We start from the raw sequence: 41,194 nt of genomic DNA, 5'->3' as shown, positions 1-41,194 counted from the left end.
ACATATAGTCATTCAGCCTGAGGTTGTAACTAGGCTTGATATCAGCTCTGCTTCGACTGAAAACCTTGGTTGCGGTAGCTCCTTTGAGACTGAAAGAATATGTCCAATCATCTTCTTTTTCTGTTGAGGGCTGGTCACTACGCTTCTCCAAATTGCAACCACTGATATCAATGACTGCTCGGTAATCACTGCCGTGATCATAACTGTGTTCTACCCATTTAAATGTTTCACCAGCATAACTGGATGGCAGACTAAATGACCCTATAACAAAGACAGAACTGGCAAGAAAGATTGAAAGAGTGCTTCGTCTATACATGATGAGAACCTGATGGTTTATGGGTGAGGTGTGAAAAGAGAGAGTGGAACTCTCTGTGAGGAAGAGGTTGTTTGGGGTGCTGTGAAAAGGAGCTGGATTCAGTATAGTTCTTGCTCTTATAAAAACATAAACAGATCAGCCTTTTAGCTATAAAGTAAAACTAATTAAGCATTTAGTAATAGCCCAGCCGCTGCCTATGGTGACTTGCCATCATGCAGTATACTTGGGGCTTCTGATTCTACAGTTGATAGCCATGTACCACTCAGTAATACGTGCAGAACTCGAAGAAGCCCAGCAGGTTCTGGAGCGCTTTCTCAATGATGAAACCTGTATTGATGCCATCGACAAGGCTGCAAGCCTGCTGGCAGAATCCTTTAAGCAGGGGGGGAAAGTAATCTCCTGTGGTAATGGTGGTTCCCATTGTGATGCGATGCATTTTGCTGAAGAACTGACCGGTCGCTATCGGGATAATCGCCCGGCCTACCCTGCCATTGCCATTTCAGATGTCAGTCACCTTTCCTGTGTTTCCAATGATTATGGCTATGAGTATGTGTTCTCTCGATACCTGGAAGGTGTCGGGTTTGAAGGGGATGTGTTGTTTGGCCTCAGCACTAGTGGCAACTCAGGTAATATTCTGAAAGCCATTGAAGCGGCTCGCAAGAAAGGGATGAAAGTGATTCTGTTGACAGGGAAAGACGGTGGAAAAATGGACGGTTTAGCGGATGTTGAAATCCGGGTTCCACATTTTGGTTATGCCGACCGGATTCAGGAAATCCATATCAAAGCCATTCATATTATGATCCAGCTGATCGAAAAGCATATGGCTGAATAAGGCTGACTCTGTCTCTCTTTCATCACCAGAGACTCTGGTGATGAAAGAACATTCAGCATCCATCAGGATGCACGATTCATTCTCTCCAATGCTCCCTCAATCCAATCCCTGGTCTCGTTATTAATCTCAAGAGCAGTTTTGTCTTTGGTCTCAACAACCGGCCCTATATGAAGTTGAATGGTGCCAGGTTTCTTCAAAAAGCTGTCCATGGGCCAGCAAACTGCGGCGTTATGGGCAATAGGTAATACACTAACCTCTGCTTTTCTAGCCAGGTTTACACCACCTCTTGAAAACTTACCCAGCTTGCCATTGGGGTTACGGGTGCCTTCGGGGAAAATCAAAACCCAGCGACCTTCATGCAAAGCTGAAGTGCCCTGCTCTACTACATCAGTTAATGCCGCTCTGGGATCATTACGATTGATGGCGATCGGTTTGATGAGTCTGAATGCCCAGCCAAAGAATGGAATCTTCAATAGTTCTTTCTTGATGACCTGGGCCTGGGGGCTGAAGGTTGTCTGCAGGAAAAAGGTTTCCCAGGTGCTTTGGTGGTTACTGATCAAGACACAGGGAGTATCCGGAATGTTTTCTTTGCCATGAATTTCATACCTTATCCCACAGATAAATCTGGCCAGACCCATGGCAATAACTGCCCAGTACTTTACCAACACCTTATGGCGCGTATTCATGGGAACAAAGGGAACAACAAAAACCAGTACAGTGGACCAGAGAACAGTAAATGTAGCCAGCAGAAAATAAAATAACGCTGTTCTTATGGATTGTACGACGAATGACATTTATAACCTATCTTGTTTATCTTGGAATACCGGCAGTCAGTGACGAGGGAAACAAGCCAGTATAACGATTACTCATTCCTGCTTCGGTTAGGAAGGTTCGTTGAGAATAAAGTTAGTAAATGCTGCCAGGTCTTCAAATACAGGGACACCATTAAGGCCCTCTCCCTTGTTCAGAGTCCTGACACCTTTGCCCGTTTTTACCAGAGCCACATTACATCCCATCGCCTGACCGGCTTGAAGATCTCTCAGAGAATCTCCTACCATCCAGGAAGACTCAGCAGGTAACCCCAGTGTTTCTGAAATCTGTTCAATCAGACCCGGCAGTGGTTTTCTGCAGTTGCACTGATCGTCTGGGCCATGAGGGCAGTACTTAATACAGTCAATCTTTCCGCCTTCAGAAGAGACAAGATCCTGCATTTTTTGATGCATGGCATGAAGTGTCTCTTCTGAAAAATACCCACGGGCAAGGCCAGACTGGTTGGTGGCTACAGCGATGGTATAGCCTGCTTTACTCAGTCTGGCTATAGCTTCCGCACTACCCGGTAAAGGTATCCATTCATCTACCGTCCGAATGTAGTTATCAGAGTCATGGTTAATGACTCCATCACGGTCAAGAATGATCAGTTTGCTCATAATTAAAGGAAACTTGTTCCATATCTAAAGCGAAAGAAAAATACTTTGTTTCTGTTCTTAATGAAAAGGAAGATACAGAAACAGAGTAATTTTCGGTACATAGACCCAGAAATTGCTCCACGTCTCGGGCATCCTGCTTCGCCCTAACTTCTACTTCCTGTAGTCTTGCATTTCTGGGATACGTTACGTCCATGTAAATAAAAAGTGCGGCATAAATGCCGCACTCACTGTATCAAGCTTTGATCAGGATTTCTGTAACAAAGACAGCCCTGAGCGCAATCTACAGTAACGAAATGTCTGCAACATGCAGGAACAGGCTGCGCAATTGCTTGAGAAGCGCATAACGGTTCAGCCTCACCTGCTGGTCTTCTGCGTTAACCAGAACCTCATCAAAGAAGCGGTCAACAGAGTCCTTCAGTGGTGCCAGATTTTCCATGGCTACAGCGTACTGCCTTTGCTCCAGAATCGGTGCCACCTTCTCTTTACTGTCTGCCAGCGCAGCAGCCAGATCCTTCTCAGCAGCTTCTGCCATCAAAGCAGGATCTACAGAGTCAGGAATCACCAGGTCACCGGCTTTAGCCAGAATGTTAGATACACGCTTGTTGGCTGCAGCCAGAGTTTCAGCTTCCGTCATTTGGCTAAAGCTGTGTACTGCTTTAACACGCTGATCAAAGTCGAATGGGCGTGAAGGCTTAAGTGCTTTAACAGAAAGGAATACTTCTACAGGAATTTGTTCATCCTGATACCAGGAGCGGAAGCGCTCCAGCATGAAGTCCAGAACTGTTTCAGTCAGCTTCTCTCCTGCAGGCAGTTCCACGCCTTGAGACTTATAGCCTTCTATAGCCTGGTTGATCAGATCGCGCAGATCCAGATCCAGCTTCTTCTCAACAATAATCCTCAGCACACCCAGAGTGGCTCTGCGCAGGGCAAACGGATCTTTGTTACCTGAAGGTGGCTGATTGATGCCAAAGATACCGGTGATGGTATCGATCTTGTCGGCAATGGCAACGGCACATCCGGTCAGGTTTGAAGGCAGTTCATCGCCGGCAAATCGCGGCATGTACTGTTCATTCAGAGCCTGGCAAACCTCTTCTGCTTCTCCGTCATTTGCGCCGTAATACTGGCCCATGATGCCTTGCAGTTCCGGGAATTCCAGAACCATTTCGGAGGTCAGGTCGGATTTGCAGAGTTCTCCAGCTCGAACCGCTAACGGTTCCTGCCCACCTTCCTGTTTGGCGATGAAACCTGCCAATTTTGCAATGCGGTCGGTTTTATTGAACAGCGATCCCAGGTCAGCCTGGAAGACGATGGGTTTCAGGGTTTCCCTGCGTGCTTCAAGACTGGTTTTTTTGTCCGTATCGAAGAAAAATTTGGCATCTGCTAAACGTGGACGGATTACCCGTTCATTACCGGATACTACATGTTCCGGCTGCTGACTCTGGATATTGGAAATGGTTATAAAATGGGGAAGAAGTTTTCCTTCCCCTGAAACCACATGGAAATACTTCTGATGTTCTTTCATAGAAGAGATCAGAGCTTCAGCCGGTACTTCCAGGAATTCGTCATCAAAACGTCCAGACAGAGCGACTGGCCACTCATTCAGAGCGGTCACTTCATCCAACAGATCTTCATCAATAACCGCTTCACCGCCCAGTTTGGAAGCAACTTCGGTGACCTGATTTTTGATGATGTCACGGCGCTCTTCAAAAAGAGCCATAACCTTACCCTGTTCTTTCAGCAGGCTCTGGTAATCTGCTGGCTGACTGATGGTCATAGGCTGGTTAGCATGGAAACGGTGCCCGCGAGTCTGACTGCCTGACTTCAGGCCCAGAATTTCACAGTCAATCACCTGCTCTCCCATCAGCATGACTAACCAGTGCACAGGCCGAACAAATTCAGTGCGACGAGCTCCCCAGCGCATACGCTTGGGAATCGGCAGTTCATTCAAAGACTGGCTGACAATTTCAGGCAGCAGTTCAGTTGTTGCAGAACCTTGCTGAACAGCACGGTAGACCAACCAGGCACCTTTATCGGTTTCCAGTTTTTCCAGTTGATCGACAGTAACACCATTTGAACGGGCAAAGCCCTCAGCGGCTCTGGTTGCCTTGCCTTCAGCATCAAAGGCCGCTTTAACAGCAGGACCACGGCGCTCAAGCTGTTGATCAGGCTGAGCAGTATCCAAACCTTTCACTAACAGGGCTAAACGGCGAGGTGCGGCAAACGCTTCAAAGCTGTCGAAAGACAGCTGAGCATTCTTCAGACGATCGATAATGCCTTGAGTAAAAGCATTGGATAACTTTTTCAGAGCTTTTGGAGGCAGTTCCTCAGTACCCAGCTCGACCAGGAAATCTTTCTGACTCATCACTTCTTCTCCTGTGTCTTGCTGTCTTCCAGGCTGGCCAGGACTTCTGCACGGATATCGTCACTGGCTAATGGGAAGCCCAGTTGGTGGCGAGCATCAAAGTAAGCTTTGGCTACAGCTCTGGCCAGGGTTCTGACTCTCAGAATGAAACGCTGACGCTCTGTTACCGAGATAGCATGACGTGCATCCAGCAGGTTAAAAGTATGAGACGCTTTCAGCACATACTCATAAGCAGGCAGTGGCAGACCGGCTTCTACCAGACGCTTGGATTCGCCTTCATAGAAGTTGAACTGGTGGAACAGTTCCTTGGTATCAGCATGCTCAAAGTTGAAAGTCGACATTTCAACTTCCTGCTGATGGAAAACATCACCGTAGGTCACTGTGCCCTGGGGACCTTCAGTCCAGACCAGATCATAAACGTTGTCTACGCCCTGGATGTACATGGCCAGACGCTCAAGACCATAGGTGATTTCACCGGTAACGGGGTAACACTCAATACCACCTACCTGCTGGAAATAGGTGAACTGAGTGACTTCCATTCCGTTCATCCAGACTTCCCAACCCAGACCCCAGGCACCCAGCGTTGGGGATTCCCAGTTATCTTCTACAAAGCGAAGATCGTGAACCAGTGGATCAATACCCAGCTCTTTGAGGGAGTCCAGATAGAGCTCCTGAATGTTGTCAGGAGAAGGTTTCATCACCACCTGAAACTGGTAGTAATGCTGGAGGCGGTTCGGGTTTTCGCCGTAGCGGCCATCGGTTGGACGGCGGCTGGGCTGCACATAGGCGGCGTTCCAGTTTTCCGGACCTATGGCACGAAGGAATGTGGCTGGGTGGAAGGTGCCTGCACCTACTTCCATGTCCAACGGCTGTAAAACCACACAGCCCTGGCGAGCCCAGAACTGTTGGAGGGCCATAATCAGGCCCTGAAATGTCTTGATATCAGGCGTGCTTTGAGAAGTCACAGTACTACCTCATGGAGGCTCAAATTAGGCTTTATTCCTCTATCCCGGCAGTCAACAGCCTGTCGAAGCTTCGACAATTTAAGCCCGGGCGCTTGCAATACCACTGACAGCATGAGCATAAAAAAGCCCACTGTGCATATAAGAAAGATGGCATTTTTTAGAAACAGCAGCGGATTATACCGCTTTGACTAAAGGGCGGATACCGTTCTGGGCCTCTGGAAATGGAGGTGTTGTGAATAACCTTCTCAAAGGTCTCAGAGAATACTGGGCAGTGGATAAAAAAAAGAGTGAAAATAATGTGGATAAGTTGTTAGTAGATGTGAATAACTTTTCTAAAGAATGCTTTTGATAAATATGAATGAGCGTTGATTACAAATCAAAACAATATAACCGTCCAAAAAACAAACTGAATCTGGCGTCTGAACTACTTTCCTTGGAGTGATATCAATTCGGGTTGATAAGCCCTCAATAGAAAGATTTTATGACGCCACGAATTTTATGGATAAAGCTGGGTTTACTGGGATGTACTGCTCTGCCTGCCACCCTCATGAGCAGCATAAATAATACAGAGTCCAGCTATGTTGAAATCAGCCTTGGGGAAGGAGAGGTTCAAAGCACTTACGCCTGTGATCTGGTTGCAGTTAAAGAGGCTGTTATAGAATCAGAAGCGCTGAGTAATGAATCCGAAAGTGAAGTCAGCTCAGAGGATGAGATGTTCTTTCCGATTTCGAAAAACCTTTTTGCAGAATGTCGAACTGGGCTTGCAACTCAACAGTCGGATTATGTTTTTCATTTCAAGGCTTTCATTGCTCTGGAAGTAACGAGCTTCTCGGGTAATGTTTCTCAATGGCTCTACGAGCTTGTTAAATTACCTTTTACTCTCAGATTTCTTAAGGTTATCAGTGACTGGTCTCAAGCTGGAAGCTCCGCTTTATCGAGTAACTCTATAAAATACGATCCTAGAAAATGGAGTGGCAGAGGTTTCCCCAAAAGCCCGGAAGAGATCCTGAAAAAACAGGATATCATGAAGGAAATGATGCCGGGGCGAAGGGTATTTATTCCCGGTCTGCCAGGGGCTTCTGTGGCTACTCCAGATCCCGACATTTTCCTTGGCAATGATGAACTCTATCAACCTGCTGCTCCGGTAGTTGAAAACCTTCCCCCAGAACTATCCGTTATTGATTTTACCCATAATGCACAGATTCAAGCTGTTCTGATAGAAGTGCTCGACCTGCTTTCACTGGTGGGTGACTCAGGTTTGACAGAGGTAGGTCTTGATCTCTCCGATATGGAGAATATGACTCTTGGCGAACTCATGCATTATCGGAACCTCTTGAGGGACTATCTGGATAGGCTTGAGCAGAATGGGCTTCTGGACTCTGTGGCGAATACTCCAGCGGCTGTCGTTTTCAGAGAAATTATTCTTTTAATACTGGCTGATCTTGATGAACTCCAGAGAGTACAAACTGAGAGAGCTCTAAACCAGTCCGCTCCTGTTAGTAGCCGGCCTCAATCACTGGGTGGAGAGATACTGGCGAGACTGCGATATCTGACTCCAAACATCTCTGGCAGAAAACTGAAATGGGGACTCATGCAGGCTTATATGGCGGAGCTAGAAACGTTCCGTCCTGCTATTGAAGAAAAAGTACAGGAAGAAGTGGATGCGCTGGAAGAACATATCCGCATGCAGGGAATGACCCTTGAGGAGCGAAGAAAGTATATAGAAAAGAAAAAGCGGGATGTTCTTGAGCGTCTAATGGCTCTGGAAGGTACTTCTTCATACTGGGAGAAAACACTGAGAAAGATTCTTTCCAACAGGCTAGATGTTTTGACCGCAGATCTTGCGGATTTTGACGAAGAGCCCGTTGATATGGATGGAAAAGAAAAGACTTCCCCAACGCCACCCCCGAGCAGTGATGATGATGAAGATGAAGGGGAAGAAGAGCAGCCTGATTCCGATCCGAATAACACAGGGAGTAATGATCATGCTTCTGATGGCAATCAGGATCCGAATGGAGACGGGACCACGGAAGAACTATCCACCACAGGTCATGACGGTTTTCTGATTCAGAATCCTTTACACACATCTTTTCTTGCAGATCTTTTTTCCAGTTACCATCTGGTTAAAGAAGGTAATCAGGAAGAGTTTATAGCCAGCCTCTTGTCCATCCTCGGAACAGGTATTGAGAACTTCGAGCAAAAACAAATAGCGCTTCGTGAGAGTCTGATCAAGCTCTTCAAAGAGGAAAAAGCCTACAGTCATCTCCAGCAAGACTGGGAAACCATTGGACTGGATGAGCTGGTCAAACTGATTCTGGATTATGGTCGTTATGCCTATTTAACCCGGGAAGTGATGAAGCTGTTCACAGAGCAGGATGCTGAGCAGATGCTAAGTATGGCTGCAGATTTGAATATGGGAAGGCAGGACCTACAGATCTCAGTACCCAGCCCTCAGCACTCAACCGATCTGGTTGTAAGCTTTTCCCACAATAGCGTCATTTACAATGAACAATCACCCTTTATGGGCTTGCTAAGAGAGCGGCTTAAACGACTTGAGTTGCATACCCGGATACTGTCTCTGACCGAATCGGAAAGGCTTTCTTTTTCTGAGGAGGAGATTCGTCGATGGCGAGAACAGTGTGCGAGAGACGGTCAGCGACTGCCGATCATTTTCAGATATCTTACAGAGGGAGAGGAAGCCGAAAGTTATAGCTTGGGGAATACTGCCAGTCTGATAAGGGATGTCAGAAAGCGTTTTCCAAAGGTCGATATTACTGAACTGGAAGCTGAAAGAAACAGGGCATCAGGAGACAGAAGACTACAGCTTGATAGACAGATTGCCCAGCTACGAGCTGAGTCGGCTGTGAGTGCTGGAATAGAGACAGCTGCCAGAGTGGCTAATGTTTGTGAATTGCCTGAAATTCTTGACCCTCAGTTGCCTGGTCTGGAAGTCCTTCTCTATATGGTTCTGAATCAGGATTCTCCCAACTCGCTCAGAGGCGCCGTTTTCGGAACTGACCGTTTATTGGGGCGGGATAATCTTCTGGATTTCCTGATGCCTGGAGGATGGATGATCAGCCCATCCAACCGGGAGGATACTATTGATTCGGCAACACCAGTATTGGTCGAGCTGACCTCAAGTGGACGGTTAAAACTGATCTTTCATAAAGAATTTGATACCTGGGTGGTACCTGATAGCAAGAAGCAGCTGGATGGAATGTTTACCGTCACTATGGAGTATGAATTCCAGATTACAGGTCAGCAGCTAAAGCTTGAATACAGTGGTTTTAGCTTTAGAGGCCATGTCCGGGATGATGCGCTTGAAGAGGGCCGTGAAGAGCTGGAAAGAAAGGTGAAAGAGCGCACTTCGAATTTCAGAGAGAGAATGATCAGTCGGGTAGGAGCCAGTGATAAAAAATCGGGAGACCTCCAAAAACGTTTTGATCGGGATTTGGCTCAGAGTGAAAAAACAGTCGAATGGTCTGAGGAGAGAGCTAAAGCCATTGATAAGATGTGGCAGGATATCAATGCTCAAATGATTGAGATAGAGCAGGCAAATTTAAGAAGCTGGTCCAGATTTCAGGAGCATTACAAGCGGCTTGAAAATATTATGGCCAGTGTTGAATGGGAATACAAAAAGCTTCTGGATGCAGAAAAGAAGCACTTTGAAAGTACAGTAAAACGTTTTGTACCCGAGTCTCTCGCTGCCAGGGAGTATGCCCTGGTTCATCAGCAAGCCGAGCACTACAGGGCGCGCTTAATAGAGCTGGAAAGACAGTTGGCGAGAATGAAATCAGTTTCTCGACAAACAGAAGAAGAACTCGAGAGGGAAAGAGTTCGTTATCTTCAGGCATCAGAAGAACTGGAAGCTATATCATACGACGTTGATATCAGAGGGGCTTTATACAAACAGGCCAGAGCTTTACCAGAGTTGGCACGAGACAATCTCAATCACCTGTTTGAGTCGGTCAAAATGATGGTGAGCCATGCCACCTTAACGGTCACAGAAAAACTCAGTCAACTATCGCAGGAAGAGACACGGCGTTTAAGTGATCCATCGGATCCCTCCGCTTTGGATCACGAGGAATCCAGGAGTCAGGAAAATCTGCTGGATACCCGACAAAGACGAACTTCTGAAGGACAAAGAAGGCATGGTTTGAGAAGAAACGCGAAATACGGCTCTGAAGGCGCCATTAATAAGCTGGGAGTTAAATCGTCGCAAGATTCATCTCCGTCTTCCAGTCCCAATAGAAGAGTTTCTGACTATCTGAGGCCACCAGCCTGGCTGGGCAAAATGTGGAGAGCTATTAGCCGGCCTGACCTGGATTCAAGCATGAATGGGCTCAGAGAATTTAGCAGGGATGGCACTATGAGGGATTACTCACGAGGTCGAGCAAATGATCGATTAACTGACTATCCTGCCGGTTCGGTATCGCCCCCTGACATACTGGTTTCGTCACCTGACTCGGATCAAAACTCTAACGGTCAACATGGCAGCAGAGAGTTAATGGGGTTGCTCGATTCAGAAACCTCTCCGGGAAATCTATTACCTTTTCCTAATCCTGGTTTTCATACCCAACTTTCAGTGCCTGAAAGCCGACGGGGTCCAGTAGGTTTCCATGAGCACACATTAAGTGCTCCTGAGACGACAAGGCATCGAATTGATCATAGAAGGCGTGATAGTCAGCCTGAATTGCAGCTACTACAGAGATCAAGAGCTTCTGCCTTACAAAGTCAGAGGGTGCGAGCGTATCTCTCCGCTTATTCACAAGATGAACAATTTATTAGTCTGATCAGTCACTATATTGAAACGGATTTTGGTGGAGACTATAAGGAGTTTGAAGAAGATCTAAAAGTCTTTGCTCTCACTCTTCCTTCTGCAGAAAGTTCGGCACTGGAACCCACTGCTCTGGAACAAAGAGTGGCTAATTTATTGGCTCAATTCATTGATGCGATGGGAGTAGAAAGTCTGGCTAACGCTTTAATCAGGATTTTTGGTGAGCAGATTTTGATTGATTTAGAGAAAAGGTTCCCAGCTGTGACTGATGTTTGATGAAAAGTGCAGCCCGGTTTGGAAAACCAGGCTGCACGGAGTCTCAATACTTCCAGAATGTGGGAGTAAACAATACCAGCAGGGTGAAAATTTCCAGACGACCCAGAAGCATGGCAAAACACAAAATCCATTTTGCGGTATCGGGCAGTGAGTCGTAGTTATCAGCCGCTTCGCCCAATGCCGGACCCAGGTTATTCATACTGGAAGCTACAGTTGAAAAGGCTGTAGTCAGATCCACACCCGTAGCCATGACAGCCAGAATCATCACGGCAAACAGGAAAACATAGGTCGCAAAGAATCCCCAGACCGCTTCACCCACTCTACTGTGAACGGGTTTGCCGCCCAGCTTTATTGAGAAAATAGCGTTGGGATGAACCAGACGACGAAGTTCTCTTACTCCCTGTTTAAAAATCAGCAGTACACGAATCACTTTCATACCACCCGCCGTTGATCCTGCACATCCTCCGGCAAAACTGGTCATAAACAGCAAAAGAGGCAGGAAGGTTGGCCAGGCTGAGAAGCCGCTGGTGGCATAACCCGTTGTGGTCGCAACGGAGACTACTTCAAAAATCCCGTGATCCAGAGAGTCGGCAAGATCATAAGTGCCAGAGAAGTAGAGACCCGCAACGGTAATGAAAGAGACCACCAAAAGGATCAAAAGGTAAGCCCGGACCTCAGGATCTTTCCAGTAATGGTGAGTGGATTTATTGCGCCAAGCGAAGAAATGCAGGGCAAAGTTGATACCGGCTACCAGCATAAAGAAAGTGGCTGTGGCATTGATCAGGGGTGACTCAAAATAGCCAATACTGGCATCGTGGGTAGAAAAGCCGCCAATGGCTATGGTGGAAAAGCTATGGCTTATCGCATCAAAAAGATTCATGCCCGCTAACCAATAACCCAGAGCACAGACTGCCGTCAGTGTCAGATAAAGCAGCCAGAGAGCTTTCGCCGTTTCCTTGATACGGGGGGTCAGTTTGTTGTCTTTAATAGGTCCTGGAGTTTCTGTCCGGTAAAGCTGCATCCCCCCTATTCCCAGCATGGGCATAATGGCTACAGCCAGGACAATAATACCCATGCCTCCCAGCCACTGAAGCTGCTGGCGGTAAAACAGAATCGATTTGGGGAGATCATCGATACCGGTGAGGATTGTCGCCCCGGTCGTAGTCAATCCTGACATAGATTCAAACACTGCATCCGTTACGCTCAGAGCTGGATCTGTCATCAGCAATAAAGGCAGGGAGCCCATTCCCCCCAGAACGACCCAGAAGAGGACGGTAATAATAAAACCGTCACGGGTGCGCAGGTCGGATTTGATCTTTCTGAATGGGAACCAGAGAAAGAAACCGATCAGGAAGGTCAGAAAAAATGTGTACAAAAACAGTGAAACTTCTGCTTCTCCATAGATCAGTGCTACGGCCAGAGGCGGTAGACTGGAGAAGCTGAACAGCATCAAAAGAATACCCAGGACGGGTAAAATGACAGAAAACCGCATAAGCCCCTGTTTTTCTAGTTATACAGACAACGGCCATGCTGTCTGATTCAGTTATCGTTACGTGTAAAGACCATCAATGCTCCATTACAACCCCCCAGTTGCTGAAGCATGAAGTCTGCGGTGCAAGCTTCTATTAAAGAGAAAAAGGAAACCGCTGGCGCTATTTTACCGCGAAAATCATTTCATCCCTAACAAGATGAAATGATTTTCTTCGATCAATAGCTGATTGGGAAGGTATCTTTTAAAAGAAGCCCAGTCCAACCTGGAAGAGTTGCTCTACTTCGTGGATACGTTTCTTGTTGGTCAGGAACAGAATGATATGATCGCCAGATTCTATGCGAGTAGTGTCGTGTGCAATCAGTACCTCATCGTTTCTGACAATAGCTCCGATCGTTGTACCCGGTGGCAGCTCTACCTGTTGTACCGTTTTACCCACTACCCTTGAAGAGTTTTCATCACCATGGGCAATGGCTTCAATAGCCTCTGCTGCACCGCGACGCAATGAGTGCACATTCACCACATCGCCTCGACGGACATGCTTGAGCAGGCTGCCGATAGTGGCTTGTTGAGGTGAAATTGCAATATCAATTTCGCCTCCCTGAACCAGGTCTACGTAGGCTGGATTGTTGATCAGAGCCATAACTTTACGAGCACCCAATCGCTTGGCCAGCATGGCTGCCATCACGTTGGCTTCGTCATCGTTGGTCAGGGCACAGAAAATATCCGTCTCTTCAATATTCTCTGAAATCAGCAATTCCTTATCGGATGCATTGCCGTTGAAGACCATGGCTTTGGTCAGCGTTTCTGACAGGAACTGGCAACGTTCCATATTCTGCTCAATGATTTTCACCTTGAAATCATTTTCAGCTGACTGGGCCAGACGCAGGCCAATGTTACCGCCACCGGCAATGATGATCCGCTTGTAATCGTCATCCAGTCGTTGCAGTTCACTCATAACCGCGCGGATATGTCGACGGTCAGCAATGAAGAACACTTCGTCATCAGCTTCAATGACGGTTGTGCCCTTGGGCATGATGGCCTTGCCCCGACGGAAGACAGCAGCAACACGCGTATCAACGTTAGGCATGTGTTCACGGAGGTAGCGCAGTTCCTGGCCTACCAGTGGACCGCCATAATAAGCTTTCATGGCCACCAGCTGAGCCCGGCCATCGGCAAAGTCCAGAACCTGCAGTGCTCCGGGTCGTTCCAGAAGGCGGCGGATGTAATTGGTCACAACCTGTTCGGGGCTGATCAATACATCAATGGGCAGGGCGTCATCACCGAACAGGTTTTCCTTGTTCAGGTAAGCAGCCTGACGTATCCGGGCAATTTTGGATGGGGTGTGGAACATGGTGTAGGCAATCTGGCAGGCAACCATATTCACTTCATCACTGTTGGTGACGGCCACCAGCATATCGGCATCGTCAGCACCCGCCTGTTTCAGTACAGAAGGAAAAGACGCCATACCCTGAATGGTTCGGATATCTATGCGATCCTGTAGTTCCCTGAGCCGTTCACCATTGGTATCCACTACCGTGATGTCGTTTTCTTCGTTGGCCAGGTTTTCCGCCAGGGTTCCACCGACTTGTCCGGCACCGAGAATGATGATTTTCATAGTCTTTACTGGCCTTCTTCTTTTGCTGTGGGCACTTTTTTCAGCAGGCTGTAAAAGAAGCCGTCGCCTGATCCGGGCAGAATCTGCCGGCCAAAACCGGTATCGAGTCCCCACTCTCCCTGAAGAGGCAACAACTCGGCATCTTCACTCTGCTGGAGAAAGGCTTCGATCTGTTTGCTGTTCTCTGCAGGCATAATAGAACAGGTTGCATACAGCAGTGTGCCACCGGGCTTCAGCAATGACCACATGGTATTAAGAATCCTGCCTTGAAGTTCTGCCAGGGCATCAATATCTTCTGGTTTGCGAAGCAGTTTAATATCCGGGTGGCGGCGAATTACACCGGTTGCAGAGCAAGGAGCGTCCAGAAGTATGTGGTCATAGGGCTGCCCATCCCACCATTGCTCTGGCTGGGTACCATCACCGGTCATCAGTTTGGCCTTGAGACCAATGCGATCAAGGTTTTCCTGGACTCGGGTGAGTCTCTTCTCATCGACATCCAGAGCGTCCAACTCAATGCCAGGATTCATTTCCAGCAGCTGGCAGGTCTTTCCTCCTGGAGCACAGCAGGCGTCCAGAACCCGATCACCTTCCTTGACTGAAAGAAGGTTGCCTGAAAGCTGGGCCGATTCATCCTGAACACTGACAACGCCGTCAGAAAAGCCGGGCAGCTGATCGACAGAGGTGGCTCTGGCCAGAGTGATTCCCTGGGGAGATACCAGTGAAGGAGAAGCCTGAATGCAGTCGTCCAGAAGCTTCTTCAGATAACGGTCACGCTTGATGTGTTGTTCATTGACCCTCAGGGTCATCGGTGGCGGCTGGTTGTTAGCCCGAGCTATATCCTGCCAGTGTTCAGGCCATGCTTTTTTGATCTTTCCGATAAGCCACTGTGGATGTGCTGTGAGACAAATGTCGTCAGTATCAGAGAGGGCCTGAAGCTCTTCTTCCTGACGCTGCGCTGTTCTCAATACCCCATTAACCAGACCTCTGGCCCAGGCTTTCCCCAGCATACGAGTGACCTGAACCGTTTCTCCAATAGCGGCATGGGCGGGAATACGCGTGTAAAACAGCTGATAGAGCCCAACCAGTATCAGACTGTGTATGGTCTGTTCTTTAGTCTTGAGAGGCTTGTCCATCAATGAACTGAGCCAGCTATCGAGACGGAAGTAGTAGCGAAGTGTCCCATAGCAAAGCTCTGCCAAGAGAGGCTGATCTTTATCTCGCAGGCACTCCTGATATTCAGGCAGCACCTGACTCAGGGATTCACCGGAGACTACACGACTGATTACTTTGGCGGCAGCCAGTCGAACGGAAGATTGTTTTGCCATCAGCTGAATTTTTTCCCGGGTACAAACATATCCCTGCGACTGTTAAGCAGGTCCTGTACTGACATGGCGCGACTGCCAGAAAGCTGCACATTGGTCAGGCGGAGAATACCCTCTGCTGTTGCAATATCCAGACCCATTTTGTCTGCTTTAACCAGAGTGCCTGGAGCTTCCTGGCTGGTACCTTCAACCCGTTCAGCTTCCCAAACCCGAATAGCGTTGCCTTCCAGTTCTGTTGTGGCTACTGGCCATGGGTTGAATGCTCTGACCAGACAATCAAGATCTGCGGCGGGTTTGCTCCAGTCGATCCGGGCTTCTTCTTTGCTCATTTTATGGGCATAACAGGCACAACTGTCATCCTGTTTTTCTGCCGTAAGGCTGCCTTCTGCAATAGCGTTAACGGCTTCTATCAGAGCAGGCTGTCCCACTTCGATCAGACGATCATGCAAGTCGGAAGATTTGTCGGTGGTGTTAATCGGGCAGCAGGCTTTGATCAGCATATTGCCCGTGTCCAGTCCTTCATCCATCTGCATTATGGTTACGCCGGACTCTTCATCGCCTGCAGCGATAGCGCGCTGGATAGGTGCAGCACCACGCCATCTTGGCAAAATAGAACCATGAACATTGATGCAGCCGTAGGTTGGAATATCCAGAACACTTTTCGGCAGAATCAGGCCGTAGGCAACCACAATCATCAGATCTGGCTTGAGTGCCGCCAGCTGTTCACGAGCTTCTTCATCCTTTTTCAGGGATAAAGGCTGAAATACGGGAATATCATGCTGCAGCGCCAGCTCTTTCACCGGGCTCGGCTTGAGCTTTCTTCCCCGTCCTGCCGGCCTGTCCGGCTGGGTATAAACTGCAACCACTTCATGCTGGTTGTCCTTCACAGCCTGGCTGTCCAGAACCGCTTGAAGGTGGGCGCTGGCAAATTCCGGGGTACCGGCAAAGACAATACGAAGGCTTTTCATTGGGTTTTCTAAAGGCTCGACAGAACGATGGGGAAAGGAGGTTGTTGGATTCATGCTCGAAAACATAAGTCCGACAGGCTCCAAGGGGCGATGATAGATAAAGTGAGGAGCTGAGTAAATCAACGAGGAGCGAAAGTCAGTTTAATATCCGCTTAATACGGCTCCCGGAAGAGTGGTTTTCAGCTTCTTCCGGGAGTAAAAAGAGAGGTTAAGCGGTAGCCAGACGCTTGTTTTTAATCAGCTTTTTACGGATGCGCTCCTGCTTCAGGCGAGACAGGTAATCTACAAACAGTTTGCCATTCAAATGGTCAAGTTCATGCTGTACGCAGACAGCGGGAAGGCCGTCCATATCCTTGGAGTACTGATTGCCGTCTCTGTCCAGAGCTGTCAGGCGAACCTGAGCAGGTCGATCCAGCAATTCAAAGAATCCGGGTACTGACAGGCAGCCTTCAGACAGGTCGGTCAGTTCATCCGTCAGAGGTTCAAACGATGGGTTGATCAGAACCAGTGGCTCGTTGCCATCGTCGGAGAAGTCCATCACTACGATTCGCAGGTGGATATCGACCTGAGTGGCAGCCAGACCAACACCCTTGGAGTCGTACATGGTTTCCAGCATGTCGTCCACGACTTTACGAATTTCGTCGTTTACTTCAGCCACTGGCTCAGCAATGGTGCGAAGTCTTTCATCGGGGTATTGGAGGATTTCCAGAAGCGCCATCAGATTCTCAAGTTGTTTGTCTATAAAAATGCAGCTTTGGCTCCATGGGTCCAATTCTGCTGATTAAAAACTAATTTTAAATTTCTTTTAGGTATATAGGTAGTTTTAAGTGCGATCGTTCCATTTTCAAGTGTTTTATTTTCAAAATGGTGATTAATCCAGGTGGCGATATCTGGGTTTCAAGCGTCGATATGGCGGTAAATGATTAGATTGCCGGGCATTTGCTATGCAGATAAATGAGTTTGGAAGGGATTCGGTAATGAAGGTTTGTCTCACAGTTAACGGATGAAGTTCGGCAACTGCTGGACAAAGTTTTTGGGTGGGAGTGAAATAGGTGTCGAGTCAGCTTTGAGCTACTGAAAATCTTATGATGTCGTTTAGATGATGTGGACTCTGAATCCGAGCTGAAAAATAACAATAACTCACTCTTACTTGTGTACCCCACAATGCAAAAAACTAAAACACTTCTGGCTATTGCTGTCACCATGGTAATGGCTACAGGCTGCTCTACCCTGCAGACCCCTGAAACATCTTCCACTCATGGCAAAACGGCACACTCAGACATTGAGCAGCAGGCTCTTTCTGAATCCGAGAAAGCCAACCAGCTTTTTGACGAGCTCTTTTTGGAAAGAGCAATGCAGAGTCCTAACTTCCAGACCATGCTGGGCATTAAAAAAGATCAGGATAAGTGGGATGACATCAGTGAAACAGGAAATGAACAATTTCATCAATTGAACATTGAGCAGTTAAAGAGAATACAAAGCAGTATCAACCCTGATGCTCTCGATCCTCAAACATTGCTGAGTTACCGGCTGGCAGTCTCCAGTCTGGAAAATGAAATTGCTGACTATCAATGGCGTTTGTATAACTACCCCGTTAACCAGATGTTTGGCGTCCATGCCCAGATGCCCGCACTGTTAATAAACCAGCATCAGGTGACAGACAAGGCTGATGCAGAGGCTTACATCGCTCGACTGAAAGCAGTGACTACTTACTTTGATCAACTGATTGATGGTCTCAATGTTCGGGCTGGCAAGGGCATTCTGGCACCACGTTTTGTTTATCCCCATGTCATTCGTGACTCAAAGAATATTTTGAAGGGGGCACCCTTTGAACAAGGTGAAGCCGGGACATTGCTGGCTGACTTTACCCGTAAGGTTTCTGCTCTGGATCTTCCCAAAGAAGAAAAGCAGCAGTTGTTAGCAGAAGCTGAAAAGGCATTGGTGAATCATGTCAGGCCTGCCTACGAGAAACTGATCGTTACCCTGGAGAAGCTGGAGTCTCAATCAGACGACAAAGATGGTGTCTGGAAACTGCCAGACGGTGATGCTTATTACCTCAATGCTTTGAACAGGACGACTACAACAGAACTCAGTGCTGATGAGATCCATGAACTGGGGCTGTCAGAAGTAGCACGCATTCAGGATGAAATGAGAGTCATCATGAAGCAGGTCGGTTTTGAAGATGACCTTCAGGCGTTTTACGAGTTCATGCGCAGCGACCCACAGTTTTATAAACCAGAAACTGAAATGGGCCGTCAGCAGTACTTAAATGAAAACATCAAATTCATTGCTGACATGAACGCTTCCCTGGATCAGATGTTTCTGACCAAGCCCAAGGCCCGGTTGCAAGTTAAAAGAGTGGAGGCTTTCCGTGAAAAGTCGGCTGGCAAAGCCTTTTACCAGCGCCCGTCTCCCGATGGTTCAAGGCCTGGAATGTACTACGCCAATCTGTTCCAGATGAAAGAGATGCCTACTTATCAGATGGAGGCTCTGGCTTATCACGAAGGTATTCCCGGTCATCATATGCAGCAGGCGATCTCTCAGGAGCTGGAAGATGTGCCTATGTTCCGAAAGTTTGGCAGGTACACGGCTTACATAGAAGGCTGGGGGCTCTATGCGGAATATATTCCCAAGGAAATGGGTTTTTACCAGGACCCATACTCTGACTTTGGTCGTCTGGCCATGGAGATATGGAGAGCTTGTCGTCTGGTTGTTGATACCGGTATTCACAGCAAACGCTGGACCCGTGAGCAGGCCATTGAGTATCTGGCATTGAATACACCGAACCCACGTCGGGATATTGAAAAAGCCATTGAGCGATACATTGTCATGCCGTCTCAGGCTACGGCCTATAAAGTTGGCATGCTGAAAATCCTCAAGATGAGAGAAGACGCTAAAAAGATTTTGGGCTCAGAGTTTGATATTCGTGAATATCATGATGTGATTTTGAAGAATGGTCCTCTGCCTCTGGATGTTCTTCAGGAGCAGGTCAGTCTTTGGGTCACTGAAAAGCGGGGTTAGGTTTTAAGCGTGGGCCAGGATCTTGTGGCTTTGATGACTTCTTTAACGTCACAGTTTTCTGGTCCTCCTCCATGGCGTATCAACCGATAGGCCAGGTGGCAAGCAGACTGCTTTGGGTAACCTTTTTTGAGCAATATTCTCACCACCATCCGGCTTAACTGTTGCTGGACAAACATCCGGCTCTTGTTCTGCTTATGGTAGTGAGATTCTGTATAAACCGGCCTGAGGCTGACCCATTGGATAAAGTCGGCTTTCTTGCCGTTCAGACGAGTCATCATCCTCTGGACCATCCGGTTAGAAACTTTACTGGAATACCCTTTTTGCTCCAGCTCATTCAAAGCCCATTGAAACAGCTGCCGGTTGGATTCTGATTGATGCATTGACTGAGAGCTTTCGAGTGTAATTTCCATAATTCTGCCAGGGTCTGGGTTCTAAGGCTGGTATCGGCCAGTCAGGTCAAAATTGAGTGATCAGTCTTTTTGCCACCAGGTACTGAAACTGGTGGTGTAATCCGGTCGTTTTTCAGGCCAGGCAAACTTGTCCCAGTGAGCGACTCTCATGAAGGTCGAATGCCATTTAGGGATGCCATAAAAATGCCACAGCAGTACCCGGTCGAGAGAGCGAGTTAAGGCCTGAAGTTCTTGCTGTGAGTCCACTTCAGTCAGCTTCTGAAGAAGTTGGTCAATGACGGGGTGATCAATACCGGCAAGGTTTCGGGAGCTGTTGTCACTGGCTTTGGATGAATGGAAGTAATCCATCAGTTCCATACCCGGTGAGAGGCTTTGAGGTAATACCTGCTCAATCATGTCGAAGTCGCGGGCTCTTACTCTGCCGTAATACTGGCTGGCATCGAGAACGGTAAATTTCATGGTGATGCCCACAGATTCCAGATTTTTCTTCAGGGGTAAGAGGTAGCGTTCTGAGCTGTGGGAGTCATCGATAAACTCAAAAACAAAAGGTTGTTGAGTAGTGTTGTTAATCAGCTGATTATTTTTCAGGGACCAGCCTGCTTCATTCAGCAAGGCAAGAGCCTTTCTTCTTTGGGTCCTTATCTCTCCTTCGCCAGACGTTTCGGGAAGCGAAAAGGCCTGATGCATGATCTGATTCGGTATTGTGTACTGATAATTTGCCAGCACTTTTTGCTCAGAGAGTGTGGGTATGCCCCTGGAGCCCAAAGGTGTATTCGGAAAGTAGGAATAGGAGCGGTGATAGGCATTATGGAAGATCACCCGATTAGTCCATTCAAAATCAAACAGCTGGGTGATGGCCTGGCGAACCCTGACATCCTTGAATTGTGGACGACGGGTGTTGAAAAAGAAAAAGTTACTGCCATAAGCCATTTGGTGTGGAATCTTCCGCTTTTTAATGCGTCCATCATTTACCGCCGGGAAGTCATAGGCGTACTGCCAGTTTTTGGCGATGACTTCCAGATGAAGATCGTGGGTACCTGATTTGAACGCTTCCAGAGCGACCTGAAGATCCCGGTAAAAATACAAAGTGACGGTATCAAAATTATATTTCCCTTTGTTGACGGGAAGATCCTTGCCCCAGTAATCCTTTACCCTTGAGAAAACAATGAGTTTCCCTTGCTCTACATGGCTGACCCGGTAGGGACCGCTGTTCAAAGGAGGCATTAGAGTGGATTTATCGATGGCCTTATTCTTCCAGAAGTGAGCAGGTAATACGGGGAGTTCAGCAGCATGGAATAACTGTTGGCGAGACCCAGGCTGTTTGAAGTTGAAACGCACTTTTCTCTTGCCCAGGGCTTCAGCTGAAGCAATAGAATCCAGCTGCATTTTATATTTCGGGCTGCCCTTCTCTCTCAGTGTTTCAAAGGAAAAAACAACATCTTCTGAAGTGATTTCATGGTTGTCGTGAAATCGGGCTTCGGGTCTGAGATGGAAAATAATCCACTGGTTGTTTTCAGGGTACTCAACACTTTCTGCAATCAGCCCATAGGCTGCTCTTGGCTCATCACCGGAAGGTGCATATTGACCCGAACCTACCATAAGAGGCTCGTTCAGCTCGGTGAAGCCATAGCGCATGTAAGCGTAAGAAGGCAGACCTGAAAGCGTATTACCTTGTGGTGCATAAGGGTTAAGGGAATCAAAGGTACCATGGGCAAAAAGGCTGACTTCACCCCGCTTGGGAGCTTCGGGGTTAACATATTCAAAATGAGAAAAGTCAGCTGGGTACTTCAGGTCATTAAATCGTGATAAACCATGGGATTTATAAATCACCGGCTGGCAGAGAACGGGTCCACCCAAGAGTAAAAGACTGAGAAACAAACTGAAGAATCTCATTCTGAAACGATCTTTTTATTCATAGAACTCGCAAGCATAGACGGCCTGGCAAATCCTGAGACGGTTTTAGAAAGCAGGCGGCTGGTCGAGAACAATAATTAATCAGTCTTGCCACTGCTTTGGCTATTCGTCAGCCAGCAGCTGAGCAAAATAGAGGTTAAGTCACAATTCTGCGGGTGTATTCTCTTCATGTTGAAGAGTTGGATTGCCCGAAGACAGGGCCAGTTGGTAAACTGCTGGAATAAAACCAACAACAAGTGCAAGGGATCGGGAACCAATGAGAAGCATAGTACTGGGCGTTCTTCTGCTCTGCCTGTCGTCAGTAGGGATGGCTTACGAGAGTCCGATCAAATCAGATTCTCCCCAGGATTACCTGGTAAAAAAAGGGGACACGCTCTGGGAAATTTCCAACCGTTTCCTGAAAAGCCCCTGGCTGTGGCCTGAAATCTGGCACGCCAACCCCCAGATTCATAACCCTCACCTTATTTTTCCGGGCGACCTGGTGAGTCTGGTCTACATTGATGGCCGTCCAAGATTGACGATTGTCCGTCGTGGCGAAAGCGGCAGAACCATCAAGCTCAGCCCGAAGGTGAGAACTCTACCTGCTGAAGCGGCTATTCCAGCGATTCCTCTCAGCTCTATTGATGCCTTTCTCAAGAGCAGTCGGGTATTTGCCTCCAAGCAGGAGTTGAGTGGTGCGCCTTATGTATTCGCATCCCGTCAGGAAAGAATTATTACCGGTGCCGGTGACAAGGTTTATGCCCGTGGACGCATTGGCTCTCTGGACAAAAATCTGGACATCGTGCGTTCTGGAGAAGTTCTGACGGATCCTGACAGTGGTGAAGTGCTCGGCATTATTGGCCATGAAGTCGCCGGTGCCTCTTTGCAGAAAGTGGATAACGGCATCGCCAGCCTGAACATCAAAAGCAGCCAGCAGGAAGTGAGACCGGGCGATAAAGTGTTACCCGCTGACTCTTTCAGTCTGCAAACTACCTTTTTTCCAAGAGCACCCGATGCTCCGGTTGAAGGCAAAATTGTCTCTGTGGTTGAAGGCGTGAAGAAAGTCGGTCAGTTCAACAGTGTGATTATTAATCGCGGTATCCGCGAAGGTCTGCGTCAGGGTGACATTCTCAATGCCTACAAGAATCTGATGGTGAAGGATCAGGTCAGTGGTGAGATGGTCAAGCTTCCTCCTGAAAAGGCCGGCATGATCATGATTTATCGTCCTTTCGAAAAAGTGAGCTATGGTATTGTGCTGACTGCCTATGAAGAAATAGGTGTGGGAGACACCCTGAAAAGCCCTTGAGGTGCAATGACTCAGCAGCAACATGACTCAAATTGGCAGCAGCTACGAAAATGGCTGCTGCTTTCGTTTCAGCCCGGGTTGGGCGCGGTTCGGTTCAATGCCCTGATCCGGGAATTTGGTACTGCAGACGCTATATTATCGGCTTCCTATCAAGAGCTGAGAATGGGCCTGCCGGAAAAGCTGGCAGCAAAGATTTCCGGTAATCCGGAAACCCCTGACATTATTGATCGCCTGCAGTATTGCCAGCACTGGCTGGAATCCAGCAAGGCGCACCACATCATTACCCTGCAGTCACCTCAATATCCTCCTGCTCTCAAAGAGTTGACTGACCCTCCTCCCCTGCTTTATGTCATTGGCAATGTTGACCTGTTGAAAGAACCCCAGCTAGCAGTCGTTGGCAGTAGACGACCTACTCCTCTGGCTCGAAGGCTGGCACAGGAACTGGCGATGGAGCTATCCAGAAAAGGGTTGGTGATCACCAGTGGTATGGCTCTTGGCGTTGACGCTGCAGCCCACCAGGGGGTTATAGGCAGTTATGGCAGCACCATTGCCGTGCTGGGGACAGGAGTTGATGTCGTTTATCCCCGCAGTCATGGCGATCTTTATCAGGCTATAGCCATGCAGGGAGCGGTTGTTAGCGAGTTTCCACTCGGTACAGCACCGAATCCCGGACACTTCCCAAGAAGAAACCGCATTATCAGTGGCCTCTCATTAGGTGTGCTGGTGGTAGAGGCGGCTCTCAACAGTGGTTCACTGATTTCAGCAAGGCTGGCTGCCGAACAGGGGCGTGAAGTTTTTGCCGTACCCGGTGCTGTTGCGAATCCTCTCAGCCGAGGGTGCCATAAATTGATTCGGGAAGGCGCGGTTCTGGTGGAGTCAGCAGAAGACATTCTGGTTGAGCTGCAAAGCTATCTCAGACCTCTTTTGGAACAGTCTTCAGAGCCTGAGGCCATCAGTACGGATTTATCCGGCGTCCAGAGAGTCATCCTGGAAAGCATGAATGGAGAAGCAGTAAGTGTTGATCTGATCTGTCAGGTGTCGGGTCTTTCCTTTGATGAAGCCTCGGTGATACTCACCGAAATGGAGCTGGAAGGATTCATTGAATCGGTCCCCGGAGGTTATATCAGGACAGGATAAGGCGTTTTTCTGAACAAAAAATGAGCATTTACCGGCGGGTTCAAAGATTATTAAAGGATTTTTTAATGCTTATTCGCTCATTGGTACAACTCTTCTTATAATCTACCCGAATCATCTACCAAGAATCACACGGCTTACAGGAGTTTGAGATGGAAGTCGGCATTATCATGGGGTCGAAGTCAGACTGGCCAACAATGAAACTGGCAGCAGAAATGCTGGACCGGTTTGGTGTCAGTTACGAAACCAAAGTGGTTTCTGCCCATCGCACCCCACAGCTGTTGGCTGACTATGCCTCTGGCGCGAAAGATCGGGGCATCAAGGTCATTATTGCAGGTGCTGGAGGTGCTGCTCACTTGCCGGGTATGGCTGCAGCGTTTACCAGCCTGCCTGTTCTGGGTGTACCGGTTCAGTCCAAAGCTCTGAAAGGCATGGATTCTCTGCTCTCCATTGCCCAGATGCCCAAAGGCATCGCCGTAGGGACTCTGGCTATTGGCGAAGCGGGTGCTGCAAATGCGGGTATCCTGGCGGCCCAGATCCTCGGGACGCACAATGAGGCGGTCATGGCTAAAGTAGAAGCTTTCCGCAAAGAACAAACCGATACTGTTCTGGCAAATCCCAATCCGGCTGAGGATTAATTTGATGCATGTTTTAGTGCTGGGGGCAGGTCAGCTGGCTCGTATGATGTCGCTGGCTGGCGCACCGCTGAACATTAAAATCACTGCTTATGATGTAGGCAGTGAGTCAGTGGTTCACCCCTTAACTCAAATGTCAGGAGGTGATGACCTTGAATCGGCTATCAGGCAGGCCGATGTCATCACCGCAGAGTTTGAGCACATCCCTCTCGATATTCTGGCGATCTGTGAAAAGAGCGGTAAATTCCTCCCTTCTACAGAAGCTATCAAGGCGGGTGGCGATCGCCGTATCGAGAAAAAGCTGCTGGACGGTGCTGGCGTGAAAAATGCCAAGTACTTTGTGATCCAGAATCAGGACGACTTCAAGCAGGCTATTGAACACGTAGGTGTGCCCATGGTGCTGAAGAGTGCTCTGGGAGGCTATGACGGTAAGGGACAGTGGCGATTGAAGGATGTTGGGCAGGCTGATGCTATCTGGTCAGAAATGGCTGAGTGCATAGCTGCTTCTGATAATCAGGCCATTGTCGCTGAAGAGTTTGTACCTTTTGGTCGTGAAGTTTCGCTGGTGGGGGCACGGGGTAAAGATGGCTCCGTTGCTGTTTACCCTCTGGCAGAGAATGTCCATACCAACGGCGTTTTGAGTCTTTCTACTGCTATTGATGATAAAGGTCTGCAGGAACAGGCAAAGCAGATGTTTACAGCAGTAGCTGACAGTCTCGAGTACGTGGGTGTTCTGGCATTGGAATTCTTTGACGTCGATGGCACTTTGCTGGTGAATGAAATTGCACCAAGAGTTCACAACTCAGGGCACTGGACCCAGCAGGGTTCTGAAACCTGCCAGTTCGAGAACCATCTGCGTGCGATCTGTCATTTGCCACTTGGCAGCACTCGCCTCATCCGTGAAACCACCATGATTAATATCCTGGGGGAAGACACCATTCCAGAAGCGGTAATGGCTATGGAAGGTTGTCACATTCACTGGTACGGCAAAGAGAAAAGGCCTGGCCGGAAAATGGGCCATATCAACGTTTGCAGTGATGACCAACAAGGTTTGCAGAGCAAACTGTGTGAACTGGCGAAAGTGCTGGATAAAGGCGCCTTCCCTGCTTTGCATGAGTTCGCAGACCGGAGTTGAGATGAGCTGCACCAGCTAGCAGTGGGTGTTTAGCCCTGCTAAAATCCGCTGTTCGCTGGCTAAGTTGATGAAACTCAATGTCTAATTTTCAGGCTGTTATCGAGCAGGGTGGCGTTATTGCTTACCCTACAGAAGCGGTCTGGGGGCTCGGATGTGACCCCTGGAACCGGGAAGCGGTTTATCGTGTGCTGGACATCAAGCACCGCCCTGTTGAGAAAGGTTTGATACTAATCGCCTCTTCCCAGGAGCAGATTCAGCCTCTGTTATCGCAACTTAGTGAAGCACAGCGTGAAACCCTTTCAGCCAGCTGGCCAGGTCCTTACACCTGGTTGCTGCCTGATCCTGAGCAATGGACACCGGACTGGATTCGTGGAAAGTTCGATACGGTAGCCGTCAGGGTCAGTGCCCATCCAGTGGTTAAAATGCTTTGTGAGCAGGCAGGGCATCCACTGGTATCAACTTCTGCCAATCGTGCAGGAGAACCTCCTCTGATGAGCGAACAACAGGTTCAGGAACACATGGGTGATCAGGTGAACCTGATTGTTACCGGTGAAACCGGTCCTCAGTCTGAACCTTCTGAAATTCGTGATCTCCAAACAGGGCAAGTGATCAGAGCCGGTTGATACTGGTTCTGAGTCATTTACACTTGGCCTCTTATTTATCCAGCCAGCCCAGGGAATATTATGGTGACCGACGCCCATACTGCAAAAAGCAGCGAACCGGTAGACAGCCATGAACAGGTAGAGCGAGTCAGGCAATATCTGTTGTCATTACAGGATGCTATCTGCCAGGCCCTGGAGAAAGAAGATGGCAGCACTTCTTTCCGTGAAGAATCATGGGAGTACCACGGCGGCGGCGGTGGTCGCGCCCGGGTGATTGAAGACGGTGCTCTCTTTGAAAAAGGCGGGGTTAACTTTTCCTACGTTAAAGGCGACAGACTGCCCCCGTCTGCCACGGCGAAAAGACCAGAGCTGGAAGGCCGAAGCTTTCAGGCCATGGGCGTTTCTCTGGTTATTCATCCCAGAAACCCTCTGGTACCTACATCCCATGCCAACGTCCGTTTGCTTATCGCTGAAAAAGAAGGCGCGGACCCTGTCTGGTGGTTTGGCGGCGGTTACGATCTGACGCCTTATTATGGCTTTGAAGAAGACTGCACTCACTGGCATCAGGTAGCCAAGTCTGCCTGTGAACCCTTTGGTGAAGAGGTTTACCCACGCTACAAAAAATGGTGTGACGATTACTTCTTCCTGAAGCATCGCAATGAACCACGCGGTGTGGGTGGTCTGTTCTACGATGATCTGAACGAGTGGCCGTTTGAGCGCTGCTTTGAGTTTATGCAGGCGGTGGGCAACAGTTACATCGATGCTTATCTGCCGATTGTGCGCAAGCGCAAGGACAGCGAATACACAGAACAGCAACGTCGTTTCCAGGAATACCGCCGGGGGCGTTACGTTGAATTCAATCTGGTGTACGACCGTGGCACATTATTTGGTTTGCAGTCCGGTGGTCGCACAGAATCCATCCTGATGTCACTGCCTCCCATTGTTCGCTGGGATTACAACTGGCATCCGGAAGACGGGACAGAAGAAGCCCGTCTGTACAATGAATTTCTTAAACCCAGAGAGTGGGTGTAGGCTAGCTACTGCAGCTTGAGCCTCACCTCTTTTGCTTTTCGTGAAAGATTCTGACAACCAGTAATTCACTGGTTGTCAGGAGGTAGTACATCACGTAAGGCGTACCTACCACCTGTATTTTTCGATAGCGGCCTACTTTATTGCCCGCCATCGGATGATCTTGCAAGCGGTCTAAATTAAACTTCAAGGTATCGAGAATCCGATCGGTGACAGCCGGGCAGTGCTCATCAAGATAAGTGGCAATTTTTCGGTAGTCGTCTCTGGCAGCAACTGACAGCCTGACCTTCATAGACTAACGTTCCTCTCTTAAAAACTGCTCCAGAGAAATCGTTTCCATTGCGCCCGACTCAACTGCATCAACCGTCTCTTCGACTTGTTGGAGTTGCCACTCTTCTGCATCGATATAGTCTGTAACAACTTCTCTAATAAGTGTTGAAACGTCTTTTTGATGAATGGCTGCAAGCTTGTCGAGCCGATCCAGATCATTCTGATCAAAACGGACGTTCTTTATTTTCATAGCCATAAGATTAATCCGTATATCTAGAGAATATACAGATTAGCATTTTATCTTGTTTGTTCAAGTGACAGTCTCATCCAGTATGAAATGAACGTTTAGGTTTTAGTTCTGTCTTTACGCAGACATAAAGCTCTGATTTTTTCTCTAGGGTCATGTTAGCAATTGCTTCTGGTATAACTCGATTTAGCTCTGTTAGACTCTGCCATGACGCGGTAAACAGGAAAGGAATTCGTTGTGCCCGAAGTTGAGAATCAGAAGCCCTATTACAAAAAAGACAGGGTTGAGCAAGCGATTAACAAGTTCGCTTCCATTAAGAATCCGAAAGTTGCAGATCTTGAGGCTGTGGGCAATCTTGCCCAAGTTGAAAGTCAACTTGATCGCTACCGTTCAGCGACCAAAAATATGACTATCGATCAATTGGAGGATGAAGAGCACCAGTCGAAAAGACTTGCTGAATATCTGACAATATCAGGTGACCCCAAGCCCCACAAAAACTGCCATGCTCATGCCATTATTTCGGGATCTCACAAGGATGCAGCTCGATTAAGAGCTGTACTGGCCTGGGTAAAGATAAGAATTGATGACCCCGATAATGGTTGCTGGCTACCTGAAAACACTGCGGCTCTGTCTCTAATGCCACGAAGGCTAAGACATGCAATTCCTCATAGCAGAATTCATCGATTTAACTACTATCACTGGCTCAACAGCATCATTAATTTAAGAGCCACACGAACTGATGAACAACTCAGGTCAGTATTAAAGATGGTTGAAACTCGAATTCAAGCGGGTTCTCAACCCAGTTACGTTATGAACAAAAAAGGTGTTGGTCTACCGGTATGATTTATTCCCTTCGACCCGATGTTAAAAACTTTCTCTGGTTCAACATCGACAGTAAAGAGTCTCGCCGAGCCTTGGGTGACGATACTTTATTCCATATGGATGAAAGCCCCATCTCTTACCTGGAGTGTTGGCAAACCATGGAAATAGAGTTTTACAGTTCATCTGCTGGGAAAGTATCTGACCTACCTGATATTTCACAACGTTATGGTCGACTGTTCATCAACCAGAAAGGTCATGCTGCTCTGCTGCCTCTAATTGACTCTTGCGGTGAGTTTTTACCTGTCACATACAACAAGGAACACGGTTATATCTTCAATGTATTGACCTTGGCTGATGACGCTCTGGATCTGAATCTCTGCAAAAAAAATGAATGGGGTGAGATAGACTGGATTGCTTTTAATGAGCAGAAGTTGCAAGGCTTTCCACTATTCAGAGTTGAGTTCGATAACTATATGGGCGTGTTTTGTAATGAGCAGTTTAAGCAAGTCTGTGAAGATACAGGCTTACAAGGTTTGAGATTCAGCCATGACCTGTCTGGAGCTCCTTGACTTCTATTATTGAGAGATTTGTTTGAATACTGCTCAAGCCAGAAAACCACAGGTGTTTGCGCCCATTCTAAACCACACTCGGCACCGTTCCATACAGAGTGTGGTTTAGAAGAGAGTTCTTTGACGTTTTCCACTCCCATTTTCTTACTACATCCTCTAAAGTGCTGAGACTATTCGTTTGGCTGTATTCTCCAGGAAAAAAAGAATGGCTATACCTGTTGATCATTATGCTGTGATGGGTAATCCCATTGAACACAGCAAGTCGCCCAGAATTCACGCCATGTTTGCTGAATCCGTAGGACACAGGCTGAGTTATAACACTCAACTGGTGCCGGTCAATGACTTCGAAGAAGCGGTAAAACGCTTTTTTGATAATGGCGGCTACCTTGGTTTGAGTGTGACGGTTCCTTTTAAGGAGGAGGCCTGGCAGCTCTCTGTAAATCGAACAGCACGGGCGGAAAAAGCAGGTGCAGTGAATACTCTCTGGGTGGATGAGCAAGGTGTTCTCAATGGTGACAATACTGATGGACTCGGTCTGGTTCAGGATCTGACGGTTAACAACGGTGTTGCTATCAAAGGAGCACGAGTACTCATTCTGGGTGCTGGTGGAGCCGTACGAGGTGTTCTTGAGCCGATTCTTGCCCAGAAGCCATCCGAGCTGGTTATTGCCAACCGGACTGTCAGCAAAGCAGAAACCCTGGTCGGCCTGTTCCCTGATAAGTCGGTTAAAGCTTCTGGCTTTTCAGAGGTGGAAGGTCATTTCGATATCATTATTAATGGCACTTCCGCCAGTCTTCATGGTGATTTACCGCCAGTACCCGCTTCGGTGATCGCTCCAGAAACCTGCTGCTATGACATGATGTATTCTGCCACTCACACAGTGTTCAACCAGTGGGCTCTAGACCATGGTACTGGAAAAGTGATTGATGGACTGGGTATGCTGGTAGAGCAGGCAGCTGAGCAATTTGCCATCTGGAGAGGTGTTCGTCCTGAAACAACTCCGGTTTTGAATGCCCTGAGAAGTGAACTCTCCGGCAGTTGAGACGCCTTAAACCTGAAAACCATTCATTCTCTTTGAGGATCTACGGTTTTCAGGGGTAACTCTCCAGTGCCAAGGTGAAATGTCTGCTATTTTTTCTGGTGTTTATTCAATAATCATGAATTTCTATGGGATTACTCTCCGGTTCCGGAAAGTAGATTCAACACTATGATACAGCAGCAAAACTCACTACCTGACCTTGACCTGCAAAAAGGTGATCTCCTGTTTCAGCTCCGCAAGGGCGGTGAGCTGGAGTGGATCATCAGCCGGATCTTTGCTGGATACAGTGGTATGGCGTTGAATCATGTGGCTCTGTTCAGCGGAGATGGGGAGTTGGTTGAGGCCGTAATGCCACGGGTTCAGAAAGCGACACTGACCCAGTTTATTGATAAGTCGGTTTGTGATGGTCTGGGTCGTCCCTGTATTCTGGTAGCTCGACTGAAATCAGCCTGGCAGCCTCTGGTTGATAAAGCTCTGGCTTTTGCCGATGAGCAATTGCACATCCCCTACAACAGTCATTTTTCACCAGACAGTCATGCTCATTCTGATATAAGTAATCGAGCCTGGTATTGCAGCGCTCTGGTCCTGGAAGCTTTCCGCTCAGCCAACCAAGGGAAGCCAGTATTTCCGGAAACCCCCATGGGATTTCGAGATCTGGAAACCGGGGAAATTTTTCCCTACTGGGTAGAATTTTACCGCAAGATTGGCCAGCCGATTCCGGAAGGAGAACCGGGCTCACACCCTGCACTGCTCTCGTGTTCAGACAAGCTGGAAGTCATCAGAGTTATGGGGCAGCTTCCTGCCAGACAAGCTGCCAATGAGCAGTTTGTTTAGTTTTGACTGTTTGTGACACTCCCCCGCCTTATCAGGCGTTATAGCCAGTCTATAACAACTGGTTTACACAGAAGAGCCACAAGCCGCCATGGCGGATTAACATCTACGAGTAACTTACGTCCCAACCAGACGCTTGCAGGTACGATGTTTTCAAAAATACAAACCCAGCAATACCATGCCCTGAAGGGTAAGTTACTCGGAAGTCTCCATTAGATTTGCAGTTTGTTCAGGCTGATCTACTTTTCAAGATTCTTATTATCAATGCTCTTGAAAGGGAATCAGTGGAACAGCTTAAAGTACCTGCGTATTACTTTATTCTCTCAAGTTGTCTGACCTTATTTTTGGCTTGCTCAGGTCAGGCTGTTTTTGCTGATGAATCTCAACATTACAAACTTGAAGGACTCCAAGGCAGCCTATTGGATTTTTCCACGGAGGACAGTGCTCCTTGGGTTAGTGATTTACAAGCACTTGGTAGTAAAACACAGAAGGAAGTGTCTTTGCTCTCTGATCTTGAAAGGTTGATTGAAACCTATCCGGATCATCCAGGAGTTTTCGACAGTGTAGCTGCATTGTATTTGTTGATATTGCCTTCCTCTCGGCTGGTCAGCAGCAAAGTTTTATTTTCCCGATTAAGCAGTTTGGGGATGCCAGTTCCTGAAAGTATTCAGGTCTATCTGAAAATCCTTGATCAGGAAGAACGCTGGTTGAAGGAAACGCTTCAGGAATACCTTGAGAAGAGAATAGAAGACCTTCCTGAAGAATCGGCTTATCCATGGTTTTATGAAAAACTGTTGGTGCAAAAGGATATTTTAACTGAAGGGATACTTTCATTAGAAGAGCCTCCTTCTGAGCCACTAAAGCATTTTCTGACTGCTCTGTTGAAGATACGGCAACCCTTTTTGGGTTGGTCCGAGGTTGATCGGTATCTGTCAGAATCACAGATTGAACCCGAGCAAACACGGCTTTTAAAACTATACCGTGCATTACTGAAACAAAAGTTTGCTCCTCTGGAAAAGGCTCAAGATATCGGGTCTGGCCGTAGTTTTTTGGGAATGAAGCTTTTTGCATCAGCAGGTGAAATGCCCACAATTCAGGAAGAAGTTGACAGGTTGCTTACTCGACTAAAAACCATAGAAGATCGGCATGATGACTTGCGGATGCAATATGCGGAGCTCGAAGAGCATGAAAAGGCAGCTCTGGATCTGTGCGAAGAAAGATTCAGACTTCATGACGAGCAAAATAATCGCTGTCAGGAAATTTTAAGGGTCAATAATCAACTGATTAATGCTTGTAACGATGAGTATGATCGTAACCATGCTACAGGTATCATTGAATGCAATAAGCGGAATGATCTGACTGCAGAAAGAAACCGGATAGTAAGCTATAGAAATAGAGTAAAAGCTGAGAGAAAGAATACGCTGCTGGAGTGGTGGCGGCGTTGTATTGGATGGAATTATCCCTGCCCCAATGGACAAAACCGAATTTGTTACCCTTTTGACGTTCCAAATCACGGCTGTTGGCAATGGGCAGTCACAGAGGGTTTATGGTTATCTGAGCACGGAAAATGGAAGGATGAATACAATATCTGGCAGTCAGAGGCAGGCTATTGGAGCAGGATTTGTGACCAGCGTCGTAATGCTTTAAACGCATGGAAAGTCAGATGTTTGGGATTGGAATCATCCGCCTCACAACAGAATGCACAGTGTCGTGAGGCAAAAAGTGCCTCACAAGCATTACTGAATGACTGCCAGAGGCAGTTAAGTCTTATTTCACAACAAAAATCTGAACTAAAAACAGAAAAAGCAGAGCTGGTTGAAGAGTATGAAGAGCACCTTCAGGCAAAAAGCAACCTGAGGGATCGAATAGAGGGTTTGCAGGCAGAGCTAGAGAGTATCCAGCCGTTACTACAAGGTCATTGTCGTACTGAAGACTGCCCGAAACTGGGTTTTCCCCAAGCACCACTGGATGACTTTGCCCACACGGTAGGAGAAGTTTATCTGGCCATGGCCGGGCCAGGGGGGAAGCTGAAAACTTTAAGTTCTGGATTGCCAAAGATAATCAAAGATTTTTTAAGTTCTACCAAAGTAGGGAGGGTGACAAAAGGTAGGACAGAGTTGAGAATAAGTCATGGAGGTTTTAAAAAGGCTAATAGTGATTTCGAGTCTTTCAGACCATCAGATGTTAAAGAAATTAGAACACAATACGGTAATGGTAAGACGGGGACACTTGAAAGTGGGCATAGTGTTACTGTGAGACCTGGTAGCTCTGATGGGCGTCCAACATTAGAAATTAGAAATCCTGAGAATGGTCGAGGAATTGAGGTTAGATATGATTGATGATCAAGAGTTATTTGAACTCTCAAAAAAATTTATGGCTGATTGGTTAGATAAAGATTACATGATATTACCAATGAAGCTAAAACGAAATGGTTGGGAGTGTTTACCTATTGCAGATTTTATTAATCCAATGGAGGCAGAGTGGGTTTCAAGTGCTATTCAAAAGAATATAAAAAGAAAAATAATTAGTATAGCTTTTGAATTTGAAGGGAGGACAACGTGCTCTGTTTTTGAGACTTCAAAAGAAAAAATACTTGAATTGAATGTAAAATATAGCAATCAGTATCTATGTTTGACTTCGATTGATTTTGAATTTATATATTTCAAGGATCAACTTAATAGATTTTATATTATCTCTGGTGATCATGATTTTCTTAGAGAGTCTTATCCTTGCACATTAGAAACATTGAAAGAAATGTATTTTGATTGGCTTGACTCTGATTTAATGTCAGATGCAGAAAAAACTTTTTTAAAGAACATCTGGGACAAATACCTGATTACCTTTTCATAATAAGCCTCTACAAGGCACAAAATTTAAATTTATACAAAGCCTGAGTCTGGCTCAGTTCAAACTAAATGTTGTTAATATGATCTATACTGCAAAAGCATGAAATTTGTCGTGCGATGTGGAGTTCCGGCCATGCAATCCGAACAGTTTCAAGACGTTCTGCAGTCTATACCCGTAATGTCTCCTGAGCAGATTACCATCCTTCATAAAACGCTTTCGCCGCCACTCGATTCTTATGATAAGCAGGAGGTGTCAGGTCAATCCCGTCTGCTGGAAAGACTCAAGTATTACTTTGACCAGAATCCCGTTTGCCCCCATTGTCACTCTGAGTCAGTCAAGCGTTGGGGAGTCCATGCCGGGCACCAACGCTATCGCTGCAAGCAGTGTCAACGTACCTTCAATGCCCTGACCAAGTCCCCTCTGGCTCACCTGCGCGTCAGAGATAAACTGGATCAGTATCTTGAGTGTATGGATGGAAGCACTACGCTGCGTCCCGCAGCAGCCAAGTGCGGTGTTTCATTGAACACATCTTTTCATTTACGGCACCGTTTGATGGCGGTGGTTGAGTCCGATGCCTACGGACAGCTCTCAGGCATTCTGGAAGAAGATGAAACCTTTTTCCGCGAATCACACAAGGGGCAGCGAAAGCTTGAGGTTCCTGCCCGCAAGCGTGGCGGCATGAGTGCCAGAAAAAAACTGGCCGGAGTTCAAGATGGGTCAGCAGCTCCCGTTAAGAAAATTCCTGTGATGGTGGCCTGTGACCGGAACCACCATGTTGTCGACGCTGTTCTTAAGCACGTCTGCACTGAGGAACTGACTTCACATCTAAGCGGCAGAGTCCAGGCAGGCAGTACGATGTGTCTTGATGGTCACATGTCACACGATAGTCTGGCAGAGAAGCTGAATGTCACCGTAAAAACACTGGTGACCAATGCGGGTCAGTACGTCAAGGAAGGCATTTTTCATATCCAGACGGTGAATGCTTATCACAGTGAACTGAAACGCTGGATCAATGGTTTTTTCAAGGGAGTGGCAACGAAATACCTTTCTCGATACCTAGGCTGGAAGCGATATCTTAAGACTCGGGAAAAGACTCTGACATTCTCAGAAGAAAGCTTTTTAGATCAAATTTCTATACGCTGGGCAAAACAACATTTAGTTTGAACAGAGCCTGGCCCATTAATGCCATAATGAGTCTATAACTACATATTGAGAAAGTTTCCTCACTCCGAAAGAATTAAAAGGCTGAGCATCAATATTGACACTTCAGCCCTCGATGAACATATTGTCAGATAGCTTTTAATTTTGATGCCTGAAGGTAAAGCATCTCAAGAGCAATAGTGGCGCCAGCCAGAGCGGTGATATCGGCATGATCATAAGCCGGTGCGACTTCAACGACGTCCATTCCGACAATATCCAGACCCTTTAAGCCTCTCAGCAAGTGCAGAGCTCTGTCCGAGGTCAGTCCGCCACAAACAGGCGTTCCTGTACCCGGTGCATAGGCTGGGTCCAGGCAGTCGATATCAAAGGTCAGATAAACACGGCGATTACCCACTGTATCGTGTATTTTCCTGACAATCTCTTCCACCCGGCCACTGTTCACGTAGCTGGCATCAAGAACATTAAAAGGCGTGTTCTTGTGGTCGTAAGTGGTACGAATGCCAATCTGGGTTGAAGCGGAGGCGTCAATTAACCCTTCAACCTGAGCATGATGAAACATGGTTCCGTGGTCGAACTTGCCGCCCAGATCATAGTCGTCGGTATGAGCATCAAAGTGCACCAGTGCCAGAGGACCATGATGTTTTGCATGGGCTCTAAGCAATGGCAGGGTTACGAAGTGGTCTCCGCCAAAAGTCAGCATCTTTTTGCCTGCAGCCAGTAGCTGGTCAGCGTGTTTGAACAGGGTATCGCTCATATCCTGAGCGTTGCCGCATTCAAACACCAGGTCGCCACAGTCAGCCACAGAGAGGTGATCTTTCAGATTGAAAAACCAGGGCCAGCGTTTGCCCTCCCAGGCCAGATTCACAGAAGCTTTTCGAATGGCTTCAGGGCCAAAGCGACTGCCACTGCGACCTGTTGTAGCCAGGTCAAAAGGGATGCCGGTAATGATGACGTCAGCACTGGACTGTGCAGGATCAAAATCCAGAGGCTGTCGCAGAAAGCCAAAGGCATTGGCGTAGAGGGAATGGTCTTCCCTTTTTGTCAGCGTAGTCATGATCTTATCCTGTCAGTTCCACGGCTTGTACCGGGCGCTGCTCTTTGTGCTGGTAATGATTGAAACTCATATCATAACCACACTTGAGAGGCAGAAGGCACTCTGTCAGACAACTGAATTCGCCATTTTCCCGCAGCGGTGCGGGTGCATTAAAGCCAATCAGGTCCCAACTGCCCGGACGCAGAGCTTCCAGCAGTTTTTCCAGAATGGCGGTGTCTTCCATATTCAGGTTGGTTTCAAAACTCACATAAGAGCTCTCTTCCTGAGGTGTGATATGGAAGGTGGCGTAACGGTCACCCTTGATGGCATTCAGAGAATAACCAAAAGGCTCAAACAGCCAGTCACTCAACTCAAAGCCGGGTAGTATCTCGTCCAGCCTCAGCAACTTGCGTATACCTTCAATGGTTTGACCTTCACTGCGCAGATATTGAGCCCCTTCGCCCTTGATATGATACATCAACAGTTCGCTGGTCTGATCATCCACCTCGGGCGTATAAGGACGATCCAGATGGAAGATATAGTTGTGGTGGCTATCCAGACTGCCGAGGCGGAATGCCGTGCCCTTGAGCTCGGACTGGATGCGGTTGATATCTTCTTCAAAAGACGTTTTCTGCAGATGTGACTGATATTCGTTCTTGCGCTGGAAGCTGGCAAACAGAATATGCTCATCGGCCACGTGATCGAGGAAATACAGGAATGCATCGGCCAGGGTGGTTGTACCGCAGGTCAGCATCAGAAAACGATCTTCCCAGACAAACAGGCTGGACTCGGATAGCAGGTAAGCGTCGCAATAATCATTGCTGAGTGTGGTCAGGATTTCAGCCTGAGCCTTGGCCACAACCCCTGACCAGAAGTCTTTACCCAGCCCACGCAGGGAACCCGCTTCAGCCGCTGTAATGACTTCCACTTTTTTCTCAGAGCCTTCGAAGAACATCACAGCTCATTTCCTCCCAGGTGTTCAAGGTAGGTGTAGCCCTTCAGGCCTGCTTCCAGTTCTTCCAGCACAGTTGCGCGGCTGGATTCTGGCAGATACTCCTCCACCAGCTTTTGGTAGGTGTGCAGAAAGCTTTCCGGTTTCAGATTCACGTACCTCAAAACATCTTCAACGGTATCACCGGACTGGAAATCAAATATTTCAAGCAGTCCCAGGTCGGTAACACGGACGGATACAGTGTCGGTGTCGCCAAACAGGTTGTGCATATCACCAAGAATTTCCTGATATGCACCCACCAGGAAAATACCAATCATGTAGGGCTTGTCCGGATGCCATTCAGGCACCGGCAGTGTGGTTTCTATACCTTGCCCATCAACATATTGATCAATAGTGCCATCGGAGTCACAGGTAATATCCAGCATGACAGCACGCTTCTCGGGTGGACGATTCAATCCAGAGAGAGGCAGCACCGGGAACACCTGATCAATACCCCAGGCATCAGGCAACGACTGGAACAGAGAGAAATTCACATAGAACTTGTCCGCCAGCTTTTCACTTAGCTCATCAATCAGCGGTCTGTGAGACCGATTCTTGTGAGACAACCTCTTGGACAGCTCATAGCAGATGCGCAGGTTTATGCTTTCTGCCCAGGCTCTTTGTTCCAGATCCAGCAGTCCCATCCCGAACTGGGTGTGCACTTCAGAAAGGTCGCTTTGTGTGTCGTGGAACAGTTCAACCAGGGCTCTCTGTTCAACGCCTTTCACCAGGTCCTGCCAGGAACGCCACATGTTGTGCTGAAGTTGTGGTGCGTCTTTACTGGGAGCTTCTGGCTCTTCTGGCTCATAACTCTCAACACCGACTACATCAGTGATCAGTACCGCATGGTGAGCCGTCAGATTTCTACCGGACTCGGAAATAATTCTTGGAACAGGAATTTCCTGTTCAGCGCACAGGTCGCCCAGGGTATAAACGATATTGTTCGCATATTCCTGAAGACTGTAATTCATGGAGCAGGTGCTTTGGCTGCGAGTACCTTCGTAATCAACAGCCAGACCACCGCCCACGTCCAGGCAGTGAATAGGTGCACCCAGTCGATAAAGCTCAGCATAAACACGCGCACACTCGCTGATGCCCTTGCGGATATCGCGAATATTCGACATCTGGGAACCCAGATGGAAATGCAGCAGCTGCAGACAGTCCATATTGCCACTGTCTTTGAGCCGGTTGATGACATTCAGAACCTGGCTGGCGGACAGACCAAACTTGGATTTTTCACCACCACTGGCCTGCCATTTGCCTTTACCCTGGGAAGCGAGTCTGACTCTTAGGCCTAATCTGGGTTTGACGCCCAGTTCATCGGCTTCCTTCAGGATCATTTCCAGTTCGGTGATTTTTTCCAGAACAATATAAACCTGATGTCCTAGTTTTTCACCGATCAGGGCCAGACGAATGTATTCCCTGTCCTTGTAGCCGTTGCAGACAATGACGGAACTGGCTCTGTTGGCCATAGCCAATACAGCCAGCAGTTCTGGCTTACTGCCTGCTTCCAGTCCCAGCTGACGATCCTGTCTGGCCGCCTGACTCTCAAGGATCTCTTCAACCACGGCTCTTTGCTGATTAACCTTGATGGGGTATACCGCCAGATAATCATTGCGGTAACCGTACTCACCAATGGCCTGGTTAAAGGCATCACACAGAGTATTAACCCGGTCGTGAAGAATTTCCGGGAATCGAACCAGAACAGGCAGAGAGGCACCCTTGCGAACCAGTTGGGCGGCAATATTGTTCAGGCTGACAGCAGGCCTGCCCTTGGGCAAGTAAACTACTTCGCCATTGTCGTTGATATCGAAATAGCCCTGGCTCCAGTAGCGGGCATTGTAGGTGGAACGTGATTCTTCAACGCTCCAGCCACTTTCAATCAACGGTTCACCGGATAAAGGATTAGTCATTGACCTTCTGTATCGCCTTTTCTACGTATCTGGGCAGAGCAAAGGCTGCCTTGTGGATAGCGGGTGTGTAATAACGGGTTTCAATACCACAAGCTTCAAAACGATCAGTCACCGTTTCCAGCGAAACATTACGTGCTTGTGGGTTATCTGACCCCCAGGCAAAGGTCATGATGCCGCCAACATAGGTAGGAACGGCTGCACTGTAGAAGTAGCAGTCTTCCATATAGTGACCAAGACGGCGTGTGGTGGTCTCAACTTCATCCAGCTGCATGAAGCAGACGCCATTTTGGGCTACGAAGATACCGCCATCTTTCAGCAGACGTTTGCAGCCTGCGTAGAAGTCCGATGAGAACAGGACTTCACCGGGACCAATGGGGTCTGTGCAGTCAGAAATAATGACGTCAAAGCTGCCATCCGGAGTCTTCTCGCTGTCGCTGACAAAGTTGATGCCATCGTCGATTACGAGGTTAGCGCGAGGGTCTTCATAAGCACCGGCAGAGTGGTTGGGCAGCCATTTTTTGCACATATCGACGACGGCACCATCAATTTCCACCATGGTGACGTGTTCAACATTCTTGTGCTTCAGCACCTCACGCAGGATGCCACCGTCACCACCACCAATGATCAGAACACGCTTGGCATTGCCGTGAGTCAGAATCGGTACATGAGTCATCATCTCGTGATAGATGAACTCATCTTTTTCAGTGGTCTGGATGACACCGTCCAGTGCCATCATGCGGCCAAACATTTTGTTGTTGAAAATGACCAGATGCTGATGTTCGGTTTTCTGCTCGAACAGCATCTCGTCTACGGAAAAGCTCTGGCCGTAGCCATCATAGAGGGTCTCAAGGTATGTGTTGTCTTTCAGCATGATGCTTTTCCTTCTAAAACTGACCTTCAATAACGGGAAGGTCCACCAGCCAGTTGCCAGGACAGGATAGAGAGAGTCTGGAAATGAGAACCAGCAGCGAATGGAAACCTTTTATAAAGGGGATTCACTCTGGCCAGAGGTACGACCCTTGAGCCGATTGAGGAACAGGCATACAGAATCCGGGCACCTGGAGGGATAATCTGACAGGCTGCAACCCGGGAGGTCGCAGTAAAACAGCATAGCTTTTGTCAATGTAGTGCTCCTAAATCTGTAGTCACCGTGTGGTTATATCAGCGGATAATTACCGCCGAATCAGCACACGGTTCAGGCCTTGAGAACCATATGTTCCTCAGTATTGGGATCGTTTATAGCCCTTTGAATTTCGATAGGAAGTTCAATAGGGCAAGCTTGTTTTGAGTGCGCGAATTAAACCCTCGAAATGCCCAGATGACAACCCCTGAGGCACAATTAATCCATGTCAGGGTCAGCCTTTGGAGGGATCGCAGATTTTGAGTCTTGGGCTTTAGGAAAGTTCACCGGATAGAGGGGATTTTATCTGTCAGTAGATTTCAAGCCGCGAATGGGTAGCTATTGACTACTCTGTTCTCTCTAACAGGAAAGAGCTGAACAGAATGAAAGCGCGAGTATCAAGGTCTCTGACCCCAACTCAGTTGACAGGCATGCTGTCCGGCAATGTGATCGAGTACTTTGATTATATTGTTTACGGTTTGATGACCCCGGTGCTTTCCACGCTCTTTTTCCCCGCTGATAACCGGCTGGTTTCCCTGATACAGACTTTCGCAGTTTTTGCCACCAGTATGTTGATCAGGCCTGTCAGCGCCCTGATTATTGGTTGGATTGGTGATAGAACCAATCGGCGAACAGCCCTGTTGCTATGCAGCTTTACTACGGGATTGGGTACGTTTGGGATTGGCTGTCTGCCTGATGTTCAGACCGCAGGTATTCTGGCTCCTTTGCTGCTGGTATTGATGAGACTGCTGCAGGGTTTTGGCATGGCCGGGGAATTCTGCTCGGTTCTGGTAGTCACTGGAGAACTAAGCCCTCCTGCTCACCGGGGTATCC

35 protein-coding genes are annotated in these 41,194 nt (G+C 47.9%); 17 read left to right on the top strand and 18 right to left on the bottom strand.

Annotated features, from left to right (window positions below; genetic code table 11):
* A partial coding sequence (locus WG89_RS31690) for a hypothetical protein (protein WP_216638487.1) occupies positions 1-316 on the bottom strand: 316 nt, incomplete at its 3' end.
* 253 nt (positions 317-569) lie between these two features.
* On the opposite strand from WG89_RS31690, the gene lpcA reads away from it, so the two are divergent.
* Complete coding sequence (lpcA, locus tag WG89_RS14040; protein ID WP_062267154.1) at positions 570-1,148, top strand: D-sedoheptulose 7-phosphate isomerase; 579 nt, start codon at positions 570-572, stop codon at positions 1,146-1,148.
* Between the two features lie 62 nt (positions 1,149-1,210).
* Here lpcA and WG89_RS14035 read toward each other — a convergent pair whose 3' ends face one another.
* The 4 genes from WG89_RS14035 to glyQ form a co-directional block, all read right to left on the bottom strand.
* Positions 1,211-1,942 carry a lysophospholipid acyltransferase family protein gene (locus tag WG89_RS14035; RefSeq protein ID WP_062267145.1) on the bottom strand — a complete coding sequence of 244 codons (732 nt, stop codon included), beginning with the start codon at positions 1,940-1,942 and terminating at the stop codon, positions 1,211-1,213.
* An 87-nt stretch (positions 1,943-2,029) separates the two neighbouring features.
* Positions 2,030-2,575 carry a D-glycero-beta-D-manno-heptose 1,7-bisphosphate 7-phosphatase gene (gmhB, locus tag WG89_RS14030; RefSeq protein WP_062267143.1) on the bottom strand — a complete coding sequence of 182 codons (546 nt, stop codon included), beginning with the start codon at positions 2,573-2,575 and terminating at the stop codon, positions 2,030-2,032.
* 280 nt (positions 2,576-2,855) lie between these two features.
* Positions 2,856-4,937: a glycine--tRNA ligase subunit beta gene (gene glyS, locus WG89_RS14025; protein ID WP_062267140.1), complete on the bottom strand. Its 2,082-nt coding sequence runs from the start codon at positions 4,935-4,937 to the stop codon at positions 2,856-2,858.
* Positions 4,937-5,854, bottom strand: coding sequence for a glycine--tRNA ligase subunit alpha (glyQ, locus tag WG89_RS14020; protein ID WP_062267152.1), 918 nt, complete (start codon positions 5,852-5,854; stop codon positions 4,937-4,939). The genes glyS and glyQ overlap by 1 nt, the downstream gene beginning before the upstream one ends.
* Positions 5,855-6,449: 595 nt before the next feature.
* Between glyQ and WG89_RS14015 the strand changes: the two genes are divergently transcribed.
* A complete protein-coding gene (locus WG89_RS14015) occupies positions 6,450-10,955 on the top strand; it encodes a hypothetical protein (protein ID WP_062267138.1) in 4,506 nt (1,501 codons plus the stop codon).
* Positions 10,956-10,998: 43 nt separating this feature from the next.
* Here WG89_RS14015 and WG89_RS14010 read toward each other — a convergent pair whose 3' ends face one another.
* From WG89_RS14010 to def, 5 genes are all read right to left on the bottom strand, one after another.
* Entirely contained in the window at positions 10,999-12,447 is a 1,449-nt protein-coding gene (locus WG89_RS14010; RefSeq protein WP_062267136.1) for a TrkH family potassium uptake protein, read from the bottom strand.
* A gap of 241 nt (positions 12,448-12,688) precedes the next feature.
* Positions 12,689-14,062, bottom strand: a complete 1,374-nt coding sequence (trkA, locus tag WG89_RS14005; protein ID WP_062267134.1) for a Trk system potassium transporter TrkA — start codon at positions 14,060-14,062, stop codon at positions 12,689-12,691.
* A 5-nt stretch (positions 14,063-14,067) separates the two neighbouring features.
* Positions 14,068-15,387, bottom strand: a complete 1,320-nt coding sequence (gene rsmB, locus WG89_RS14000; protein ID WP_062267132.1) for a 16S rRNA (cytosine(967)-C(5))-methyltransferase RsmB — start codon at positions 15,385-15,387, stop codon at positions 14,068-14,070.
* Positions 15,387-16,352 (bottom strand): methionyl-tRNA formyltransferase, encoded by a 966-nt coding sequence (gene fmt / locus WG89_RS13995; protein ID WP_062267130.1) that lies wholly within the window; start codon positions 16,350-16,352, stop codon positions 15,387-15,389. Before fmt ends, rsmB begins: the two co-directional genes overlap by 1 nt.
* Before the next feature lie 208 nt (positions 16,353-16,560).
* Positions 16,561-17,070 carry a peptide deformylase gene (gene def / locus WG89_RS13990; RefSeq protein ID WP_062267150.1) on the bottom strand — a complete coding sequence of 170 codons (510 nt, stop codon included), beginning with the start codon at positions 17,068-17,070 and terminating at the stop codon, positions 16,561-16,563.
* Between the two features lie 446 nt (positions 17,071-17,516).
* On the opposite strand from def, the gene WG89_RS13985 reads away from it, so the two are divergent.
* Positions 17,517-19,373, top strand: coding sequence for a DUF885 domain-containing protein (locus tag WG89_RS13985; RefSeq protein ID WP_062267147.1), 1,857 nt, complete (start codon positions 17,517-17,519; stop codon positions 19,371-19,373).
* Here WG89_RS13985 and WG89_RS13980 read toward each other — a convergent pair.
* Together WG89_RS13980 and WG89_RS13975 are read right to left on the bottom strand one after the other, a co-directional pair.
* A complete protein-coding gene (locus WG89_RS13980; RefSeq protein ID WP_062267129.1) occupies positions 19,370-19,783 on the bottom strand; it encodes a hypothetical protein in 414 nt (137 codons plus the stop codon). The two genes, WG89_RS13985 and WG89_RS13980, sit on opposite strands and share 4 nt — an antisense overlap.
* 60 nt (positions 19,784-19,843) lie before the next feature.
* Entirely contained in the window at positions 19,844-21,676 is a 1,833-nt protein-coding gene (locus tag WG89_RS13975; protein ID WP_062267126.1) for an extracellular solute-binding protein, read from the bottom strand.
* Between the two features lie 277 nt (positions 21,677-21,953).
* Between WG89_RS13975 and WG89_RS13970 the strand changes: the two genes are divergently transcribed.
* The 6 genes from WG89_RS13970 to hemF all read left to right on the top strand — a co-directional run bounded on the left by WG89_RS13970 (position 21,954) and on the right by hemF (position 27,520).
* A complete protein-coding gene (locus tag WG89_RS13970; protein ID WP_062267124.1) occupies positions 21,954-22,982 on the top strand; it encodes a LysM peptidoglycan-binding domain-containing protein in 1,029 nt (342 codons plus the stop codon).
* Positions 22,983-22,988: 6 nt separating this feature from the next.
* Entirely contained in the window at positions 22,989-24,119 is a 1,131-nt protein-coding gene (gene dprA, locus WG89_RS13965) for a DNA-processing protein DprA (RefSeq protein WP_062267122.1), read from the top strand.
* 149 nt (positions 24,120-24,268) lie between these two features.
* Positions 24,269-24,754, top strand: coding sequence for a 5-(carboxyamino)imidazole ribonucleotide mutase (purE, locus tag WG89_RS13960; RefSeq protein ID WP_062267120.1), 486 nt, complete (start codon positions 24,269-24,271; stop codon positions 24,752-24,754).
* 4 nt (positions 24,755-24,758) lie between these two features.
* On the top strand, positions 24,759-25,886 hold the full coding sequence (locus tag WG89_RS13955; protein WP_062267118.1) for a 5-(carboxyamino)imidazole ribonucleotide synthase: 1,128 nt from the start codon (positions 24,759-24,761) through the stop codon (positions 25,884-25,886).
* Positions 25,887-25,963: 77 nt separating this feature from the next.
* Entirely contained in the window at positions 25,964-26,509 is a 546-nt protein-coding gene (tsaC, locus tag WG89_RS13950) for an L-threonylcarbamoyladenylate synthase type 1 TsaC (protein ID WP_062267116.1), read from the top strand.
* Positions 26,510-26,569: 60 nt separating this feature from the next.
* Positions 26,570-27,520, top strand: coding sequence for an oxygen-dependent coproporphyrinogen oxidase (hemF, locus tag WG89_RS13945; RefSeq protein ID WP_062267114.1), 951 nt, complete (start codon positions 26,570-26,572; stop codon positions 27,518-27,520).
* A 22-nt stretch (positions 27,521-27,542) separates the two neighbouring features.
* On the opposite strand, the gene WG89_RS13940 is transcribed toward hemF, so the two are convergent.
* Both WG89_RS13940 and WG89_RS13935 read right to left on the bottom strand, forming a co-directional pair.
* Positions 27,543-27,809: a type II toxin-antitoxin system RelE/ParE family toxin gene (locus tag WG89_RS13940; protein ID WP_062267112.1), complete on the bottom strand. Its 267-nt coding sequence runs from the start codon at positions 27,807-27,809 to the stop codon at positions 27,543-27,545.
* A gap of 3 nt (positions 27,810-27,812) precedes the next feature.
* Positions 27,813-28,043: a CopG family ribbon-helix-helix protein gene (locus WG89_RS13935; protein WP_062267110.1), complete on the bottom strand. Its 231-nt coding sequence runs from the start codon at positions 28,041-28,043 to the stop codon at positions 27,813-27,815.
* A gap of 228 nt (positions 28,044-28,271) precedes the next feature.
* On the opposite strand from WG89_RS13935, the gene WG89_RS13930 reads away from it, so the two are divergent.
* From WG89_RS13930 to WG89_RS13900, 7 genes are all read left to right on the top strand, one after another.
* A complete protein-coding gene (locus tag WG89_RS13930) occupies positions 28,272-28,877 on the top strand; it encodes an AHH domain-containing protein (RefSeq protein ID WP_062267108.1) in 606 nt (201 codons plus the stop codon).
* A complete protein-coding gene (locus WG89_RS13925; protein WP_062267107.1) occupies positions 28,874-29,425 on the top strand; it encodes a hypothetical protein in 552 nt (183 codons plus the stop codon). The genes WG89_RS13930 and WG89_RS13925 overlap by 4 nt, the downstream gene beginning before the upstream one ends.
* A 205-nt stretch (positions 29,426-29,630) precedes the next feature.
* The gene (gene aroE / locus WG89_RS13920; protein WP_062267104.1) at positions 29,631-30,467 is read left to right on the top strand and encodes a shikimate dehydrogenase; all 837 of its coding nucleotides are present in this window, start codon (positions 29,631-29,633) and stop codon (positions 30,465-30,467) included.
* Between the two features lie 165 nt (positions 30,468-30,632).
* Positions 30,633-31,298 (top strand): YiiX/YebB-like N1pC/P60 family cysteine hydrolase, encoded by a 666-nt coding sequence (locus WG89_RS13915; protein WP_062267102.1) that lies wholly within the window; start codon positions 30,633-30,635, stop codon positions 31,296-31,298.
* Between the two features lie 215 nt (positions 31,299-31,513).
* A complete protein-coding gene (locus WG89_RS13910) occupies positions 31,514-33,634 on the top strand; it encodes a hypothetical protein (protein WP_062267100.1) in 2,121 nt (706 codons plus the stop codon).
* Positions 33,627-34,145: a hypothetical protein gene (locus WG89_RS13905; protein ID WP_062267098.1), complete on the top strand. Its 519-nt coding sequence runs from the start codon at positions 33,627-33,629 to the stop codon at positions 34,143-34,145. The genes WG89_RS13910 and WG89_RS13905 overlap by 8 nt, the downstream gene beginning before the upstream one ends.
* Positions 34,146-34,274: 129 nt before the next feature.
* Positions 34,275-35,306, top strand: coding sequence for an IS1595 family transposase (locus WG89_RS13900; protein ID WP_062267096.1), 1,032 nt, complete (start codon positions 34,275-34,277; stop codon positions 35,304-35,306).
* A 124-nt stretch (positions 35,307-35,430) separates the two neighbouring features.
* On the opposite strand, the gene speB is transcribed toward WG89_RS13900, so the two are convergent.
* The 4 genes from speB to speE are packed head-to-tail and all read right to left on the bottom strand — an operon-like array spanning position 35,431 to position 40,111.
* Positions 35,431-36,357, bottom strand: a complete 927-nt coding sequence (gene speB / locus WG89_RS13895) for an agmatinase (protein ID WP_062267093.1) — start codon at positions 36,355-36,357, stop codon at positions 35,431-35,433.
* 4 nt (positions 36,358-36,361) lie between these two features.
* Entirely contained in the window at positions 36,362-37,291 is a 930-nt protein-coding gene (locus WG89_RS13890; RefSeq protein ID WP_062267091.1) for an adenosylmethionine decarboxylase, read from the bottom strand.
* Positions 37,291-39,240: a biosynthetic arginine decarboxylase gene (gene speA / locus WG89_RS13885; protein ID WP_062267089.1), complete on the bottom strand. Its 1,950-nt coding sequence runs from the start codon at positions 39,238-39,240 to the stop codon at positions 37,291-37,293. Before speA ends, WG89_RS13890 begins: the two co-directional genes overlap by 1 nt.
* On the bottom strand, positions 39,233-40,111 hold the full coding sequence (speE, locus tag WG89_RS13880) for a polyamine aminopropyltransferase (RefSeq protein ID WP_062267087.1): 879 nt from the start codon (positions 40,109-40,111) through the stop codon (positions 39,233-39,235). Before speE ends, speA begins: the two co-directional genes overlap by 8 nt.
* Positions 40,112-40,743: 632 nt before the next feature.
* Between speE and WG89_RS13875 the strand changes: the two genes are divergently transcribed.
* Positions 40,744-41,194: MFS transporter (locus WG89_RS13875; protein WP_153301598.1), on the top strand; the 451-nt coding region annotated here is incomplete at its 3' end.

The organism is Endozoicomonas arenosclerae, assembly GCF_001562015.1.
Taxonomy (GTDB): Bacteria; Pseudomonadota; Gammaproteobacteria; order Pseudomonadales; family Endozoicomonadaceae; genus Endozoicomonas_A; species Endozoicomonas_A arenosclerae.
The sequence above is the reverse complement of the archived record's forward strand: the minus strand, read 5'-3'. Positions and strand labels throughout refer to the sequence as shown.

Excerpts from the sequence above, each read along its gene's own strand:
- lpcA (WP_062267154.1), top strand. The coding sequence starts at position 570 with ATGTACCACTCAGTAATACGTGCAGAACTCGAAGAAGCCCAGCAGGTT.
- WG89_RS14035 (WP_062267145.1), bottom strand. The coding sequence starts at position 1,942 with ATGTCATTCGTCGTACAATCCATAAGAACAGCGTTATTTTATTTTCTG.
- gmhB (WP_062267143.1), bottom strand. The coding sequence starts at position 2,575 with ATGAGCAAACTGATCATTCTTGACCGTGATGGAGTCATTAACCATGAC.
- glyS (WP_062267140.1), bottom strand. The coding sequence starts at position 4,937 with ATGAGTCAGAAAGATTTCCTGGTCGAGCTGGGTACTGAGGAACTGCCT.
- glyQ (WP_062267152.1), bottom strand. The coding sequence starts at position 5,854 with ATGGCCCTCCAACAGTTCTGGGCTCGCCAGGGCTGTGTGGTTTTACAG.
- WG89_RS14015 (WP_062267138.1), top strand. The coding sequence starts at position 6,450 with ATGAGCAGCATAAATAATACAGAGTCCAGCTATGTTGAAATCAGCCTT.
- WG89_RS14010 (WP_062267136.1), bottom strand. The coding sequence starts at position 12,447 with ATGCGGTTTTCTGTCATTTTACCCGTCCTGGGTATTCTTTTGATGCTG.
- trkA (WP_062267134.1), bottom strand. The coding sequence starts at position 14,062 with ATGAAAATCATCATTCTCGGTGCCGGACAAGTCGGTGGAACCCTGGCG.
- rsmB (WP_062267132.1), bottom strand. The coding sequence starts at position 15,387 with ATGGCAAAACAATCTTCCGTTCGACTGGCTGCCGCCAAAGTAATCAGT.
- fmt (WP_062267130.1), bottom strand. The coding sequence starts at position 16,352 with ATGAAAAGCCTTCGTATTGTCTTTGCCGGTACCCCGGAATTTGCCAGC.
- def (WP_062267150.1), bottom strand. The coding sequence starts at position 17,070 with ATGGCGCTTCTGGAAATCCTCCAATACCCCGATGAAAGACTTCGCACC.
- WG89_RS13985 (WP_062267147.1), top strand. The coding sequence starts at position 17,517 with ATGCAAAAAACTAAAACACTTCTGGCTATTGCTGTCACCATGGTAATG.
- WG89_RS13980 (WP_062267129.1), bottom strand. The coding sequence starts at position 19,783 with ATGGAAATTACACTCGAAAGCTCTCAGTCAATGCATCAATCAGAATCC.
- WG89_RS13975 (WP_062267126.1), bottom strand. The coding sequence starts at position 21,676 with ATGAGATTCTTCAGTTTGTTTCTCAGTCTTTTACTCTTGGGTGGACCC.
- WG89_RS13970 (WP_062267124.1), top strand. The coding sequence starts at position 21,954 with ATGAGAAGCATAGTACTGGGCGTTCTTCTGCTCTGCCTGTCGTCAGTA.
- dprA (WP_062267122.1), top strand. The coding sequence starts at position 22,989 with ATGACTCAGCAGCAACATGACTCAAATTGGCAGCAGCTACGAAAATGG.
- purE (WP_062267120.1), top strand. The coding sequence starts at position 24,269 with ATGGAAGTCGGCATTATCATGGGGTCGAAGTCAGACTGGCCAACAATG.
- WG89_RS13955 (WP_062267118.1), top strand. The coding sequence starts at position 24,759 with ATGCATGTTTTAGTGCTGGGGGCAGGTCAGCTGGCTCGTATGATGTCG.
- tsaC (WP_062267116.1), top strand. The coding sequence starts at position 25,964 with ATGTCTAATTTTCAGGCTGTTATCGAGCAGGGTGGCGTTATTGCTTAC.
- hemF (WP_062267114.1), top strand. The coding sequence starts at position 26,570 with ATGGTGACCGACGCCCATACTGCAAAAAGCAGCGAACCGGTAGACAGC.
- WG89_RS13940 (WP_062267112.1), bottom strand. The coding sequence starts at position 27,809 with ATGAAGGTCAGGCTGTCAGTTGCTGCCAGAGACGACTACCGAAAAATT.
- WG89_RS13935 (WP_062267110.1), bottom strand. The coding sequence starts at position 28,043 with ATGGCTATGAAAATAAAGAACGTCCGTTTTGATCAGAATGATCTGGAT.
- WG89_RS13925 (WP_062267107.1), top strand. The coding sequence starts at position 28,874 with ATGATTTATTCCCTTCGACCCGATGTTAAAAACTTTCTCTGGTTCAAC.
- aroE (WP_062267104.1), top strand. The coding sequence starts at position 29,631 with ATGGCTATACCTGTTGATCATTATGCTGTGATGGGTAATCCCATTGAA.
- WG89_RS13915 (WP_062267102.1), top strand. The coding sequence starts at position 30,633 with ATGATACAGCAGCAAAACTCACTACCTGACCTTGACCTGCAAAAAGGT.
- WG89_RS13905 (WP_062267098.1), top strand. The coding sequence starts at position 33,627 with ATGATTGATGATCAAGAGTTATTTGAACTCTCAAAAAAATTTATGGCT.
- WG89_RS13900 (WP_062267096.1), top strand. The coding sequence starts at position 34,275 with ATGCAATCCGAACAGTTTCAAGACGTTCTGCAGTCTATACCCGTAATG.
- speB (WP_062267093.1), bottom strand. The coding sequence starts at position 36,357 with ATGACTACGCTGACAAAAAGGGAAGACCATTCCCTCTACGCCAATGCC.
- WG89_RS13890 (WP_062267091.1), bottom strand. The coding sequence starts at position 37,291 with ATGTTCTTCGAAGGCTCTGAGAAAAAAGTGGAAGTCATTACAGCGGCT.
- speA (WP_062267089.1), bottom strand. The coding sequence starts at position 39,240 with ATGACTAATCCTTTATCCGGTGAACCGTTGATTGAAAGTGGCTGGAGC.
- speE (WP_062267087.1), bottom strand. The coding sequence starts at position 40,111 with ATGCTGAAAGACAACACATACCTTGAGACCCTCTATGATGGCTACGGC.